Origin of the sequence: Streptomyces sp. SudanB52_2052, assembly GCF_964272415.1 — a bacterium.
In the GTDB taxonomy this organism is placed as follows: Bacteria; Actinomycetota; Actinomycetes; order Streptomycetales; family Streptomycetaceae; genus Streptomyces; species Streptomyces olindensis.
On sequence record NZ_OZ186796.1, the window covers coordinates 7838750 to 7894530 of the forward strand.

A 55781-nucleotide genomic window follows, 5' to 3' on the forward strand; every position below is an offset into this window, starting at 1 on the left:
GCTGGGTCAGGGGTGGGTCGAGGGAGGCCCGCCGGTGGGCCTCCCCGGGGTGGTCCGAGTCGGCTCCCCGCGTCCACGAGGGCGTCCGAGCCGGCTCCGAGCGTCCACGAGTGCGGCCGAGTCGGCTCCGCGCCTGCCCTGGGCGTCCGAGTCGGCTCCGCGCGCCTCCCCGGGGTCGTCCGAACCGGCTCCGCGCCTCCCCGGGGCGTCCGAGCATGGGATCGTCGCGTCGGCTCCGGGCCGTTCACGGTGCACTCGCGTCAGCTCCCGGCCGTCCCCCGCTCCAGCAACGGAGCCGCGTCGGAGAGTACCCCGGCGATCCTGGTCAGTGTCTCCTCGTCCCGCTCGACGGCGTCGAGCACCGGCCCGGCCGCCGTGTCCCAGCGGCGCGCGACCGCCGCCGGGTCCTCACCGGTCAGCAGCCCGGCCGCCTGCGCGGCGGCGCCGAGCGCCACCAGTTCCTTCGCCTCGGGCACCTGCACCGGGCGTCCCGACAGCCGCCGGACGGTCTCCTGCCAGGCCGTGCCGCGGGCGCCGCCGCCGATCAGCAGCAGCGGCGCCGAGGGGTCCGCGTCCTCGTCCAGGACCAGGTCGAGCGCGCCCAGCAGGGAGTGGACGGCACCGTCGTAGGCGGCCTGGAGCAGCTGCCCGGCCGTGGTGTCGTGGCGCAGGCCGTGCAGCAGACCGGAGGCGTTCGGCAGGTTCGGGGTGCGCTCGCCGTCCAGGTAGGGCAGCAGCGTGACGGCCGTGCCGGGCTCGACGGCCTCGCGGTCCAGACCCAGCAGCGTCGCCACCCGGTCGACGGCGAGCGTGCAGTTCAGGGTGCAGGCCAGCGGCAGCCAGTCGCCGCGGGCGTCGGCGAAGCCCGCCACCGTGCCGCTCGGATCGGCGGGCCGCCGCCGCGACACCGCGTACACCGTGCCCGACGTGCCGAGGCTCATCACCGGCATGCCGGGGCGCAGGCCCAGGCCCAGCGCCGCCGCGGCGTTGTCGCCGGTGCCCGGCGCGACCAGGGTGCCCTTGGAGAACGGCAGGTCATGGCTGTCGCGGACCGTGCCCGCCACCTCGCCGGGCCGGACCACCCGGGGCAGCAGGGCCGGGTCGAGCCCCACGTGCGCCAGGATCTCCTCGTCGTACGCCTGCGTCCCGGACGCCCACCAGCCCGTCCCGGAGGCGTCGCCGCGGTCGGTCGTGCCCTGGCCCGTGAGCCGTTCGGTCAGATAGTCGTGGGGGAGGCGCACGGCCTTCGTGGCGCGGACCGCCTCCGGCTCGTGCTCGGCCAGCCAGGCCCACTTGGTGACGGTGAAGGATGCGGCAGGGACGCTTCCCGTGCGTTCGGCCCAGAACTTCGCCCCGCCCAGCTCCTCGGTGAGCCGGCGCGCCTGCGGTGCCGAGCGCACGTCGTTCCACAGCAGGGCCGGGCGCACCGGCTCGCCCCGGTCGTCCAGGGTGACCAGGCCGTGCTGCTGGCCGCCGACCGACACCGCGGCGGCCTCGTGCGCCGCGTCGCCGCACTGGCTCAGGGCCTCGCACAGCGCGTCCCACCACTGGCGCGGATCACTCTCGCGGCCGGCCCCGGAGGAGACGCTGTGCGGCGCCTGGCCGCTCGCGACGACCCGGCCGGTGGCCGCGTCGACGACCAGCGCCTTCGTGGACTGGGTGGACGAATCCACGCCGACGACGAGCGGACCCTCGGCTGCTGACATCGGGCTTCTCCCTACTGCGCGCGGCACGTGTCTCCGTTCGGAGGCACCTTGTCTCTTCCCAGAGACGTGCTCGCATACTAATTTGTAAATCGGCATGACGAAATAGCCTCAGCGAGCAAGGAGCCGCGGCATGAGCTACCAGCCCACCCCCGAGGACAGGTTCACCTTCGGCCTGTGGACCGTCGGCTGGCAGGGACGGGACCCGTTCGGCGACGCCACGCGACGCGCCCTCGACCCGGTCGAGACGGTGCAGCGCCTGGCCGAGCTCGGCGCGCACGGCGTCACCTTCCACGACGACGACCTGATCCCGTTCGGCTCGAGCGACACCGAGCGCGAGGCCCACATCAAGCGCTTCCGGCAGGCGCTGGACGCCACGGGCATGAAGGTCCCGATGGCCACCACCAACCTCTTCACGCACCCGGTCTTCAAGGACGGCGCGTTCACCGCCAACGACCGTGACGTGCGCCGCTATGCCCTGCGCAAGACCATCCGCAACATCGACCTCGCCGTCGAGCTCGGCGCCCAGGTGTACGTGGCCTGGGGCGGCCGTGAGGGTGCCGAGTCGGGTGCCGCCAAGGATGTCCGCGCGGCCCTGGACCGGATGAAGGAGGCCTTCGACCTGCTCGGCGAGTACGTCACCTCCCAGGGCTACGACCTGCGCTTCGCCATCGAGCCCAAGCCGAACGAGCCGCGCGGCGACATCCTGCTGCCGACCGTCGGCCACGCCCTGGCGTTCATCGAGCGCCTGGAGCGTCCGGAGCTGTACGGCGTGAACCCCGAGGTCGGGCACGAGCAGATGGCCGGGCTGAACTTCCCGCACGGCATCGCGCAGGCCCTGTGGGCGGGCAAGCTGTTCCACATCGACCTCAACGGGCAGTCCGGCATCAAGTACGACCAGGACCTGCGCTTCGGAGCCGGTGACCTGCGCGCCGCGTTCTGGCTGGTCGACCTGCTGGAGTCGGCCGGCTACACCGGCCCGCGCCACTTCGACTTCAAGCCGCCGCGGACCGAGGACCTCGACGGCGTGTGGGCCTCGGCGGCCGGCTGCATGCGCAACTACCTGATCCTCAAGGAGCGCGCCGCCGCCTTCCGCGCCGACCCGGAGGTCCAGGAGGCCCTGCGCGCGGCCCGTCTGGACGAGCTGGCCCAGCCCACGGCCGCGGACGGCCTTCAGGCCCTGCTCGCCGACCGGTCCGCCTTCGAGGCCTTCGACGTCGAGGCGGCGGCGGACCGTGGCATGGCCTTCGAGCGCCTGGACCAGCTGGCGATGGACCACCTGCTGGGGGCGCGTGGCTGAGGCCCGCGCGCGTGAGGGCCCGTCGGCCGGTCATGGTGACCGGGTCGACGGGCCCGTCATGCTCCGGAATCGTGCGATCCGTGCCATGAGCCCGTATCAACTTCCGTGCGCCCCTGCCTCCTCGGGCGGAGAACGGCGACCCTGGTCGGTATGGCCCTGCCGCCCGTACCGCCTCAACCGCCCGGACCTCCCCGGCGCCGGAATCCGCTGCTCGTCCTGCTCGCCGTGCTCGTGGCCGCCGCGGCCGTGTCCGTCGTGGTGCTGATGGCCTCCGGGCGGGACGACCCGACGGACCAGGAGCCGCCCGGCGAGAGCGCGAGCCGCAGTCCCGCGCCCTCCTTCGGCATTCCCACCGAGCTGCCGTCCAGGTTGCCGAGCGAACTGCCGACCCGGCTGCCGTCGGGCTTCCCGACCCGGCTGCCGAGCGATCTGCCGAGCGATCTGCCGAGCGGCTTCGAATCGCTGCTCCCGTCCCTGGACACCGACGAGCTACTGCCCTGACGGCAGCGCGGACCCGTCCCCGGCGGCGAGTTCGGCGGACGTCAGGGCCGTCGCCGGATCCTGGGCCGCGCCTCCCGAGGGCATCCAGCGGCCGCGTTCCCTGTGGTACGGCCACCACCGGCCGTCCCGGCCGAGCCGGAGCTGGACCGGTGCGCCGACGACCGTCCACCGGTTGCCCCGGGCCCGCAGCTCGGGCCGCTCGTCCGCGTCCCAGGCCGACTCCAGGGCGGCACGCGCGCGTGCCGCCGCTTCGCCCTCCACCCGCCACTCCTCGTCGAGGACGGACAGCGCGTCCGTGCCCCCGAGCCGCCAGGCGCGTACCGCCGCCGCGAGCCCCTCCCGGCCGCGTCCAGACCCGCCGGCGAGACGGCCCGCCACTTCCCCTGCGGGATCGCCCGCGGCCAGTCGTACCGCGTCCTGCGCCACCGTCGGCTCCGTGTCCCAGGAGCCCCGGAGCGCCTCCGCGAGCAGGCGGTGGGCCTGTACGGCGGTCCGGGCGGCCAGGAACTCCAGCGCGGCCGGGTCGACGCCCGCGGCGGGCGGTGTCTCGGTGTCCAGGGACGGCGGCAGGCCCGGCTCGTCGGGGAGTTCGGGCAGGGCCGGCAGCGGGGGCAGGATGTCACCGGCCGCGTACGCCTCCGCCGCGTCCACGCCCTCCGGCTCCGAGGACTCGGCGGCGGACGCCCCGCTGCGGGACTGAAGGTCGCCCAGCAGGGTGGCCTCGTCGCGCCCCCGCATCAGCAGCAGGACGAACGGGTCCTGGTCCAGCAGCCGTGCCACCTGGTAGCAGAGCGCCGCCGTGTGCCCGCAGTGGTCCCAGGCCCCGCAGCCGCACTCCGGCTCCAGATCGCCCAGGCCCGGCAGCAGTTCGACGCCCGCGGCCGCCGCGTCCTCGACCAGGTGCGGCGGCATCTCCCGGTCCAGCAGCGCCGCCACGTGACCGGCCCGCTCCACGGTCATGTCCAGGAGCTGGTCCCACTGTTCCGGCGTCAGCTCCGACAGCAGGACGTCGGCCCGGTGCGGCGTGCGGTCGCGGTCCTGGACGACGGCCGTGAGCCGCCCCGGGCGCACCGACACCGCGCCGACCGCTCCCGCGCGCGCGAGCCGGCGGCCCGTCTTGAGCTGTGCCGAGTCCAGCGCCGTGTCCTCCAGCGCCTTCAGCCAGGCCTGGCCCCACCAGGTCTGCGCGAACCCCCGTCCGTGCGCGGGGGGCAACGCGGCGAACGTGCGCTCCCTGTCTTCGTCGTGCCGAGTCATCTCTTCGTCATGCCGAGTCATCGCAGGCCCCCTCGCAGTTCGACCAGATCCGCCAGCTCCGCGTCCGTCAGCTCCGTGAGCGCCGCCTCGCCCGAGCCGAGGACCGCGTCCGCCAGCTCCTGCTTGCGGGCGAGCAGTGCGGCGATGCGGTCCTCGATGGTTCCCTCGGCGATGATCCGGTGCACCTGCACGGGCCGCGTCTGCCCGATGCGGTAGGCGCGGTCGGTCGCCTGCGCCTCCACCGCCGGGTTCCACCAGCGGTCGTAGTGCACGACGTGCTCGGCCCGGGTGAGGTTCAGGCCCGTGCCCGCCGCCTTCAGCGACAGCAGGAACACCGGCACGTCACCGTCCTGGAAGCGCCGCACCATCGCCTCGCGCTCGGCGACGGGCGTCCCGCCGTGCAGGAACTGCGTGGGCGTGCCGCGCACGGCCAGGTGCCGTTCGAGGAGGCGGGCCATCTGCACGTACTGCGTGAAGACCAGCACGCCCGCCCGCGCCGCGAGAATCGTGTCGAGCAGTTCGTCCAGCAGCTCCAGCTTCCCGGAACGTCCGGCGATCACCGGCCGCTCCTCCTTGAGGTACTGCGCGGGGTGGTTGCAGATCTGCTTGAGACCGGTCAGCAGCTTCACGATCAGGCCACGCCGCGCCATGCTGTCCGCCGCGGCGATCTCCGCGAGCGCCTCGCGCACCACGGCCTCGTACAGACCCGCCTGCTCCTGGGTGAGCGACACGGCGTGATCCGTCTCCGTCTTCGGCGGCAGCTCGGGCGCGATCCCCGGGTCCGACTTCCGGCGGCGCAGCAGGAACGGCCGGACCAGCCGGGACAGCCGGTCCGCGGCGGCCGGATCCTGGCCGCCCTCGACGGCCTCGGCGTACCGCCGGCGGAAGGTGCCGAGCCGGCCGAGCAGCCCCGGGGTGGTCCAGTCGAGGATCGCCCACAGCTCCGACAGGTTGTTCTCCACCGGGGTGCCGGTGAGCGCCACGCGCGCGCGTGCCCCGATGGAACGCAGCTCCCGGGCGGTCGAGGAGTGCGGGTTCTTCACGTGCTGGGCCTCGTCGGTCACGAGCAGGCCCCATGGCACCTCGGCCAGCCGGGACGCGTCCAGGCGCATCGTGCCGTAGGTGGTGAGCACGAACTCCCCGTCGGCCAGGTCGTCCAGGCTGCGCCGCGCGCCGTGGAAGCGCCGCACGGGGGTGCCGGGCGCGAACCGCTCGATCTCCCGCTGCCAGTTGCCCATCAGGGACGTCGGGCAGACCACCAGGGTGGGCCCGGCGGACCGGGCGTCGGTCTGCCGGTGCAGGTGCAGGGCGATCAGCGTGATCGTCTTGCCGAGCCCCATGTCGTCGGCGAGACAGCAGCCGAGGCCCAGCGACGTCATCCCCGCGAGCCAGTTCAGGCCCCGCCGCTGGTAGTCCCGCAGGGTCGCCGCGAGGGCGGCCGGCTGCTCCACGGGCTGCTGCCCCTCCGGGTTCTCGAGCCTCTCCCGCAGGGCCGCCAGCCACCCGGTGGGCCGCACCTCGACCCTGTGGCCGTCCACCTCCGCCCAGCCGGTCAGGGCCGCGCCCAGCGCGTCCACCGGCGTGACCTTGTGGTCCTGCCGGGAACGGGCCAGGCGCACCTCCTGGGGGTCGACCAGGACCCACTGGTCACGCAGCCGCACCACCGGGCGTTTGGCCTCGGCGAGTCGGTCCAGTTCCTCGCGGCTCAGCCGCTGGTCGCCCAGGGCGAACGACCAGTTGAACGCGAGCAGCGCGTCGGCGGAGAGGAACGACGGCATGGCGGCGGAGGCCCTGCCGGACTCGGAGTCGGACTCGGACCGGGACTCGGACGCGTACGTGGACGCGTCCTCCTCGTCGGACGGTCCCGCCTCGGCGGGTCCCACCTCCGCGCACGTGGTGAACTCGCGGGTCAGACCCTTCGGCCAGTGCACGTCGACCCCGGCCGCCGCCAGGGCGCGGGCGCCGGCGCCGAGGAGTTCGGTGACGTCCTCATCGGCGAGTTCGACCGCGTCCGGCACGGCCGCCGACAGCAGCGGCGTCAGCGACGGCCAGGCCCGGGCCGCACGGCGCAGGGCGAGCAGGACGTCCATCCGCGCGCGCGGGCCGAACGCCTCGCTCCGGGCGCCGTCCGCCCAGACGTCGGCCGCGTCCGCGACGAGCGCGGCATCACTCACGCTGTGCACCTGGAGCACGGCCAGGAACGTCACGTCCGTGCCGTCGGACGCTGCGGCGCCGGAGGTCGTGGCGCCTGCCGACGGAGTACCGGACGCCATGGTGTCGGCCGTCGTGCCGGCCGGGCCATGTGCCTCTGTCGTACCAACAGCCTCTGCCAGCCCGCGCGCCTCCATCCGCAACGAAAGCCGCACTCCCGCGTCGTGCCCCGCCGCGATGTCCGCCGCCCACGCGCGCTGCTCCGGCAGGTGCACCGGGTCGGGCGCCGCGTAGGCGGGACCGCCGGTCACCAGGGGCGCGGCGGGGGAGCGCGGGAGGGTGTCGGCGACCGCGTCGAGGAAGGCGCGCAGGAGCTGCTCCGGGTCGGGCAACCGCGGCGCCCCGGAGCCGGCCGGCGGCACGGCATGCGCCTCGGGCGGCATCGCGGCGGCGAGGCGGCGGACGGCCTCGACGTCCTGGGCGCGCAGCGGGCCCGTGCGCCAGGCGTCGTGGTCGCCCGGGGACAGCCCAGGGAGCAGCAGTCCGCGGGCCACGAGGTGCAGGGCGTGCAGGGCCGCCGCGCCCCAGAACACGGTGGACCGGTGCCCCTGCGCACCGGCACGCGCACGCGTGAGGAACGGTAGGGCCGCGCCGACGGGCAGCAGGACGGCGGGCACGTCCTCGCGCTCGACCCCGTCGTCGCCGGGCACGACGACGGTCAGGTCCGCGACGGTCGCCGACGCCACGGCCGGAGGAGGCGCGCCGTCGGGCCGCCAGAACGCGACGGTGCCGGTGCGGGCCGGGTCGCCGGGCAGGAACACGGCGCAGCAATGGGCCAGTTCGGAGATCTCGGAGGAAGGTGCCGGGGGAGTCGGATGCTCGACTATGACTGATTCCTCAAATTTGACTAGCGGGACGGAGTGGCCGAGGGTACAGCACTTTCGGCGCAGACGGGTATGGCTGAGCTGTGAGCTGGGTCACCATGGAGGTCTCAGGGGTGCGTCGGGGTCGTGCCTCAGGGATGTCTCAGGGTCGCGGTCCGGAACCGCCGCACGCGCGGGTCCGTTTTCGGGACAGAGAGCGGCAATGGCCGTGAAGGAGGCGACAGTCATGTCGAAGAACGCCAAGATCGCCGCGGGCGGTGTGGCTGCCGGGCTCATCCTGCTGATCTGGCTGCCCTGGTGGGCCGCGCTGCTGATCATCCTGGGTGTCCCGGCCGCCGCGTACCTCACGCTGGACCCCTCACAGCGGCGCAGGCTGCGCCGCGCGACCCGCAAGGAGCTCGGCCGCTGACCGGGCGTGCCGACAGTCCGGCCGGCCGGGGCTGGTCCGGCTCGCCGGTCAGTTCGGCCGTACGGCCATCTTGTCGAGCGCCTCGAGGAGGCCCGGCAGCTCCGGCCCCCGCCCCACCGGCAGGACCTCGCCGGGTTCCTCGTCGAGCAGCACGAAGGCGATGTCGTCGGTCCTGGCCACGAGCGACCAGCCGGGACCGTCGGCCCGCAGGGTCCGCGCGTCGCCCGGCGCGAAGGAGGACCGGACCCGGCCCAGCGGCGGCGGCGAGTCGACGTAATTGCGGGCCTCCGCGAGGACGCGCCGGATGCCGCGGTGGCTCGGCTGCCCGTTCTCGCCGCTCCGCTCCGGATTGTCGGCCGCCCCGCCGCCGTCCCCCTCACCCGGCGTCCCGGAGGACCCCGGTGCCGCGAACGCCGCGTCGTCCACCTGCTCCCGCCACATCGCCCACTGCAGCGCGATCTCGTCGGCGCCCAGGCGCCGCTGGGCCGGTCCCCAGACGGTGGTGTCCGGCGGAGCCAGCGGGGGCCGGTCGTCGGCCTCCGGGCCGGGGTCGTGCGGCGCCGGCACTCCGGGGGCCGCGACGGCGACCGCCAGGGGCCAGCCGGGCAGCGCCGCGACGACCGTGCGCTCGTCGGGCGACAGCTCGTACTCCATGCCGCAGTCCCAGGACGCGATCGCGACGGCCACCAGGGAGACGTCGTCGATGACCACGGTCCACCGGGCGCCGTCGCCGTCCTGGCCGAGCACCAGCCCGTACCCGTCGGCGAGCGGCGCGAGGCCGAGCGCCGCGCACGCCTCCGGGTAGTCGTCGCCCAGCACGCTCGGGAACTTCGCCGGCGTCAGCAGCACCGCCGTGAGCACATAGAGCGCATCGTCCTCGGCGGCGACGGCGTCCTCGTCCGTCCCGGCCATCCCAGCCTCCCCATCCGTTGGTCCAACGGCGCGCACCCTAGTGCGCCCGGAAGCCGCTTGTCACGACCTCGCGGGCGCACCCGGAGCTGCAGTTTTCCGGCGGACGGGGCGAATCGACCGTCCGGGCCGGGTGCCTCACGCCGTCGGCAGTCCCAGCAGTTCACGGGCCACGGTGCCCGGAGACTCGCCCCGTTCCCGCGCGAGCGCGATGACGGCCCGGCAGGCCAGCTCGTTCACCCCGAACGACAACGCCTCCGGCGACACCCAGCCGGCCGCCTCGTCGGCCCGCTCCTGGTCGTCCTCGGCACACGCCGTGACATAGACGGCCGCGGCCTCGAAGAGATTGTGTGGACGTTTGTCCCCGTCGGACTTCGTCTCCGAGCGCAAGGCATCGGCGACTCTGCCCCTGGCCTTGCGGACCTTGTTCCACATGTGCTGACCACCTTCCCCCTGTGCGTTTTCCCCGGTCACCGTTCATCTCCCGCTCCCCAACGTAAAGTTGGACCTTCGGTGGCAGAAGGGGGAGGGTACCGTGAAGCGCTTCGAACGGCTGGAACGAATCCGTCGAATGGACCCGTACCGGGACGCCTCGGAAATCTACCGGCTGAGCGCGGCGTACGAGTTCCCCTGGGACTTCACCCGTTCCCTGGAGCTGGCCCTGTACCGCACCTACGCCGTCCCGAGCATCGGCCGGCTGCTCGCCGAGACGGCGGAGCTCACGGAGCGCACGCAGAAGCGCTACGACGACACCTCGTTGCTGCTGGACGCCATCGTCGAGCACGGCTTCGGCAGCGAGCGGGGCAGGACCGCGATCCGCCGCATCAACCAGATGCACCGCAGCTACGACATCAGCGACGAGGACATGCGCTACGTGCTCTGCACGTTCGTCGTGATGCCCAGGCGGTGGATCGACGCCTACGGCTGGCGCAGGCTGTCGAGCCACGAGGTCGTCGCCAGTGTCCTCCACTACCGCACGCTCGGCCGGCACATGGGCATCAAGGACATCCCCGAGACGTACGAGGAGTTCGAGACCTGCCTCGACACCTACGAGGCGTCCCACTTCGCCTGGGACGAGAACGCCCGCCGCGTCTCGGACGCCACGCTCGACCTCATGGTCTCCTGGTACCCGCGCCCGCTCGCGCCCCTGCTGCGCCCCGCGATCCTGTCGCTGCTCGACGACCCGCTCCTGCGTGCCTTCCGCTACACCCCGCCGAGCGCCGCCACGCGCGCGTGGGTACGTCGCGCGGTACGGCTGCGGGGGCGTGCCGTCCGCCTGCTGCCGCCCCGGCGCGCCCCGCACTTCGCCCGGCAGAACTGGGAGATCAAGAGCTACCCGAACGGTTACCGGATCGCCGAACTGGGCACGCGCCCCGTTCCCGGAGTCCGGGGCTGCCCCGTGCGGCACCTGGAGGTGCCCGGCTCCGAGGCCCGGTGACGCGCTGTCTCCATCCTCGTCTCAGCCCTCGCGGACGGCGAGCGCCAGGAAGCGGGCGTCCTCGTCGGTGTACGACGTCAGGCGCCACCCGGAACCGGCCAGCAGCGGACGCAGGTTGGGTTCGGCGCGCAGGTCGTCCGGGGTGAGCGGGCGGCCGTGGCGAGCCGCCAGCGCCGCCCTGCCGATGGGGTGGAACAGCGCCAGCACCCCACCGGGATGCACCACGCGCGCCAGCTCCCGCAGGTTCTCGGCCGGGCTCGGCAGATGCGAGATGAGGCCCGCCCCGAACACGGCGTCCAGCGACCGCGGGCGCAGGGGCAGCGCGGCGACGTCCGCGAGCAGCAACGCCCCGTCACGGTCCCGTCCGGCCCGTACGGCCTCGCGCAGCATGGCCGGGGTGAGATCGGCCCCGACGACCACTCCGGACGGCCCCACGGCGGCCCGCAGCGGCGGCAGGGCGCGCCCGGTGCCGCACCCCGCGTCGAGCACACGGTCGCCCGCACGCAGCCCGAGCTCCGCGACGGCGGCGGCGTAGGCCGGGCCGTCGTCGGGGAACCGCGTGTCCCAGTCGGCGGCGCGGGCGGTGAAGAACTCCTGGACACGCGTCTGCTCGTCGCTCATGTACCGCATGATTCCTCACCGGCACGGATGACGCCTCAGTGCACACGTTCGAGCGTGACCCGATCGTTCCGGTACATCTCTGCGTCATATTCCAACGCCTTTCGAAACGCGCCCCCTTCACGCGCCCCTGGCGGGTCTAGCGTCCCGGGGCCATGGGACACCTGGACCACGCCGCCCTGGGGTGGCTGACCCCCGCGCTGTCGTACGTGATGGCCTGCATAGGCGCCGCCCTCGGGCTGCGCTGCACCGTCCGCGCGCTCGCCGCCACCGGACGCTCGCGCCGCAACTGGCTCGTCACCGCCGCGTCGGCGATCGGCACCGGCATCTGGACCATGCACTTCGTGGCCATGCTCGGTTTCAGCGTCGCCGGCACCGACATCCGCTACGACGTGCCGCTCACCCTCCTGAGCCTGCTCGTCGCCATGGTCGTCGTCTGCGCCGGCGTCTTCGCCGTCGGCTACAGCCGTGACCGCGGCCGGGCCCTGCTGCTCGGCGGGCTCACCACCGGCCTCGGCGTCGCGAGCATGCACTATCTGGGCATGGCCGCCGTCCGTCTGCACGGCGACGTGAGCTACGACCCGGTGCTCGTCGGGCTCTCCGTCCTGATCGCTGTCGTCGCCGCGACGGCGGCCCTGTGGGCGGCGCTCAACATCAAGTCGCCCGTCGCCGTCACCCTCGCCTCCCTGATCATGGGGGCGGCGGTCAGCAGCATGCACTACACCGGGATGTTCGCGGTGAGCGTGCGCGTCACGCCCTCCGGCCAGCTCCTGCCCGGGGCCACGGCGATGCAGTTCATCTTCCCCCTCGCCGTCGGCCTCGGGTCCTACCTCTTCCTGACCTCGGCCTTCGTCGCGCTGTCACCGACGGCGGGGGAGCGCGAGGCGTCCGCGTCGGCCCAGCGGCCGGTCGAGACTCCCGCCCACTAGCCGCGGCCGCTCCCCGGCGGCCCGCCCGTAGCCCCGACGGCACACCCCGAGGCCCGGGTGGCTCGCCCCGAAGTCTGAGTGGCTCACCCCGAAGTCTCGGTGGCTCGCCCCGAAGCCTGGGTGGCATTCCGTCGAACCACTCCCGAGCGAGGAGTCCATGCGTACACCCCGGAGGACCTCCGCAGCCGGCGCCGACGCGCCGCCGCCCCCGCCCGCGCGCGGTCGCCGCGCACACGCCGGACCACCCGCCGACGAGGGCCCCGAGGCACCCCCGGGCGCCGCGCCGGACGGGATACCCCCGCGTGCGGAGCGCTGGCACATCCGCCCCTGCACCGTGCGCGCCAAGATCGTCTGCCTGCTGATGGTGCCCGTCGTCTCCCTCCTGGCCCTGTGGGCCTACGCCACCGTCACCACCGCGCAGGACGTCTCCCGGCTCCGGCAGGTCCAGCGCGTGGACGCCACGGTCCGCGCCCCGGTCTCCGCGGCGGTCGCCGCCCTCCAGGCCGAACGCGCGGCCGCGGTCCGCCACGCCACCGACCCGTCCGCCGTACGCGCGGATGAGCTGGCCGAACTCGCCCGGCGCAGCGACCGGGCCGTCGCGAAACTGCGGCTCGGCGAGGACAACACCGTCGCCGACAGCGAGGAACTGCCCGCCGGCGTCGCCCGCCGCCTGGAGGAGTTCGTCACCGGTGCCGAGCGACTGCGGCCGCTGCGGACCGCCGTACGGGACCGGCGCGTGGACTGGGCCGAGACGTACAGCCGTTACACCCGGACCATCTCGGCGGCCTTTGGTGCCGGCGGCGCCCTCACCGGCATCCAGGACGCCGACCTCGGCTCCGACGCGCGCGTGCTGCTCGAATTCGCCCGCGCGGGAGAGGCACTGTCCCGGGAGGACGCGGTGCTGGCGAGCGCCCGCCTGGACGGCGCCCTGAACGGGGAGCGCCTGCGCGTCTTCACCGGCGCCGTCGAACTGCGCCGCACCCTCACCGAGTCGGCCGTCGCGGACCTGCGCGGCACCGAACACTCCGCCTGGGACGCCCTCTCCGACAGCAGCGCCTACGCCGGCCTCGGCGACGCCGAGGACAGGATCCTCGCCGCCGGGCCGGGCGCGAAGGCGATCGAGGCGGCACCCGAGCACACCTGGAACACGGCGCACACGCGCGTGCAGCACGGCATGCGCACCATCGAGGACGACGCGGCCCGCGGTGTCGCGGAGCGGGCCGACCCGTTCACCCGGGGACTGCTCACCCCGGCAGGCGCCGCCGTCCTGCTCGGCCTCGCCGCCGTCGCCGCCTCGCTCGTCATCTCCGTACGCATCGGACGCGGCCTGGTGGTGGAGCTGGTGAGCCTGCGCAACAGCGCCCTGGAGATCGCCCGGCGCAAGCTCCCCGAGGCCATGCGGAAACTGCGCGCGGGGGAGGAGATCGACGTCCACGCCGAGGCCCCGCCCGGGCCGCCCGCCGAGGACGAGACCGCGCAGGTCGCCGAGGCCCTCGGCACGGTGCACCGCGCCGCGCTGCGGGCCGCCGTGGAACGCGCCGAACTGGCCAGCGGCATCTCCGGTGTCTTCGTGAACCTCGCCCGCCGCAGCCAGATCCTCGTCCACCGGCAGCTGAGCCTCCTCGACAGCATGGAACGCCGCTCCGACGACCCGAACGAACTGAGCGACCTCTTCCGCCTCGACCACCTCACCACCCGCATGCGCCGCCACGCGGAGAGCCTGATCATCCTCTCCGGAGCGGCCCCCGGCCGGGCCTGGCGCATGCCCGTCTCCCTGACGAACGTGGTCCGCGCGGCTGTCTCCGAAGTCGAGGACTACGCGCGCGTGGAGGTACGGCAACTCCCCGAGGCAGCCGTCATCGGCACGGCCGTCGCCGACCTCACCCACCTCCTGGCCGAGATCATCGAGAACGCCGCCCAGTTCTCGCCGCCCCACACGCGCGTGCGGATCACCGGCGAACCCGTCGGCAACGGCTACGCCGTCGAGGTCGAGGACCGCGGCCTCGGCATGGGCAAGGAGACCCTCGCCGAGGCCAACCGCCGTATCGCGCAGTCCGAGGCGCTCGACCTGTTCGACAGCGACCGGCTCGGCCTGTTCGTGGTCAGCAGGCTCGCCGCCCGGCACGACGTCAAGGTCCACCTGCGGACCTCCCCGTACGGCGGCACCACGGCGGTCGTCCTGCTGCCCACGGCCCTGCTGCACACCGGCGCGGCGGAACGCACCCCCGACGAGGCGGCCCATGCGCCTCACCCCGAGGAACGCGTCTACGCGCGCGTGCCCGACGACGCCCCCCTCCACGACACCGTCACCGCACCGGCCGACCGGCGCGCCCTCGTGGCTCCCGTACCGGCCGCCGCGGAGACCACCGGCCACGCGGAGACCGCGAGCCACGCGGAGACCATGAGCCACACCCCGCCCCCAGGAGTCGCCACCTTGCGACTGCACCGCCCCCAGGAGCAGCCCGAAGGCTCCGACGACCTCCCCCGTCGCGTACGGCAGGCCAGCCTCGCTCCCCAACTGCGTGACGGACGCCCCGAGGAGCCGCTCTCCACACCGGCGCCCAGGGACGACGAGCGCACCCCCGAACTCGTACGGGACCGCATGGCGGCCTACCGCGACGGCTGGGCGCGCGGCGGCGGCAGGCGACCCGGCAGCGGAACCACGCCCGGCGCCGCGGCGGGCAGCGACAGCAGCGAAGGAGACCCCGCATGATCCAGGACCCGAGCACACGGACCGCCCGGCACTCCGGCGAACTCGACTGGCTGCTGGACGACATGGTGCTCCGCGTGAGCGAGATACGGCACGCCGTGGTGCTGTCCAACGACGGCCTCGCCGTGGGCGCCTCGAGCGACCTGCGCCGCGAGGACGCCGAACACCTGGCCGCGGTCGCCTCGGGCTTCCACAGCCTCGCCAAGGGAGCGGGACGGCACTTCGGCGTCGGCGGCGTCCGTCAGACCATGGTGGAGATGGACGAGGGCTTCCTGTTCGTCGCCGCCGCGGGCGACGGCTCCTGCCTCGCCCTCCTCACCGCGGTGACGGCGGACATCGGACTCGTGGCGTACGAGATGGCACGCCTGGTCAAGCGCGTCGGCGAGCACCTCGGCACGGCGCCCCGCGCCGGTGCCCGGCCCTCCGCCGCCGGATGAGCCGCGAGGGCGGTCCGCGCAGATGACCGAGGACAGGACGGGTGCGCAGATGACCGAGGACATGACGGGCGCCCCACACGAGCAGGGCAGCCAGTGGTACGACCACGAGGCCGGCCCCCTCGTGCGCCCCTACGCCATGACGGGCGGACGCACCCAACCGGGGCCCACGGGCGTGCGGTTCGACCTGATCGCCCTGGTCACGCTGGACCCGGGCGCGCCCGGCGCGGACGAGGCCCTGCTCGGCCCGGAACACCGGACCCTGATCGGCCTGTGCCGTACGGAGACCCAGTCGGTCGCCGAACTCGCCGCCGGGGCGGACCTGCCCGTGGGCGTGGTCAGGGTCCTCCTCGGCGACCTGCTGGAACTCGGGTGCGTCACCGTCAGCCGCCCCGTACCGCCCGCGCAGCTGCCCGACGAACGCATCCTGCGCGAGGTGATCGAGGGACTGAGAGCCCTGTAGATGAACGCACACCACCCCATTCGCCCACCTCACCCAACCCACCGACTGGCGCTACCCGTTGCCGGGCCTCCCGAGAGAAGTGATCAATGATCTCCGAGCACTCCGACGCCCCGGGCGGCGAGACCGCCGCACTGGCGCTGAAGATTCTGGTCGCCGGCGGATTCGGCGTGGGCAAGACCACCCTGGTCGGAGCGGTCAGCGAGATCCGGCCGCTGCGCACCGAGGAACTGCTCAGCGAAGCGGGCCAGTCGGTGGACGACACCGACGGGGTGGACCACAAGACCACCACGACCGTCGCCATGGACTTCGGACGCATCACCATCCGCTCCGGCCTCTCCCTGTACCTGTTCGGCACACCGGGACAGGACCGGTTCTGGTTCCTGTGGGACGAGTTGGCGCAGGGAGCGCTCGGGGCGGTGGTCCTCGCGGACACCCGCCGGCTGGAGGACTGCTTCCCGGCGGTCGACTACTTCGAGCACCGGCGCATCCCGTTCGTGGTCGCCGTCAACTGCTTCGCGGGCGCCCGGCGGCACGGCGCCCCCGACGTCTCGCGTGCCCTCGACCTCGACCAGGGCACGCCCGTGGTGCTGTGCGACGCCCGGGACCGCGACTCGGGAAAAGAGGTCCTGATCCGGCTCGTCGAGTACGCCGGGCGGATGCACACCGCCCGGCTCCTCGACTCGGTCGGCTGACCGGGGCACCGACGTCCTCCCCCGCCGCGGCCGGCTGCCCACCGCGGCCGGCGTGGTCAGTCCGCCACGTCCCGCTCCGCCAGCACCCTGTCGATGCTGACGCGGACGAGGAGTTCGCCCGGGACGCCGTTGCGGGCGCCGAACTCCTCGGCGCGGTCCTCGCCCATGTACCGGGCGCCGATGCGGGTGGCCCACCGCCGTATCTCGTCGAGGTCCTCCGAGACCCGGGCGCGACCCCGCAACACCACGAAGGAGTACGGCGGCCGGTCGTCGTCCACGCACAGGGCGACCCGGCCGTCCCGGGCGATATTGCGACCCTTCACGCTGTCCTTTCCGGTGTTGAACACCAGCTCGTCACCGTCCAGCACGAACCAGATCGGGGTCACGTGCGGACTCCCGTCGGCCCGGACGGTGGAGAGCTTTCCGGTGCGGGTGCCGTGCGAAACGAACTCCCGCCATTGCGCGTCGGTCATCTTCTCTGCCATGGCTCCCATCCTCCTTGCCCCGACAGCGGTCGTGGGGAAGGCTGGCGTGGAGATCCTCCGGCCAGGAGGAGAATCGCACGGGGAGAAAACGGGGAGATCGGAACATGGCGCACAACCAGGGGCTCGACTGGCTGCTGGACGACCTGACCGAGCGGGTTCACGAGGTGCGGCACGCGCTGGTCCTGTCCAACGACGGCCTGGTGACGGGCGCGAGCACAGGACTGCGCCGCGAGGACGCGGAGCACCTCGCGGCCGTGTCGTCCGGGTTGCACAGCCTGGCCAAGGGCTCGGGACGGCACTTCGGGGCGGGCAACGTACGCCAGACGATGATCGAGTTCGACGACGCGGTGCTGTTCGTCACCGCTGCGGGCACGGGCAGCTGCCTGTGCGTCCTCAGCGGCGCCGAGGCGGACATCGGCCAGATCGCGTACGAGATGACGCTGCTGGTCAACCGGGTCGGCGAGCATCTCGACGTGGATGCGCGACAGCCTGAACGGAAACCCATCGCAGACGCCTGACCTGCGCATTCATCATCTTCCGCGGAGTTATCCACAGGCTCGCCGCGCGATCCGCCGCAGCGGCTACGGTTTTCCCACGGCGACCGCACACGGCGACCGCACACGGCGCGAGCCGCTGACTCCACGGGGGAGACGACCATGTCAGGCATCAGCACCCAACCCGACCGGCTTTCCTACGCCGCGAGCCGGGCCGCCCGCGAACTCGGCCTCAATCGCGGCGAGTTCGACTTGGCGGTGAACCTCGGGCTCATCCGGACCGTTCCTGACGAAGGCGGTGGAGGGCGTCGCGTCGCCCGTGCCGAGATCGAGCGGTTGCGTGCCGGAGACGCCTTCCCGGCCGATCTGCGCCGGCGCGTCGCGACGGTCGGCACCACCGAGGGCGCCGAGCTCATGGACGTGACGCCCACCAGGTTCACGAGCCTCGCCCGCCACGGCCTGCTCGTTCCGGTCCGCTTCTACCTCAACCGGTATCGGACCGTCGTCTGGCTGTATCTGGCCGAGGAACTGGAGCAGTTCGCGGCCGAGGAGAGCAACGCCCCGCTGCTGACCGGCCCCCGCACACCCGCGGAGATCCGGGAAGGGCAGAAGGCAGGGCTGGACCGGCGCCCCCGCAATTGGCGGGGACGCCACGTGGGATTCCTGACGCGGCAGGCGGGCGACGACCCCTGGGCACGCGCGGCGGCCGTCGCCTGCTTCCTCGACCCCGACGACGTGGCGGACATCGTCGCGGACCCCTGCGAGCGGGCCCACCTGGACCGCTGCCGCCCCCGCCTCCCGGCACACGGCGCACCGGGTTCACCCGCCGCCGACCTGGCCGAGACGCTCATGACGGCGAGCGAGCCGGACGAAGTGGCCTGGTTCCGTGCCGACCTGGCCCACACGATGGAGACGGCGCGCAGGCAGCGACCGGCACCACGCCCGACCCCACGGCAGGCACCCGCCCTCACGCGACACTCAGCACCGGAGCCCCCGGCAGCATCCCCGGTTCTGCCGGTGGACCGGCCCGTATCCCCGGACCAAGCTCCTTCCCACGGTCTGCTGGGCTGGCTGCGCCGCAGAAGCCGGCGACCTGCTGGCTGAACCCAGCCGCTTCACAGCCCGCGGACCAGACCTTCTGCGGACCGCCCGCGCTCGCTGGCCACTCCGCCTACTTCTCGGCGGACGCGGTACACGGTCACGTGAACCCGGGCGGGACGCCCCGTGTCCTCTACGTCGCCGCCCTGATCAATCGCCCCGGGGCCGGGGCCCCCGCGGCGATGAGTTTCCGGACGCGCCCCGGTCCGATACAAGAGGAGACCTTTTCCGGGAGGCGATCATGTTCGGTACGACGAAGGCGTACAGCGGCTTCTCCGTGGACGACATCGACGCGGCCAAGAGCTTCTACGGCGACACGCTGGGGCTGCGGGTGTCCGAGGACCACGGCATGCTGTTCCTGCACATCGCGGGTGACCGGAACATCCTGGTCTACCCCAAGGAGGACCACACCCCGGCGACGTACACCGTCCTGAACTTCCCCGTCGACGACATCGAGGCCGCGGTCGACGAGCTGAGCAGGAGAGGGGTGCGGTTCGAGCGGTACGACCAGTTCAAGGTGGACGAGAAGGGCATCTTCCGCGGCGGTGGCCCGCTGATCGCGTGGTTCACCGACCCGGCCGGGAACGTGCTCTCCGTCCTCCAGGAGTGACGCGCCGGCCATGCCCGAGCTGCCCGACGTAGAGGGTTTCCGTCAGGTGCTCGAGTCCTGCGCGAAGGGCCGGGTCATCCGCGGCGTGGAGGTGCGGGACGCGGGCGTGCTGCACGGCGTCGACGCCCGGCGCCTGCGGGACGCGCTGGAGGGACGGCGGTTCGGCACGCCGGAGCGGCACGGCAAGTGGCTGCTCGCCCGCACCGGCGGCCCCACCCTCGTGCTGCACTTCGGCATGACCGGCCGGCTGGTCTGCGGCCGTGTCGACGATCCCGTCGAAGCGCATGACCGGGTCCTGTTCACCCTGGGCGGCGGACGTCAGCTGCGCTTCCGTGACCAGCGCAAACTCCAGGGGCTGTGGCTGGCCCACGACGAGGCCGACGTCGAACGGCTGCTGGCGCGGCAGGGGCCGGACGCGCTGGCGGTGGACCGAGGGGAGTTCGAGGCCGTGCTCTCCTCGCGGCGCGGGGCGCTCAAGACGGCACTCACCGACCAGTCCGTCCTCGCCGGTCTCGGCAACCTGCTCGCCGACGAGATCCTCTGGCGGGCCCGGCTGCGCCCCGACCGTCCGGCGCGTGATCTCGCCCGGACCGACCGCCGTCGCCTGTACGGCGAGATGCGCCGGACCCTGCGCTCCTCCGTCTCCGCGGGCTGCGTACCGCCGCGTGACTCCTGGCTCACCGGCCATCGCGACGACCGCGACCCCAGGTGCCCGCGCTGCGGCACCGCACTGCGCCGGTCCCGGATGGCGGGCCGCGGCACGGTGTGGTGCCCGCGGTGCCAGCCGGACGACTGATCCGGCCACGGCGGGTCGTCGGTCTGCGGAGGCACGTCGGTCGTCGGCCGGCGTCGATCGGCGGAGAGGCGATGGTGGGCGGGTGTCGTGGGTCGGCGAAGGCACGTCGGTCGGCGGGGTGTCGTCAGTCGGTGGGGTTCAGGACGGTCGGCGGTCCGGCGAGGACGCCGCCGTCCAGGACGAACGCGCAGCCCGTCGAGAAGGTGGCGTCGGTGACGATGAAGAGCACCATGCGGGCGACCTCCTCGGGCTCGCCGAACCGGGGATCGGCTGACCGGCGGTGTACGCGTCGCCGAAGCCGGCCGTCATGGGGGTGCGGACGGCTCGGGTGCACGGAGCAGACCCGGACCCGGTCGGGCGCCAGTGCCGGCGCGGCGGTCTTGGTCAGTCCGCGCAGCCCCCACTTGCTGGCCGCGTACGCGCCGACACCGGCGTAGGCGGTCAGCCCGGACAGGGAGGACATGTTCACGATGACCCCGCCGCCGGCCCGGCGCAGCGACGGTGCCGTCGCGCGCATGCCCAGCCAGGCGCCGGTGAGGTTGACGTCGACGACCCGGCGGAACGACTCGGGGCTCTGTTCCTCCATCGGGCCCCAGTCGATGATCCCCGCGATGTTCGCGAGGACCGAGACCGGTCCCAGGTCCCGCTCGGTCTCGGCCAGAGCCCGCCGCCAGTCGTCCTCGCTGGTGACGTCCAGGTGGGTGAAGCGGGCCCGGCCGCCGAGCCGTGCCGCCAGATCCGTGCCCTCGGCGTCCCGGATGTCGGCGATCACGACGGCGGCACCCTCGGCCGCGAGGGCACGGGCCACCGCGGTTCCGATGCCCCCGGCTCCACCGGTGACGAGGGCCACCTGCTCGTCGAGACGTCCCATCGTGCGTCCTTGGCTCAGGGCGCTTCGGCCGGCCGGCGTTCTTCGTCCGGCGCCACCAGCGACTGGGTCAGCGGGATCCGCGCCAGCGCGAGGACGCCCGCGGCGATCAGCGCCACACCGAACAGTTGGGGCAGCAGCCACCAGCCGGAGCGGACCGTCTCCTCGTACAGCAGGATGCCGAGGGCGAGGCTCACCAGCGCGTCGCCGAGGGTGAGTGCGGGCTGCGAGGCGACCAGCGGACCGGCCTGCATCGCGTTCTCCAGCAGGAACAGCGCGCACACGCCGGTCGCGGCGAACGCGTACGTCTGCCAGGCGGTGAGGAAAGCCAGGATCCCCTGGTCGTCGAGGATGTGGGTGGCGGCCTTCATCAGTGCCGCCGTCACCGCGTAGCTGATCGCCGTCGCGGCACCCAGGCACGCCGCCCGGGCCCGGCCCTCCGGGCGCCGGACGGCGGCCAGGGCGAGGCCCACCACCGCCCCCGCGCACACGGTGAGGGCGGGGATCCAGCGGTCCAGCTCCACATGGGTGCGGTTGCCGGTGGGCGACGCGGCGGCGAGCGCGATCGCCAATCCCGCCACCACCACCGTCACGGCCAGCCAGCCCGTGCCCGGCAGACGCCGGTGCATCAGCAGCGAGGCGACGACGAGGGTCAGCGGCAGCTCCAGCACGAACAGCGGTTGCACGATCGTCAGCGGCCCGGTCGCGAGCGCCAGCGCCTGGCAGACGGCGGCGCCGATCACCGCGATGATCCCGGCCAGCCAGACGGGCCGGCGCAGCAGATCGAGCATCAGTCCGGCCCGGAAGCCCTCCGAACGCGGCACGGTGAGTGCCGCCTTGCGCTGCAGCACCGTGGCCACGGCGTTGCTGAAGGCCGCGCAGACCGCGAACACGACGGGGAGCAGGGTGTGCAGCGTGGTCACCTCCCGGATCGGCGGGCGTGTGACGCCGGCTGGGCCTCTTCCTGCCATGGTCGCCGGACCGGGGCACCGACGCGATCGGAGCCGCGCGGGCGGTTCATGCCTGGTCTGGACTCACGCACGGCCCCCCGGCCCCCGGACCCCCGCCGGGCCCCGGGACTCACGCCCGGACCGACGCCAGTTCCACCACCAACCACCGTGGGTGTGTCCCAGAGCCACCACGTCAGCGCGGGCCGGACCGCGTGCGTGCGTCAGGACCGGGGCGGGCCTTCCGGCTCCCCTTCCTCGGCGTCGAACACCTTGGTGAAGGTGGCCCCGCAGCGGCAGCGGGAGTGCTCGATCAGGTCCCCTTCTTCCGACACGCTCAGGCCCTGGCTGAGTCGGACGTGCACATGATCACCCATGGGGAGCTGCTTTCCTTGACGTCGCTGGTCCGGGTCATCGTGCAGGTCGGCCGCTTTGTCCGGCAATGTCACAGCTCACATGTCCCCTGGGTGAATCTTGACAAGGGTTCGCTCAGGTCTTATCCCGTTGGTGAAGGCAGTCGGATACAAAGGCGCAGATCAGCGGGCCGGGAGGTGGTCAGGGTGCAGGCGCGGGACCGGAGGTCGGACCTCTATGCGGTGCTGGGGGTGGAACCCTCGGCGACGGCGTCGGCGATCACCTCCGCCTTTCGCGCCCGGGTGCGGGAGCTGCGGCCCGACACATGTGTCGACGCTGACACCGCGGAACGGTTCGGTGAGCTGAGGGCGGCGTACGACACCCTCCGTGATCCGGCCCTGCGCGCGGCCTACGACGAGACGCGCGAGCGGACGTCCGGCGGCGGACGGGTCTCCGCCCCGCGCCTGCGGCCGACGCGGCCGTACGTGGTGGGGCTGGGGCTCGGGGCCGCCCGCCCCGAGCCCCCGTTGCGCGCCGGACCCGTCCGGTGGGCGCCGGGGCCTGGCCGCACGAGGCCGTGACGTCGCGTCTGAAGGGAGATGCCGTCAGCCGGTCTACCCGATCCGGATCACCATGTACGTCTCGCCGTCCTGCGGCGGACGCGTCCAGGACCGGGTGGTGAACGTGTGCAGCCGTCCGTTGACGATGGCATGGCGCGGCAGCGACACACCGAACTCCCCGCCCACCGCTTCCAGCAGCGACCGTTCCACCTCGGCGCGGTCCTCAAGGCCATCGCCGAAGAACTGGCTCGGGTCCAGCGCCCGCGGTATCTCCCCGCTCCGCCGGGTCTTTCCGTCCGCGTGCGTGAACGCGTACTGCTCGACACCGCCTCGCGCCACCGAGAGGTGGAAGAACGGCTCCCCGTGCCGTGGCCTCAGGCCGCTCCAGACCACCACCGCGCGGGTGTCCGCGCCGGCGGCCGCGGCCGGGGAGACGAACCGCCGCAGGTCGAACGGCGCGGGATCACCGTCGAAGGCGAAGCTCCATCCCGCGCCGGCCCGGCCCACCGCCATGAGAGCCCTGTCGTCGAAGGACGAGAACTCCTGCCGGTGCTGCAACGATCTGCGGCGCGCCTCCCAGAGGGTCATGGGTTCGTTCAGCGCGGCGCCGTCTCCGTCCGCGAGGCGTGCGGGCAGCTCCTCCGGCTCCACCCCCTCGACCAGGACGAACCGGTAGGACGTGCGGTTGTTGCCCGGGTCCGCCTCCGCGAGCCACGCCAGGCCGCCCGGGTCGAGTCCGGCCACCGGGCGCGGTGCCTCACCCTCCTGCCCGCCCCTCGGCGTGGACAGCAACTCCCTGCCGCGCTCCGGAGTCAGCAGCGGCCCGAGCACGGGATCGGCCACCCATCCCAGCGGCGCCAAGTGGTCGGGCCCCAGCGGCTCCCACAGGGGCAGGGCATCGATCAGTGTCCGCCACGCCCTGTCGGAGTCCCCCCACCGGGCCAGCTCCCGCGCCCGCTCGACCGCTTCCCCGAACGGTCCGGCCGGCGCGTACCGGTACGTGCCGTTCCGCACTTGGTCCAGCGTCGCGTGGGCGAGGGACACCACGTCGTCGTCCGCGCCGCGCAGATGGAAGAGCAGCGTGGAGTCGTCCCGGTACGAGTGTGCCGCGTGCTCGGCGACCAGCGGCGGCAGCAGCTCGGGAGCGTACTGAGGGTCCGTCACCAGCCCGTCGTAGTACACCATGTAGGTCTCGCCGAGCAGGCGGCGTATCTGGTCGCCCAGCCCCGCGGCCCGCGGTCTGCCGTAGTCCTTCGCCTCGTCCAGCGCCCTTCCGGCCCGCTCCCAGCCGCCGCGCAGGGCCTCCAGCCGCGCCTGCTCGACCCGGGCGTCGAGCTCTCGCGTCGTGTCGTTGGCGAACTCCCGTTGTCCCTCGGTCCGGTGCGCGCCCAGGCTGTGGAACTCCCGGTGCATGTCCCGCATGAACGCGAGGAAGGTGGCGTGCCGCTCGGGTGCCTCGGCCCGCCAGCTCGCCCAGGTGTACACGGCCCACTCGCCGTCCTCGTCCACGTCCTCGGGGTCCAGGAGGACGTAGGTGGCGTCGGACTCGACGTCGAGCTGCAGCCCGCGCCGCCAGAGGTCCGCCTCCCGCCGCTCCTCGGGACCGGCGTCCTCGTCCAGGTACTCCTCCATCATGTCGGCGAGCCCCGACTCGTTGGCGTGCCAGTGCGCGTCCTTGGTCCCCGCCAGCAGCCACACGAAGCCGCCCGCGTGCCGCCACCCGTCGCTGACCTTGAGGAACTCCCGGTACGACGGGGGTATCCGGCGGCCGAGACGCTCCTCCAGGGCGGCGATCCGCTCCTCGGACGCGGGCGGGAACCCCAGCCACCGCGCCTGCCACGCGGCCTCGTCGTCCTGGCTCCGCGGATCGTCGTCCGGCAGGGAATCCGCCCACTCCCCGCTCCACTTGAGCAGGAAGGAACGCCAGTCGAATGCCGTGGTGTCCGTCATGTGACCGATGCTGCCACCCGCCACTGACAGTGGCCCCCGCGATCCGCGGCCCTCTTCCCCTCCGTACGGGTCAGTGGAGGGTGGGCCGGTAGACGAGCTCCTGGATGTGCCCGTCGAGCGTCCGGTTCTCGAGCAGCTCCAGGTCGAAGTCGGCCGCACCCTGGAAGATCGGGTCCAGCCCGGTCCGGGCGGTGATGACGGGGAAGAGCGTCACCTGGAGGCGGTCGACGAGGCCGGCGGCCATCAGCGCCCGGTTCATCGACAGGCTGCCGTGGGAGCGCAACGGCACGTCGGACTCCTCCTTGAGCCGGGCGACGACGTCCACGGCGTCGCCGCTCACCACGGTCGCGTCGGGCCAGTCGAGGGGGCCTTCCAGGGTCGTCGACACCACCGTTGCCGGCAGGTTCCTCATCCGGGTGACCCATGGGTCACGCACGTCGGAGTCGTCGGTGCTCGAGGCCAGCATGTCCGCGAACGCCCGGTACGTGTTGGCCCCGAAGACCATCCGCTGCTCCGCGCCGTACAGGGCCAGGCGGTGGTCGAGCAGCTCGGGGCCCTGCTTGCCCCAGTAGCCGGTCCAGTCGGCACGGGCGGCGCCGTAGCCGTCGAGGCTGGAGAAGACGTCGAAGGTGTACGTGGCGGTCATGGCGTTCTCCTCGTCGAGCGGGCTGACCGGTGCGGGCACGGGCCGGCGATCCTCCCGGGCTCACTTCGCCGGCCGTCACACCGATAGACCCGGCACGCCCCCGGAACTCATCGCCGCGCCCGTCGAGGAGGACGCGGCCTGCCCCTGCCCTCGCCTCTGCCCCGCGCGCTCTCACCTCACCGCATCGGCCGCGCCGCGCTCCACGGCGTCCATGAAGTTCAGCATCAGGCGGTTGCTCCGCTCGGCATGGTCGATCTGGGGTCCGTGGCCGGTTCCGGAGAGGATCTCGGCCCGGGCGCCCGGGATGAGCCGTGGGACGCGCTCCACCTGCCGCTGGGGGTGTACCAGCAGGCTGCGCTTGCCCATGAGCAGGTACAACGGCGTGGTGATGCCGGCCAGTTCGGCGTCGGACAGGGGCAGGGGCGCAGGGCGGCGTATGCGGTAGGCGCGGACTCCGCTCCTGATCATGGCGCGCAGTTCCGGCACCACGAGCACCGGCTGCTCCAGCCAGGCGGCGAGGCGGGGCCGGAGTGCCTTGGGGGCGAAGGTGGCGAACAGGCTCGCGAAGATCCAGACGAAGAAGCGCAGCCCCACCTTCTCCAGGCCGCCCGGGTCGAGCAGTGTGACCGAGGCGAGGCGCTCGGGCCTCAGGTGTGCCTGGTTCAGGGCGAGCCAGCCGCCGTACGAGCTGCCGACGAGGTGGACCCGGTCGAGCCCGAGGGCGGCGAGGGACTCGTCGAGCCACTGGGCGGCCCGCTCGGGCTGGTGGATGGGGGCGCGCTGGACGCTGCGGCCGGGGTCGCCCGGGGTGTCGAGCGCGTAGACGGTCCGCTCACCGCTGAGGTCGGCGGTGTTCGGGTACCACATGGCGGAGCAGCTGCCCGCGCCGTGCACGAGGACGACCGGGGTGCGGTCGCGGGCGGCCGGGTCGGCGGGGTCGTAACGGTAGACGTGAGTGGTCGCGAAGGACGTCTCCACGTCCTGTTCCCAGGAAGCCGGGGCGCCCAGGGCGTAGACGGCGTCGCAGGCGGCGAAGTACCGCTCGCGCCAGGCGTCGCTGACGAAGCGGCCGACATCGGCCTGGCGGGGGGCTGTTGCGGACGGGGACACGGCTACCTCCCGGAACGGTCCATCTTCGTGATACGACCGTACCATGATGGTGGTACGGCTGTATCATCAAAGGGGCCGGAGGGCCCGTGCACTGCCGACCGGAGCGGAGAGCCGAAGGATGCCCAGGCGCGTGGACCATGCGGAGCGGCGGACGGAGATCGCGGAGGCACTCGTCCGGGCCGCCGGGCGGCTGGGCCTCCACGCGGTGGGGATGCGCGACGTGGCCGCGGAGGCGGGTGTCTCGCTGCGGCTGGTGCAGTACTACTTCGAGTCCAAGGAGAAGCTGCTGCTCTTCGGGCTGCGGCATCTCACCGAGCGGTTCGCGCAACGGGTGGCCGCCCGGGTTGCGGCTGCCGGGGCCGATCCGGGGGCGCGCGCGGTGATCGAGGCGCTCCTGGCGGCCGCCCTGCCGGTCGATGCCGAGAGCCGCACCTTCCACCACCTGTACACCTCGTACGCGGTCCTGGCCGTGACCGACGAGGCGCTCGCCGCCCAGCCGTTCATCAAGGACCCGGACAGCGCCGAGGACACCGTGGCCGGGCTGCTCCGGCAAGCGGCGGAGCAGGGGGAGTTGCGGCCGGGCGTGGACCCCCGTGCGGCGGCGGCCGGCCTGCTGTCCCTGTCCGCCGGGCTCGGCACGAGCGTCCTGGTCGGGCAGCGCAGCGCCGAGTCGGCCACCGGCGTGCTCGCCCACCAGCTGGACCTGATCTTCCAGCCCGCGAAGTGAACCCCGCCGGTGCCGCCTGAGGGGCCGCGCCGGAAACCCCGTCGGCCCGCCGCAGTGCCGATGGACCGCGCCAGGAACTCGGTCGGCCGGCCGCAGTGCCGATGGACCGCGTCCGAAACCTCGTCGGCCCGCGGCGAGCCCGCGTCGGTGCTGCTGGTCGCCCGGACGCACGCGCCCCGCAGTGCCGAAGGGCCGCGCCCGAACCCCCGGTCGGCCCGCCCCAGTGCCGAAGGGCCGCGCCCGAACCCCGGTCGGCGCGCCGCAGTGCCGAAGGGTCGCGTCAGCCGAGCTTTCGGAAGAGCCCCTCCTGCACGACCGACACGACCAGCCGGCCGTTACGGTCGTAGATCCGGCCCCGGGCCAGACCACGGCCGCCGACCGCGATGGGGGACTCCTGGTCGTACAGCAGCCAGTCGTCCGCGCGGAACGGGCGGTGGAACCACATGGCGTGGTCGAGGGACGCCATGTCGAAGCCGCGCGGGCCCCACAGCGGCTCGACCGGAATGCGGACGGCGTCCAGCAGGGTCATGTCGCTGGCGTAGGTGAGGGCGCAGGTGTGGACGAGCGGGTCGTCGCCGAGCGGCCCGACCGCGCGCATCCACACGGCGCTGCGCGGCTCGGCGTCCTCGACGTCCTCCGCGCTCCAGCGCAGCCGGTCCACGTAGCGGATGTCGAAGGGCTGGCGGCGGGCCATCCGCTCCAACTGCTCGGGCAGGGTGCCCAGATGCTCCCGGATCTCGTCCGTGACGGTCGGAAGCGACTCCGGGTTCGGGACGTAGCGGGCCGGCGGCAGCTGGTGCTCGAAACTGCCCTCCTCCGGCTTGTGGAAGGAGGCGGTGAGGTTGAAGATCGTGCGGCCCTGCTGCACGGCCGTGACCCGGCGGGTCGTGAACGACCGGCCGTCGCGCACCCGCTCGACCTGGTAGACGATCGGCACACCCGGCCGGCCGGGGCGCAGGAAGTACGCGTGCAGCGAGTGCACCGGACGGTCGCCCTCCGTGGTGCGGCCGGCGGCGACCAGCGCCTGGCCCGCCACCTGCCCGCCGAAGACCCGCTGCAGGGACTCCTGCGGGCTGCGGCCACGGAAGATGTTGACCTCGATCTGCTCCAGGTCGAGCAGGTCCACGAGCCTCTCGGCCGGGTTCGTCGTCATCGGTGGGATCCTCCTGTGCTCGCTGCGGCCCGGCCCGTCACAGCTGGCCGACGTCGGTGACCCGGACGACCGCACGGCCCTCCGCGTCCGAGGCGGTGAGGTCCACCTCGGCGCTGATGCCCCAGTCGTGGTCGCCGTTCGGGTCGTGGAAGATCTGCCGGACGCGCCACAGGCCGTTCTCCGGCTCCTCCTCGATGAGCAGCAGCTTCGGGCCGCGGGCGTCGGGGCCGGTGCCGAGTTCGTCGTACTCGTCCCAGTACTTGTCCATGGCCTCGCCCCAGGCGTCGGCGTCCCAGCCGGACTCGGCGTCCAGCTCGCCCAGCTCCTCGACCTGGTCGAGGGCGGCGAGTTCGACGCGGCGGAACATGGCGTTGCGGACCAGGACGCGGAAGGCGCGCGCGTTGGCGGTGACCGGCTTGACCTCGTCGGCCTTCTCCTGGGCCTCCTCCGCGGTCATCTCCTCCGGGTTGGCCAGTTGCTCCCACTCGTCCAGCAGGCTGGAGTCGACCTGGCGCACCATCTCGCCCAGCCACTCGATCAGGTCCTGCAGGTCCTCGGACTTCAGGTCGTCCGGGACGGTGTGGTCGAGGGCCTTGTAGGCGCTGGCGAGGTAGCGCAGCACGATGCCCTCGGTGCGGGCCAGTTCGTAGTGGGACACCAACTCCGTGAAGGACAGCGCCCGTTCGTACATGTCGCGGATGACCGACTTCGGCGACAGCGGGTGGTCGCCGACCCAGGGGTGGCTCTTGCGGTACGTGTTGTACGCGTGGAAGAGCAGCTCCTCCAGGGGCTTCGGGTACGTGATGTCCTGGAGTCGCTCCATGCGCTCCTCGTACTCGACGCCGTCCGCCTTCATCTGGGCGACGGCCTCGCCGCGCGCCTTGTTCTGCTGGGCGGCGAGGATCTGCCGCGGGTCGTCCAGGGTGGACTCCACGACGGACACCATGTCGAGCGCGTACGACGGCGACTCGGGGTCCAGCAGCTCGAACGCGGCGAGCGCGAACGTGGACAGCGGCTGGTTGAGGGCGAAGTCCTGCTGGAGGTCGACCGTGAGCCGGACGATGCGGCCGGTCGCGTCGGGCTCGTCGAGCTTCTCGACGATGCCGCCGTCGAGCAGCGAGCGGTAGATGGCGATGGCCCGGCGGATGTGCCGCAGCTGCTGCTTGCGCGGCTCGTGGTTGTCCTCCAGCAGCCGGCGCATCGCCTCGAAGGCGTTGCCGGGGCGGGCGATCACCGACAGCAGCATGGTGTGCGTCACCCGGAACCGGGAGGTGAGCGGCTCCGGTTCGGAGTCGATGAGCTTCTCGAAGGTCTGCTCCGACCAGGCGACGAACCCCTCGGGGGCCTTCTTGCGGACGACCTTGCGGCGCTTCTTCGGGTCGTCGCCGGCCTTGGCGAGGGCCTTCTCGTTCTCGACGACGTGCTCGGGGGCCTGTGCGACGACGAAGCCCTCCGTGTCGAACCCGGCCCGCCCGGCGCGGCCCGCGATCTGGTGGAACTCCCGGGCCCGCAGGGTGCGCACGCGGGTGCCGTCGTACTTGGTGAGCGCCGTGAACAGCACCGTGCGGATAGGCACGTTGACACCGACGCCGAGCGTGTCCGTGCCGCAGATGACCTTCAGCAGACCGGCCTGCGCGAGCTTCTCCACCAGACGCCGGTACTTGGGCAGCATGCCCGCGTGGTGGACGCCGATGCCGTGCCGCACGTAACGGGAGAGGTTGCGGCCGAACTTGGTGGTGAAGCGGAAGTTGCCGATCAGCTCGGCGATCTGCTCCTTCTCCTCCTTCGAGCACATGTTGATGCTCATCAGCGCCTGCGCCCGCTCCACGGCCTGTGCCTGCGTGAAGTGCACGATGTAGACGGGCGCCTGCCGGGCCTGGAGCAGGTCGGTCAGCGTCTCCGTGAGCGGCGTGTACCGGTACTCGTAGGACAGCGGCACCGGGCGGGTCGCCGAGCGGACCACCGCCGTGGGGCGGCCGGTGCGGCGGGTGAGGTCCTTCTCGAAGAAGGAGACGTCGCCGAGCGTCGCCGACATCAGCACGAACTGCGCCTGCGGCAGCTCCAGGATCGGGATCTGCCAGGCCCAGCCGCGGTCGCCCTCGGCGTAGAAGTGGAACTCGTCCATCACGACCTGGCCGACGTCCGCGTCCTTGCCGTCGCGCAGCGCGATCGACGCGAGGACCTCGGCAGTGCAGCAGATCACGGGGGCGTCGGCGTTGACCGAGGCGTCGCCGGTGAGCATGCCGACGTTCTCCGTGCCGAAGATCTTGCACAGCTCGAAGAACTTCTCCGACACCAGCGCCTTGATCGGCGCCGTGTAGAAGGTGACCTCGTCGCGGGCCAGGGCCGCGAAGTGCGCGCCCGCCGCGATCATGCTCTTGCCGGAACCGGTGGGCGTCGACACGATCACGTTCGCGCCGGAGACCACCTCGATCAGCGCCTCCTCCTGGTGGGGGTAGAGCGTGAGACCCCGCTCGCCGGCCCACGACTCGAAGGCTTCGTACAGGGCGTCGGGGTCGGCGGTCCGCGGCAGCTGATCGATGAGGGTCACGCCCCCATCTTGCCTGGCCCGGTGCCCGATGCGGGAATCGGCTGCGGCCCGGAAGATCACGAACGCTACGCTGGGGCGCCGACGACGCGTCAGCGCACCCGGTCAACTGGACAGCGGCACACGAGGAATGGGGCGGGCAACGGCCATGATGGGACCAGCACACTCACTGTCGGGCGCCGCCGCCTGGCTCGGCGTCGGTGCGGCCGCGGCCGCCGCCGGGCACCCGATGCCCTGGCCGGTCCTCCTCGTCGGCGCCCTGATCTGCGCCGGAGCCGCCCTCGCCCCGGACCTGGACCACAAGGCGGCCACCATCTCCCGGTCCTTCGGACCGCTGTCGCGCTGGCTGTGCGAGATCGTCGACAAGCTGTCGTACGCCGTCTACAAGGCCACGAAGAAGCAGGGCGATCCGCGCCGCTCCGGCGGGCACCGCACCCTCACGCACACCTGGCTGTGGGCGGTCCTCATCGGCGCGGGCACCTCGGTCGTGGCGATCACCAGCGACCGCTGGGGGGTGCTCGCGATCCTCTTCGTGCACCTGGTCCTGGCCATCGAGGGCCTGCTGTGGCGGGCGACCCGCGGCTCCAGCGCCGACGTCCTGGTCTGGCTGCTGGCCGCGACCACGTCGTGGATCCTCGCGGGCATGCTGGACAAGCCGGGCAACGGCGCGGACTGGCTGTTCACGGCGCCGGGCCAGGAGTACCTGTGGCTGGGGCTGCCGGTCGTGCTGGGCGCGATCGTGCACGACATCGGGGACGCGCTGACCGTCTCCGGCTGCCCGATCCTGTGGCCCATCCCGGTCGGGCGCAAGCGCTGGTACCCGGTGGGCCCGCCCAAGGCCATGCGGTTCCGGGCGGGCAGCTGGGTCGAGCTCCGAGTGCTGATGCCGGCGTTCATGGTGCTCGGCGGGGTGGGCTGCGCGGCGGCGCTGAACGTGATCTGAGCGCGGGGCCGGGCGCCGGGGTTCAGCCGCTGCCGTACCGCCGCTCGAACGCCGCGACCCGGCCCTCCGAGTCCACCGTGCGGGCCTTGCCCGTGTAGAAGGGGTGGCTCTCCGAGGAGATCTCCACGTCCACGACCGGGTAGGTCTCGCCGTCGTCCCACTCGATGGTCTGGTCGCTGGTCGCGGTGGACCGGGTCAGGAACGCGTAACCGGCGGCGCGGTCGCGGAAGACGACGGGGTGGTAGTCGGGGTGCTTGTCCTGCTGCATGGATGCTCCTCGGACGGCTCGGGTCGGTTCTGCGATCAACCGGTGGTGTCAGCCGGGCAGGGTGTCCTCGTCGACGATGTGCACGGCGGCCTCCTCGGCCGACGCGGCCGCGCCGTCGATGCCCACGTCCATGGCGACCAGCGCGGGCTCCTCGTCCTCGTGCGCGCCCTCGTCCGGTGCCACCAGGCGGCCGGAGCGGGCGGCGCCCACCTCGTTGTCCAGGAGTTCCCCGTCCGTGCCCTGGCAGTCCCCGAGACCGTCGCCGTCGGGCGCGACGGGATCCGGCAGCTCCTCGGAGAGCCGCTGGTCCAGCGTCTCGCCCCGCAGCCGCTCGGCCGCCGTCACGCCGAGGTGCTCGACGGCCCAGGGCCGCTCGGGAGGGGACCAGCCGCGGTCCAGGGGATCGTCGACGCCGTCGTACTCCAGGGTGTCCTCGGCGTCGAGCAGCCCCGTGTCCTCCCTCTGCTCGTCCTGGTCCGGCTGGTAGACGTCGTCGCCCCAGCCGTCGGAGCTGTTCACGGGTACCTCCAGGGGGTGGGGACGGGCCCGTCGTCGACGGGGCCCGTGCCGGGCCGCCGCCGCACGGAGCACTGGCGCCGCCCGTCGCCGAACCGCGTGGTTCCCGGGCGTTCCCCGAGCCGGTGCCTGACTCCAGCCTTCCACCGAGCCGCGCCACCGCGCAACGCCACGACGGGGACGCGCCGGGCGCGGCGGTGTCCGTGCCGTGCCGTGCCGTGCCCCGGCCCCGGCCTCGGCACCGGCGGAACCGGCCCTGCCGTGGCGAGTGCCTCTACCCCAGGGGGCGGCTCGGCACCGGGGACCGCCGGGCGCCGCGGGCGCGTGCCCCTACCCCCGGCCCCGGGCTCGCCACGGGCGCTACGCCGGTCCGCCCGCACGCGCCCCACCCCGGGGGGCGCCCCGGCACAGGCGCGACGCCAGGCTCGCCCGGGTAGGTGCTGCCCCGGGCCCCCGGCCGGGGGCGGCTCGGCACCGGCGCACCGCCGGCCCGCCCGCCCGGGCATGTGCTCCTCGGGCTCACGCCCGGGGGCGGCTCGGCACCGGCGCACCGCTGGACCGCCTGCCCGGGTAGGTGCTCCCAGGGCCCACGCCCGGCTCGGCACTGGCGCACCGCCGGCCCGCCCGGGTAGGTGCTCCCAGGGCCCACGCCCGGCTCGGCACTGGCGCACCGCCGGCCCGCCCGCCCGGGCATGTGCTCCCCGCGCCCACGCCCGGGCACCTGCTCCCCGCGCCCACGCCCGAGGCCGCTCCCCACCGGCCCACCGCCGGACCCGCCCGTGTCCGGGCCCCTCAGCCGTGCCATGACCTCCACAGCGCCGCGTACGCCCCGTCCGCAGCGACCAGCTCCTGGTGGCTGCCCAGCTCGCTGATGCGGCCGTTCTCGACCACGGCGATGACGTCCGCGTCGTGCGCGGTGTGCAGCCGGTGCGCGATGGCGACCACCGTGCGGCCGTCCAGGACCCGGGCCAGTGAGCGCTCCAGGTGGCGGGCGGCGCGCGGGTCGAGCAGGGACGTCGCCTCGTCCAGGACGAGCGTGTGCGGGTCGGCCAGCACCAGGCGGGCCAGCGCGATCTGCTGGGCCTGCGCCGGGGTGAGCGCCAGGCCGCCCGAGCCGACCTCGGTGTCCAGGCCGTCGTCGAGGGCCCGCGCCCAGCCGTCCGCGTCGACCGCGCCCAGCGCCGCCCACAGCTCGGCGTCCCCGGCCCCCGTCCGGGCCAGCAGGAGGTTGTCGCGCAGGGAGCCCACGAAGACGTGGTGCTCCTGGTTGACGAGCGCCACATGCTCGCGGACGCGCTCCGCGGGCATCCGGGACAGCTCGGCGCTGCCCAGCGTGATCCGGCCGTCCCGGGGCGCGTAGATCCCGGCGAGCAGCCGGCCGAGCGTGGACTTGCCCGCCCCCGAGGGGCCGACCAGGGCCAGCCGTGTGCCGGGGGCGACCTCCAGGGACACCTTGCGCAGGACGTCCACGCCCTCCAGGTAGCCGAAGTGCACCCGGTCGGCGTGCACATGGCGCCCGTCGGGGGCCAGCTCGGCGTCACCCTCGTCCGGCTCGATGTCCCGGACCCCGACGAGCCGGGCCAGCGACACCTGCGCCACCTGCAGCTCGTCGTACCAGCGCAGGATCATGCCCACCGGGTCGACGAGCATCTGGGCGATCAGCGCGCCGGTCGTGAGCTGCCCGACGTCGATCCACCCCTGGAGGGCGAACACACCGCCGATCATCAGGACCGAGGCGAGCACCGTCACATGGGTGGTGTTGATGACCGGGAAGAGCACCGACCGCAGCCAGAGCGTGTACCGCTCCCAGGCGGTCCACTCCCGGATCCGGCGCTCCGACAGCGCGATGCGGCGGTCGGAGAGACGGTGGGCCTCGACGGTGCGCCCGGCGTCCACCGTCTCGGCGAGCGCGGCGGCCACGGCGGCGTACCCGGCGGACTCCGAGCGGTAGGCCGAGGGCGCCCGCCGGAAGTACCAGCGGCAGCCGACGATCAGCAGCGGCAGGGCGAGCAGCACGGCGAGCGCCAGCGGCGGCGCCGTGACGACCAGCCCGCCCATCAGCAGGACCACCCACACCACGCCGATGGACAGCTGGGGCACGGCCTCGCGCATCGCGTTGCCCAGCCGGTCGATGTCCGTCGTGATCCGGGACAGCAGGTCGCCGGTCCCGGCCCGCTCCAGCACGCCGGGCGGCAGCCCGACCGACCGGACGAGGAAATCCTCGCGCAGGTCGGCCAGCATCCGCTCGCCCAGCATCGCGCCGCGCAGCCGCACCTCACGGACGAACAGGGCCTGGACGGCCAGCGCGGCCACGAACAGCCCGGCGGTGAGCTCCAGCCGCAGGTCCCGCGCCCCGTCGGACACCCGCTCCACCAGTCCGCCCAACAGCCAGGGGCCGGCCATCGAGGCGACGACGGCGACCGTGTTGACGGCGACGAGCAGCAGGAACGCCCGGCGGTGCCGGCGCAGTAGTTCGGCCACGTAGGCGCGGACGGTCGCGGGGGCCCCCACCGGCAGGGTGCTCGCCGTCGTCGGGGCCGCCGGGTCGTACGCCGGTGGCGCTACGCCGATCATGCCTTCTCCTCGATCTCTTCCAGTTCCTGCAATACGTCGTGCTGCAATACGTCGTCCTGCACTACGTCTTCCTGCAGTACCGCTTCCTGCAAGACGTCGGCCTGCAACGGCCCGACCTCGTCGTCCGTCTCGCGTGTGACCACCGCCCGGTAGCGGGGCTCGGAGTGCACCAGCTCCCGGTGGGCGCCGACCGCGACGACCTCGCCCTCGTGCAGGAACACGACCCGGTCGGACCGGTCCAGCAGCAGGGGGGAGGAGGTGAACACCACGGTCGTGCGCCCCTCGCGCAACTCCCGCACGCCCTGGGCGATCCGGGCCTCGGTGTGCGAGTCGACGGCCGAGGTCGGCTCGTCCAGCACGAGCACCTCCGGGTCCGTGATCAGCGACCGGGCGAGCGCGAGCCGCTGCCGCTGACCGCCGGACAGGGACCGGCCGCGTTCGGTGATCCGGGCGTCCATGGGGTCGGTCGCGTCCAGCGACCCCTGCACCAGCGCGGCCAGCACGTCGTCGCACTGCGCGGCCGCCAGGGCCCGGCGCGGCTCGACCTCGCCCGACGCGGGCACGTCGAGCAGCTCGCGCAGCGTGCCCGACAGCAGGACCGGGTCCTTGTCCTGGACGAGGACGGCCGTACGGGCGCTGGCCAGCGGGAGTTCGTCGAGGGGTACCCCGCCCAGCAGCACCGAGGTGCCCTCCTGCGAGGGGTGCCCGCCCAGCCGTTCGGCCAGCCGGCCCGCCGCGTCCGGGTCGCCGCACACCACCGCGGTCAGCCGCCCGGCCGGCGCGAGCAGCCCGGACTCCGGGTCGTACAGGTCACCGGACGGGACACCGGCCGTGCGCGACCCGGCGGTGTCCGTGGCCCGCTCCAGCGACAGCACGCCTGCGGCCCGCTTGGCGGAGGGACGGGAGAAGGAGTACGCCATGGCGATCTCCTCGAAGTGCCGCAGCGGATAGGTGAGGACCATCACCGAGCTGTAGACGGTGACCAGTTCGCCGACGGTGATCCGGCCCTGGCGCGCCAGGTGCACGCCGTACCAGACGACCGCGATGAGCAGCAGTCCGGGCAGCAGGACCTGGATCGCGGTGATCAGGGACCACATCCGGGCGCTGCGCACGGCCGCGTGCCGGACCTCCTGGGAGGCGCGCCGGTAGCGCTCGAGGAACAGCTCCTCGCCGCCGATGCCGCGCAGCACGCGCAGCCCGGCGACGGTGTCGGAGGCGAGTTCGGTGGCGCGTCCGGCCTTCTCGCGCTGGACGTCGGCGCGCCGGGTGGCGCGGGGCAGCAGGGGCAGCACGGCGAGCGCCAGCACGGGCAGGCCCACGGCCACGACCACGCCCAGCGCCGGCTGGTAGACGAGCAGGCCGGTGCAGACCAGCAGGATGGTGACCACGGCCGCGGTGAACCGGGACAGGGCCTCCACGAACCAGCCGATCTTCTCCACGTCACCCGTGGAGACGGCCACGACCTCACCGGCCGCGACCCGCCGGGTCAGCGCCGAGCCCAACTGGGCGGCCTTGCGCGCGAGGAGCTGCTGGACGCGGGCGGCGGCCGTGATCCAGTTGGTGACGGCGGCGCGGTGCAGGAAGGTGTCGCCGACCGCGTTGCCGGCGCAGGCCAGCACCAGCAGGCCGCCCGCCAGGGCGAGCCGTGAACCGGAGCGGTCGACGACGGCCTGCACGGCGACGCCGACGCAGAACGGCAGCGCGGCGACGGAGGCGAAGTGCAACAGCCCCCAGGCCAGCGACTTGAGCTGCCCGCCCAGTTGGTTCCGGAAGAGCCACCACAGGAATCGGGGACCCGATCGCGCGTCCGGCACGCCCGGGTCGGGGTACGGAAGGTCTTGAATCTGCATGACGTCCCAGTGGCTCGTGTCAGGGGGATGGGGGTGAGGGCCGAAGGCAACAAACCGTGACAGGTTCGCGTCGCCACGTGGTGGGAGGCAACAGGTTTTCGTCCCACCGAACGGAACCGGCCGACACGGGTGGGAACAGGACTGCCCAGGCGGGCCGGTGCTCATTGCGCGGGCGGCGGAGGCCCCGTAGAACACCGCCCATGAAGAGACGGATCGTCATGTCCATGCTTGCCGGAGCGACCCTCCTGGCGAGCACCCTCCTCGGGACCGGTTCCGCCCACGCGGCCGACGTCCCCAACGAGTTCGGCACCGACTGGCACGACCCGGTCACGGCGGCCCCGCCCGTCGAGCGGCCGTCCGGGAAGTCCTGCCGAGTCACCCTCGCCCGGGCGCAGTTCCGCGACTTCACCCCCTACCGCGGCACGTACACCCCGCCCGACGGCTGCGGTGACCGCTGGAGCAAGGTGGTGCTGCGGCTCGACGGCAAGGTCAAGGGCCGCCAGTACGACCGGCTCGGCTACGTCCACGTCGGCGGGGTCGAGGTCTTCCGCACGTCGACGCCGCAGCCCTCGCCCGACGGCATCGAGTGGTCCGTGGAGAAGGACGTCACGCGCTACAGCGACACCTTCCGCGAGAGCCGGGACGTCGAGATGCTCATCGGGAACGTCGTCGACGACACCTACACGGGCGTCCTCGACGTCACGGTCACGCTGACGTTCCATCAGGGCCGCCCCGAGGGCAGCAGCCCCGACCGGGTCCTCACCCTCGACGGCGACTCGGCCCTCACCACCCCGCGCAACAGCGAACGCATCGTCGCCGAGGTGTACGCCACCGGCTCCGGCGGCGGCTGCGAGGAGTACTGGTACATGACGGTGCCCGACGCGGCGCCGTACTCCTGCAAGGCCGGTCAGGGCCCCTACCGCGAGGTGCAGATCCGCGTGGACGGCCGCCTCGCGGGCATCGCCACGCCGTTCCCGACGGTGTGGACCGGCGGCTGGTCCAACCCGTTCCTCTGGTACGTGATCCCGGGCCCCCGCGCCTTCGACATCAAGCCGATCACCTACGACCTCACCCCCTTCGCCGGGATCCTCAACGACGGCCGCCCGCACCGCGTCGAGGTCTCGGTCGTCGGCGTGCCCGAGGGGCAGACCGGCTGGAGCGCGCCCGTGAACGTCCTGGTCTGGCAGGACGAACGGCGCGACCGGGTCACCGGCGCACTCACCGTGCACAAGGCCGGCGACCTGGCCAACTCCTCCGTATACACTCCCGGTTCCGAGCACCGGGTGGCCACCGAGGGCGCCCACCGGCTGACCGTCGCCGGATACGTCGACACCTCGCACGGGCGGGTCACCACCACCGTCAGCCGCTCCCTCGGCCACACCTCGGAGCACCGCTGGACCGACGGCGAGACGAGCGACGGACTGAAGGCCACCTGGACCGACGACGAGTCGGTGACCGTCGACGGCCGCAGCACCCGCACGCACCGCACCTACACGATGGACGGCACGACCACCCTCGGCGCGGGCGACCGGCTGCGCACGGTCCTGACCCTCGGCGACCGCGCCACCACCGTCGTCCTGCGCGACGGCCGGCGCACGGCCTGGTCGCGCCTCGACGACACCTACACGGGCGACGCCACCTACACGGCCAACGTCCCGCGCGACCAGCGGCACGCGGTCGGCACCAGCAGCGAGCGCTACCGGCTGTACGGCTCGCACGGCTGCTACGACCGCACGCTGACCACCGCGCAGGGGGTGCTCACGGCAGACCGCAGCCGTTGCTGAGGCGCTCGATGTGGCGCATGTGACACGCGCCACTTAGGGCGCTTTTACATGGCCGAAACGTTGCGGTCTTGTGCGCGATCAAGACAGCCTCCAGAGTGATCGGTCACGGAAGCCGCTTTCCGTATCGCAGAAGTCCCCTCCGGCTTCTGTGTGGTCCGTCCCCAAGGAGGCCCCGTGCCACCGTCCGTACCGTCCCTGCCGCGACGCGTCGCACGCACGCTGCGTACCTCACTGTTCGCGCAGGTCCTCTGCGCGCTCGTCCTCGGAATCGTCGTCGGGAAGCTGTGGCCGGACACGGCCACGGCTCTCCAGCCGCTCGGCGACGGTTTCACCCGGCTCATCAAGACGGTGATCTCGCCGCTGGTGTTCTGCGTGGTCGTCGTCGGCATCGCCAAGGCCGGTGACCTGAAGGCGTTCGGCCGGATCGGGGTCAAGGCCCTGATCTGGTTCGAGGTGGCCTCCACGGCCGCCCTGGTCATCGGCCTCGTCGCCGCCAACGTCGTGGGCCCCGGCAGGGGCATGAACGTCGACCCCTCGTCGCTGGACGCCTCCGCGGTGAACGAGACCACGGGCGGCGGCCAGCTGCCCTCGACCACCGAGTTCGTCCTGAACGCGCTGCCGCAGAGCTTCATCGGTGCCTTCGCCGACAACGAGCTGCTCCAGGTGCTCATCCTGGCCTGCCTGGTGGGCGCGGCCCTGCTCCACCTCGGGCACACCAGGGTGCCGAAGATCCTGCCCGCGATCGAGCAGGCCCAGGAGATCATCTTCGCGGTCGTCGGCTTCGTGATGCGGCTGGCCCCGCTCGCGGTGTTCGGCGCCATGGCCCACCTGGTCGGCAACTACGGGCTGGGCGTGATGAAGACGTACGCCAAGCTCATCGTGCTCTGCTACGTCGCGGCCGCGCTGTTCATCGTGCTGCTCGCCGTCGCCCTGCGGATGGTGACCGGGCTCAGCCTCTGGAAGTTCCTGCGCTACATCCGCGAGGAGATGCTGCTCGCGCTCGGCACCGCCTCCACCGAGTCCGTCATGCCGCGCGTGATGCAGAAGCTGCGCCGGGCCGGCGCCCGCGACGACGCCGTGGGCCTGGTGCTGCCCACCGGTTACTCGTTCAACCTCGACGGCGCCTCGCTCTACCTGTCGATCGGCACCCTGTTCATCGCCCAGGCGGTGGGCGTGGACCTGACTTTGGGGCAGCAGGTCACCGTGGTCCTGGTGCTGATGCTGACCAGCAAGGGCATGGCGGGCATCCCCGGCTCGGCGTTCCTCGCCCTGGCCGCGACGGCCTCGTCCCTCGGTGCCATTCCGGCCGGGGCCGTCGCCCTGCTCCTCGGCGTGGACCGCATCATGGACTCGATGCGGGTCGTCACGAACCTGCTGGGCAACTGCGTGGCCGTCTTCGCCGTGTCCCGCTGGGAGGGGGCGCTGGACCTCGCCCGGGCGAAGAAGACGCTCGACGGCGAGGAGACGGACCCGCCCCAGGACGGCGACGGCGACGACGCTCCGGCGGTCGAGCCGACCACGGCCGAGACTCCGGCGCCGGGCATCCCCGCCCAGAAGCCCAAGGAGCCCGCTCCCGAGGTCGGTTGACCGAAAACGAACGGGCCGCGGCCGCCGCTCCATCACAAGGAGCGGCGGCCGCGGCCCGTCGTGCGTCCCCCGGGTGTCAGCAGGAACGCACCGGCGTCCCGTCGATCAAGGTGTCCAGCAGCCCCCCGAGCGCCTCGCGCTGATCCTCCGTCAGCGGCGCGAGGATCTCCTCCGCGGCCGACCTGCGCGCCGCCCGCAGCTCGCGCAGCGCGCCCCGGCCGTCGTCCGTGAGCTCGATGCGGATCACGCGCCGGTTCGCCGGATCCGGCACCCGCCGCACCTTGCCGCCGGCCTCCAGGGCGTCGACCAGGGTCGTCACGGCCCGGGGCACCACCTCCAGGCGCTCGGCCAGATCCGCCATGCGCGGCGGCGAGCCCCAGTGCGCCAGGGTGCGCAGCAGCCGGGACTGGGCCGGCGTGATGCCCAGCTCGCGCTGCTCCAGATGGCGCTTCTGGATGCGGTGCACCCGGCGGGTGAGCCGGAGCAACTGCTCGGCGAGCAGGCCGTCGGGATCGGGGGTGGTCATGCGGGAACAATATCAGGATGAAGTTCATTGTGAGTATAGGTAACAATGAGCTGTGATCCGACCCGCCGCACCCCCGCGAAGGAGCCCATGCACCCCGACCACGAAGCTCCCTGGACCCCACCCGCCGACGCGAAGGAACAGCCCCGGCAGGTCCGCCGCATCCTCCGGCTCTTCCGCCCCTACCGGGGCCGTCTCGCGGTCGTCGGCCTGCTGGTCGGCGCCTCCTCGCTGGTCTCGGTCGCCACGCCCTTCCTGCTGAAGGAGATCCTCGACGTCGCGATCCCCGAGGGGCGCACCGGCCTGCTCAGCCTGCTCGCCCTCGGCATGATCCTCAGTGCCGTCCTCACCAGCGTCTTCGGCGTGCTGCAGACGCTCATCTCCACGACGGTCGGCCAGCGCGTCATGCACGACCTGCGCACCGCCGTCTACGGCCGGCTCCAGCGCATGTCCCTCGCGTTCTTCACACGCACGCGCACGGGCGAGGTCCAGTCCCGCATCGCCAACGACATCGGCGGCATGCAGGCCACCGTCACCTCCACGGCGACGTCCCTGGTCTCGAACCTCACCAGCGTGGTCGCCACGATCGTCGCGATGATCGCCCTCGACTGGCGCCTGACGGTCGTCTCGCTGCTGTTGCTGCCGGTGTTCGTGTGGATCAGCCGCCGCGTCGGCGACGAACGGCGGAAGATCACCACCCGGCGCCAGAAGCAGATGGCCGCCATGGCCGCCACGGTCACCGAGTCGCTCTCCGTCAGCGGCATCCTGCTCGGCCGCACGATGGGCCGCTCCGACTCGCTGACGAGGTCCTTCGCCGACGAGTCCGAGGAACTCGTCGACCTGGAGGTGCGGTCGAACATGGCCGGCCGGTGGCGCATGGCCGTCATCACGATCGTCATGGCCGCCCTGCCCGCCGTCATCTACTGGACCGCCGGCATGGCCCTCCAGCTGGGCGGGCCCGAGGTCTCCATCGGCACGATCGTCGCCTTCGTCTCGCTCCAGCAGGGCCTGTTCCGCCCGGCCGTGAGCCTGTTGTCGACCGGCGTGCAGATCCAGACCTCGCTCGCCCTCTTCCAGCGCATCTTCGAATACCTCGACCTGCCGATCGACATCACCGAACGTCCGGACCCGGTCCGCCTCGACCGGATCAAGGGCGAGGTCCGCTTCGAGCACGTCTCCTTCGGCTACGACGACCAGGGCGGCCCCGTCCTCGACGGCATCGACCTCACCGTCCCGGCCGGCGGCAGCCTCGCCGTCGTCGGCCCCACCGGCGCGGGCAAGTCCACGCTCGGCTACCTGGTCCCGCGTCTCTACGACGTCACCGGCGGCCGGGTCACCCTCGACGGGGTCGACGTCCGCGACCTCGACTTCGACACCCTGGCCCGCGCGGTCGGCGTCGTCTCGCAGGAGACGTACCTCTTCCACGCCTCCGTCGCCGACAACCTGCGCTTCGCCAAGCCCGACGCCACCGACGAGGAGCTGCACCGGGCGGCGAAGGCGGCCCAGATCCACGACCACATCGCGTCCCTGCCCGACGGCTACGACACCGTCGTCGGCGAGCGCGGCCACCGCTTCTCCGGCGGCGAGAAGCAGCGCCTGGCCATCGCCCGCACGATCCTGCGCGACCCGCCGGTCCTCGTCCTCGACGAGGCCACCAGCGCGCTGGACACCCGCACCGAGGCCGCGGTCCAGGACGCCATCGACGCCCTGTCGGCGAACCGCACCACGATCACCATCGCCCACCGGCTCTCCACCGTCCGGAGCGCCGACCAGATCGTGGTCCTCGACGCGGGGCGGGCGGTCGAACGCGGCACACACGAGGAACTGCTCGAACAGGACGGCCGGTACGCGGCGCTCGTACGCCGGGACGCCCAACTGGAACCGACAAGATGAAAATATGCCGGGTTTGTGACGATATGCGGGTTACCGTGCCCGCATGCAGAACAACACTCCGCCACGGAGCACGATTCGACTGACGCGCCGCGGCCGTATCGCCCTCGTCGCGACCGGAGCCGTCGTGGTCGGCACCGCCGTGGCGGTGCCGCTGCTGACCCTGGCGCCCGAGGAGGACGGCCGGCCCACGACCCTGGTGATCCCCGAGGGCTGGCGCGCGAGCCAGGTCTACGCCGCCGTCGACAAGGCCCTCGCCCTGCCCCCCGGCAGCACGAAGAAGTCCCTCGCGAAGGCGATGCTGAAACTGCCGAACGACGCCGAGGGCAACCCCGAGGGCTACCTCTTCCCGGCGACCTATCCACTCCAGGAGAAGGCCACCCCGGAGAAGCTCCTGGCGCTGATGGTCGACACGGCGAACGAGAAGTTCAACGGCGCCCCCATCGCCGCGGGGGCGCAGCGCAACGCCATGAACGTCTACCAGGCCGTCACCATCGCGAGCATCGTCCAGGCGGAGGCGGCCAGCCCCGCCGACATGGGCAAGGTGGCCCGGGTGATCTTCAACCGCCTGGAGCGCGGCATGCCGCTGCAGATGGACTCCACCCTCAACTACGCCCTGAACCGCGCCACGCTCCGCACGACGGCGAGCGACACGCGCATCGACAGCCCCTACAACTCGTACCAGCGCATGGGGCTCCCGCCCACGCCCATCGACAACCCCGGCGAGGAGGCGATGCGCGCCGCCGTCAACCCGCCCCCGGGCGACTGGCTGTACTTCGTCACGGTCAAGCCGGGCGACACCCGCTTCACCGCGGACTACCGCGAACACACCCGCAACGTGGCGGAGTTCAACGCCCACCGGAAGAGCAGGGCCGAGCGCTCCTGAGGGGCGCGGGTGGTGCTCTACGCCGCGGCCGGTTCCCGGTCCAGCAGCCGCCTGATGTCGCGGACGGCCGCCCGGCCCGCACGGTTCGCGCCGATCGTGCTGGCCGAGGGGCCGTAGCCGACGAGGTGGACGCGGGGGTCGGCGGCCGCGTGCGTGCCCTCCATGCGGATGCCGCCGCCCGGGCCGCGCAGCCGCAGCGGAGCCAGGTGGTCGATGGCGGCCCGGAACCCGGTGGCCCACAGGATGACGTCGGCGTCGACGTGCCGGCCGTCGTTCCATGCGACCCCGTCCGGGGTGATCCGGTCGAACATCGGCTGCCGGTCCAGCACGCCGTCCTCGATGCCCTGCCGGATCGCGTCGTTCAGCGGCAGCCCCGTCACCGAGACCACGCTGCGGGGCGGCAGTCCCTGCCGTACCCGTTCCTCGACGAGCGCGACGGCCGCCCGGCCCGCGTCCTCGTCGAAGGGGCCTTCGCGGAAGACGGGCGGACGCCGGGTCACCCATGTGGTGGCCGCGGCGTACGAGGCGATCTCCAGCAGGTGCTGCGTGCCCGAGGCGCCGCCGCCCACCACCACGACCCGCTGCCCGGCGAACTCCTCCGGCCCGGGGTACTGCGCGGTGTGCAACTGCCGCCCCCGGAAGGTCTCCTGACCCGGATAACGCGGCCAGAACGGCCGGTCCCAGGTGCCGGTCGCGTTGATCAGCGCCCGCGTCGACCACACGCCGTCCGAGGTCTCCACCAGCAGTCGCCCGCCGGTCCCCTCGCGCACCGCCCGGACGTCGACCGGCCGCCGCACCCGCAGGTCGAAGGTCCGCTCGTACCGGTCGAAGTACGCACTGATCACCTCGGCCGAAGGCCGCGTCGGGTCCGCGTCCGTGAGCTCCATCCCCGGCAGCGCGTGCATGCCGTGCACCTTGCCGTAGGTCAGCGACGGCCAGCGGAACTGCCAGGCGCCGCCGGGACCGGGGGAGTGGTCCAGCACGACGAAGTCGCGGTCCGGCTCGAAACCGGATCGTCGCAGGTGATAGGCGCCGGCCAGACCGGCCTGACCAGCGCCTATGACGACTACCTCGACCTCGCGCGTGTTGTTCACGCTTCTACTAACCACGGGACGGTCGTGGATCTTCCCGCTCTACGACCCCTCCGAGGGCCGTGCCGCCGAGGTCGACGGCGGCAGGTCGCCGTTGAACCGGGTGTCCGCGAACTCGGCGAAGTCGACCTTGCGGGGGATGAGCTTCAGGGCCGTGAACGTGTCGGCGATCTCCTGCTCGGAGGCGATCAGCGGCTTGTCGACGGCGACCGCGATCCGGCTCGTGTAGGTGCGCTTGACCGCCGCCAGTGCCACGTCCTCGGGGAGCCCGGTGTCCTTCGCCCAGACCTTGGCCCACTCCTCCTCGTGGTCGTACACCCAGGTGTAGGCGCGCCGCAGCCGCTCCAGGTAGTCCTTGACGGCCGCGGCCTTCTTGCCGTCCTTCAGCGCGGCCGGGGCGGCGACCTGGAAGGTGAGCCCGTTGGTCACGCCGTCGCCGTCGGTCAGGACACGGCCCTGCCCGGCCTTGAGCACCTGCGAGGTGTACGGGTCCCACACCGCCCACGCGTCGACCTTGCCGGAGGTGAACGCCGCCAGCGCGTCGGCCGGCTGGAGGTACTTGACCTTGACGTCGCTCAGGCTCAGCCCGGCCTTCTTCAGGGACGCGACCAGCTGGAAGTGGGCGGAGGAGCCCTGCGCGACGGCGACCGACCTGCCCTTGAGCTGCCCGGGGCTCTTCAGGGTCGAGTCGTTCGGGACGAGGATGGTGTCGCCCTTGGACGTGCCGTGCCAGGCGGCCACGACCTTGATCTTCGAACCCGCCCCGGCCGCGAAGACCGGCGGGGTGTTGCCGACGCCTCCGATGTCGACGGCGCCGGCGTTGACGGCCTCCAGCAGGGGCGGCCCCGAGGTGAACGTCGACCATTTGATCCTGTAGTCCAGGTTCTTCAGTTCCCCGGCGGCCCGCAGGATGGCCTCCGAACCGCCCTTCTGGTCACCGACCTCGATCGTGACCGGGCCTTGGCCGTCGGTGCCGCCGTCCGGCGTACTGGCGGCCGAGTTCCCGCCGCAGGCGGTGAGCAGCAGGGCGAGGGGGAGGAGCAGGGCGGCGGGGACGAGGCGTCGTCGCATGGCGGTTCCGTTCGTGGTGGGCCGTACGTGTGATCGTGCGTGTGGCCGTACGTGTGGTCGTGCGTGTGGGGCGAGCGCGGAAGGGTCAGGCGGCTTCGGCGGCCGTGGCCTCGACGCCCAGGCGTTCGAGGAGTCCGGCGCGCAGGGCGGCGAAACGCGGGTCGGTGATGTCGCGGGGGCGGTCGAGGTCGACGCGCTGCTCGTGGGCGATGACACCGCAGTCCATCACCAGGACACGGTCGGCGAGCAGCACGGCCTCCTCCACGTCGTGGGTGACGAGGAGCACCGCGCAGCCCCGGCGCTGCCACAGCTCGCCCACGAGCCGCTGGGCCTTGATGCGGGTGAGCGCGTCGAGCGCGCCGAACGGCTCGTCGAGCAGTAGCAGATCGGGCTCGCGCACCAGCGCGCGGGCCAGCGAGGCGCGCTGGGCCTCGCCGCCGGAGAGGGTCTTGGGCCAGGCGTCCGAGCGGTGGCCGAGGCCGACCTCGTCCAGCGCCCGCTCGGCGACGCCGCGATCGGGCTTGCCGGGCAGGCGCAGCAGGACGTTGCGCCACACCTTCTTCCACGGCATCAGCCGCGGGGCCTGGAAGGCGACGGCCTTGCGGCGCGGCACCAGCACGGTGCCCTCGATGTCGCGGTCGAGACCGGCGAGGATCCGCAGCAGCGTCGACTTGCCGCAGCCGCTGCGGCCGAGCAGGGCCACGAACTCGCCCGGCCGGACGTCCAGTCGCAGGTCGTCGATGACGGCGCGTCCGTCGAAGGAGCGGGTGAGCCCCTGAACATGGACCGCCCGGGGGGTCACCGGCCGGTGAACGTCGGTCGCCATTGCAGCAGCACCTTTTCGAGAGAGCGGACGATGAAGTCGGCGAGCAGGCCGAGGAAGGCGTAGACGACCAGGCAGACCACGATCACGTCGGTCCGCAGGAAGTCCCGGGCCTGCACCATGAGGAACCCGATGCCGGAGTCGGCGTTGACCTGCTCGGCGAAGACCAGCGCGAGCCAGGCGATGCCGAGCGAGTAGCGCAGGCCGGTCATCGCGCCGGGCAGCGCACCCGGCAGCACGACGTGCCGCACGAGCCCCCACCGCGACAACCCGAGGGACTCCCCGGCCTCGATCAACTGGGCGTCCACGCCCCGGATCCCGGCGTAGACGTTGAGGTAGAGCGGGAAGGTCACGCCGAGCGTGATGATGGCGACCTTGGGGGCCTCGCCGATGCCGAACCAGATGATGAACAGGGGGATGAGACCCACGAACGGCACGGTCCGCAGCATCTGCACGGGCGCGTCGACGAGGTCCTCGCCGATCCGGAACAGCCCGGAGATCAGGGCGAGTCCCGTCCCCACGACGAGGCCCAGCAGCAGCCCGGCGGCGACCCGCCGCAGCGAGGTGCCCATGGCCGCGGGCAGCGAGCCGTCGGCGACCATGTCCCCGGCGACCCGGGCGATCCGGCCGGGCGAGGCCAGCACGTCCGGGGGCAACGCCCCGGTGCTGCTGAGGAGTTGCCACAGTGCCAGCAGCAGGACCGGGCCGGTGGTACGGCGCAGCCAGCGGGGGACGCGGGCGCGGCGGGAGGAGGCGGGCACCAGGGGCTGGAGGTCGAGATCCGCGCCCGACACGGGCGACATGTCGGGTGGGGAGGAAGTGGGCGGCGCATGACTGATGCTCATGGGGGCTCCACGGGAGAAGAGCGAGGGCCGGGGTGAGGGCACACCTCCACGCCTCGCCGGCGCCGCGCCGACGACCGGATCAGGACCGATCAGCGTGCAGGCGCGACGGGGGCGAGGAAGAGAAGGCGAAAGAGGTGAAGCGGGGGAAGGGCGTCAGCGGCCGCGGCGACACGCGGCGGAGGCCACCCGCAGCAGGTCGATGTGACCGCGCGTGGTGAGCAGGGCTGAACGCAACATGCGCCCGAACCTAGCCAGCCGGCATGCACACGGTCAACGGGCGTCTCGGTCAGTGGACTCGGTGTCCGTACTCGGTCCGGCGCATCCCCGTCGAAACCGGCGGGTGCGTCAGGATGGAGGGCATGTCAGATGCTTTCACCACCCGAGTCCTGAACGTCACCACCGGTTCCACGGAGAGGGTCGTCGACATCACCGGCGACTGCGAGTCCTTCCTGCGCGAGGCGGCCGCCGGCCGCGACGGCCTGCTCAACGTCTTCGTGCCGCACGCGACGGCCGGGATCGCCGTTCTGGAGACCGGCGCCGGCAGCGACGACGACCTGCTGGCCGCGCTGCACACGCTGCTGCCCGCCGACGACCGCTGGCAGCACCGGCACGGCAGCCCCGGCCACGGCCGCGACCACGTCCTGCCGGCCCTGGTGCCGCCCCACGCGACCCTGCCGGTGCTGGGCGGCCGCCTGGAGCTCGGGACGTGGCAGTCGGTGTGCCTGGTGGACACCAACAGGGACAACCCGGATCGCAAGGTGCGGCTGAGTTTCCTGGGGTGAGCGCGGCCCGCCCGGTCCCGCCCGCCCGACCGCCGGGCCCCGGGCGCTCCGGCACACCGTGACGCGTGCCCGTAATGCCCGTATCCTCATCAATGCAAGATTTTCCTCCGACAAGTAGGAATTCTTCCCAGCAGCGGATGGTCGCGGGCACAAGTGAGGCGGAGCGTGGTTCGGTCCGGCGAGGAACCCCAGCCGGCGGGTCGTGCGACTGAGGGCACGGGGCCCGCCCGTCTTCGCGAGCGGTTCCTCCAGGGCGAGCCGGTCGAGGAGGGCGTGCGGGCGTCCATCCTGAACTCGTGGCGGCGCTGCCGATCCCTGGGCCTGTCGCCGGACGGGGCCGACCTGCCCTACCGGGACGACTTCGACCCGGGTGGCCGCATCGTCCGCGCGGCCACTCCCGTGCTGGACCGGCTGCAGACCACGTTCTCCGGCAGCCAGGTCAACATCTCGATCGCCGACGCGAACGGAACAGTCCTGCTGCGCCGCTTCGGGGACCCGTCGATGGCCCGGCGCCTCCCGGCGATCCAGGTCGTCCCCGGTTTCGTCTTCGCGGAGCAGGTCGCCGGCACCAACGGCATCGGCCTGGCGCTCGCCGAGCGGCAGTTCATCCGCGTCTACGGCGCCGAGCACTTCGCGGAGCGCTCCCAGCAGAACGCCTGTGTGGCGCTGCCCGTCCGGGACCCGCTCAGCGGGCGCATCGAGGGCGTCCTGTGCTTCGGCTACCCGCGGGGCTTCGAGCAGCCCGGGCTGGGAGCCACCATCCGCAGGGCGGCCGAGGTCATCGAGCGACGGCTGCTCGGGCAGAGCTCCGCGCACGAGCGCGCCCTGCTGCGGGCGTACGCGGCCGGCGGTGCGGAGGCCGCCGGGCTGCGCCGTGGCGCCGCGAGGGAGGCGACGGCGGACGCGTTCCACCCGCGTGACCGGGCGATCCTGATGGAGAAGGCCGCCGAGCTGATCTCCCGGGCGCAGCGGGCCGCCGTCGACGTGACCCTCCCCGACGGCCGGCGGGTGACGCTCGTGAGCCGTCCGATGACGAGTGCTTCCGGGGTGCGGGGCTTCGCCGTGGAGGCCGTGCTGCCCGGCTCCCCGGCCGGAGCGCCCCTCGTCCTGCCGCACCAGATGGACACCGTGCCGGACCTGGCCGCCCTCTCGCTCCACCCCGGCCAGATCGCCGCACTGCCCGCACGACCGTCCCTCACGCTGCCGCCCGGGCACCTGGCCGCCGAACCCGGCCCGGTGGTCACGGCCGACGGGGAGCGGGGGCCGGCCGAGCCGGGCGACGGCTCCGTGGCCGACAGGAACCGGGGCGCCGCCGGGCCTGGAGAGCCCGCCACAGCCGACCCGGGTGAGGCCGTCGTCCCGGACGGACCGGGCGGGGGCATCGTCGAGCCGGACGAGACCGTCGCCCCCGCCGGGGCCGGAACGGCCGAGCCGGATGAGACCGTCGTCCCCGGCGGCGGGGACTCCGCCCGGCCGAAGCAGACCGTCATCCCCGGGGGCGACAGGGGCACCGCCCAGCCCGGTGAGGCCCTCACCCCCGTCGGAGGCCTGGGCGTGGGGGAGGAGCGCTCCGGGTCGTCGTTCCCGGCCAGGGGGCTGCTGATGGTGGGGGAGCCGCACGTCGGGGCCTACGCCCTGGCCGCGCGCCGGCGCCTGGAGCTGCTGTCCGAGGCCAGCGCCCGCATCGGCACCACCCTGGACGTCCGCCGCACCGCCGAGGAACTGGCCGAGACGGCCGTCCCGCGGCTCGCCGACTTCGTCACCATCGACCTGCCCGACGCCGTCCTGCGCGGCGAGGAATCCGCCGACCCCTTCGCCGACCTGCGCCGCACGGTCGTCCACGGCGTCCGCGAGGGCCTGCCCTTCACCCCGCCCGGCAAGCGCATGGACTTCGGCCCGACCGCGCCGCAACTGCGCTGCCTGACCAGCGGCGAGGCGGTGCTGGAGCCGGATCTGGAGGCCGCCGCGGGCTGGCTCGCCCAGGACCCCGAGCACACCGCGCGCCTGCTGTCCCACGTCCACTCCCTCATCGCGGTGCCCCTGCTCGCCCGCGGTGTCGTCCTGGGCATCGCCAGCTTCTACCGCGCCGGGGGATCCTTCGGGGACGACGACCGCTCGCTGGCCCAGGAGCTCGCCACCCGAGCCGCCCTGTCCATCGACAACGCCCGGCGCTACACCCACGAACGCACCATGGTCCTGGCCCTCCAGCGCCGCCTGCTCCCGCACGGCCTGCCCGACCAGGACGCCGTCGAGGTCGCCCACCGCTACCTGCCCGCGGAGTCCGACGTGGGCGGCGACTGGTACGACGTCATCCCCCTGTCCGGCGCCCGCGTCGGGCTCCTCGTCGGCGACGTCGTCGGCCACGGCATGCTCTCCGCGGCCACCATGGGCCGCCTGCGCACCGCCGCCCGCAGCTTCGCCGAGCTGGACTTCCCCCCGGACGAGGTCCTGACCCACCTGGACAACCTCGTCGGGCGCCTGGACCGGGAGGATCCCGACGGCAAGGGCGCCGGAGTCATCGGCGCGACCTGCCTGTACGCCGTCTACGACCCGGCCGAGCAGCAGTGTCTGATGGCCCGGGCCGGGCACCCGCCGCCCGCGCTCGTCCACCCCGACGGCACCGTGACCTACCCCGACCTGCCGGCCGGGCCTCCGCTCGGCCTCGGGGGACTGCCCTTCGACGCCGTGGAGGTCGACCTCCCCGAGGGCAGTCAGCTGGTCCTCTACACCGACGGCCTCATCGAGGACCGGCACCGCGACGTCGACGTCGTCCTGGAGCAGCTGCGCGCGGTCCTGGCCCATCCCGAGCGCGCTCCGGAGGAGACCTGCCAGGCGGTCCTGGACACCGTGGCACCCGCCCACCCGCACGACGACATCGCCCTGCTCGTCGCCCGCGTCCACGCCCTCGACCCGGAGCGGATCGCCACCTGGGAGCTGTCCGCCGACCCGGCCCTCGTCGGCGAGGTCCGGGCCTCCGCCATGCGGCGCCTGGCCGACTGGGGGCTCGACGAGACCGCGTTCGCCGCGGAGCTGATCCTCAGCGAGCTGATCACCAACGCCATGCGGCACGGCGCCGGCCCCATCCGGGTGCGGCTGCTGTACGGCCGCACCCTGATCTGCGAGGTCTCCGACGCCAGCAACACCGCCCCCCACCTGCGCCGGGCGGCCAGCACCGACGAGGGCGGTCGCGGCCTGTTCCTGGTCGCGCAGCTCTCGCAGAGCTGGGGCACGCGCTACCTGCCCGAGGGCAAGGTCATCTGGGCCGAGTGCGGGCTCGACGCGGCCTGACACCCCGTCCGCCGCAGCACAGGCACACCACACCTGAAAGATGCCCGAAATGCTGTAATTTGTTCGGGTGCGTGACGCTCCCGACACCCCAGCGAAGGCGGCCTCACCCTTCGGCCCGGAGCCCCTGGTCCGCGTCCGGGGCCTCGGCAAGCGGTTCGGCGGCACCGTCGCGCTGGCCGGGGTCGACCTCGACGTCCACGCCGGCAGCGTCCTCGCCCTGCTCGGGCCCAACGGCGCCGGGAAGTCCACACTCATCAAGATCCTCGCCGGGGTCCACCAGGCCGACGCCGGACAGATCACCGTCGCCGGACACCCTCTCGGCAGCCACACCGCCACCCGGAGCATGTCCTTCATCCACCAGGACCTCGGCCTCGTGGACTGGATGACGGTCGCCGAGAACATCGCCCTGACCACCGGGTACGCGCGCCGGGCCGGGCTGATCTCCTGGCGCCGCACCCGCGAGCGCTGCGTCGGCGCCCTGCGGATCGTCGCCGGACACCTCGACCCGGACACGCCGGTCTCCGCGCTCGCGCCCGCCGACCGCTCACTGGTCGCGATCGCCCGGGCCCTGGCGGCCCGCGCACGGGTCATCGTCCTCGACGAGCCGACCGCCCGCCTGCCCGCCGCGGACAGCGCCCGGCTCTTCCGCGTCCTGCACGACCTGCGCGACCGCGGCCACGCCATCCTCTACGTCACGCACCGGCTGGACGAGGTGTACCAGGTCGCCGACACCTTCGCCGTCCTGCGCGACGGCCGGCTCGTCAGCCACGGCCGGCTCGCCGGCCACAGCCCCGCCCGCCTGGTCCACGACATCGTCGGCGAGGAGGAGGAACCGGCCGCCCACCGCCCCGCCGGGGCCCCGGCCCACGCGCCGGCCGTCCTGACCCTCGACGGCGTCCGCACCGCCCGGACCGGACCGGTCGACCTGGAACTCGCCGCCGGGGAGGTCCTCGGCCTGGTCGGCCTCTCGGACGCCGGGCACACGGACCTCGGCCGCGCCCTGGCCGGTGCCGGCCCCCTCCTGGGCGGACGGGCCGTGCTCCACGGACGGCCGTACCGCCCCCGCACGGTCGCGGAGGCCGTCGCCCGCGGCGTCGGCTTCGTGCCCGGCGACCGGCTGCGGGAGGGCTGCCTCGCCGAGCTGACCGTGCGGGAGAACCTCCTCGCCAACCCCCGCGCGGGAGGCGGACCCGCGCCCCACTGGATCGGCCCGCGCCGCGAACGCGCCCGGGCCGCCGCCCTGATCGACCGCTTCGCGGTACGCCCCCGCGACAGCGAGACCCCCATCGCCACGCTCTCCGGCGGGAACCAGCAGAAGGTCATGATCGGGCGCTGGCTCCGGGCGGACCTGCGGCTGCTGATCCTGGAGGAGCCGACCGCGGGCGTCGACGTCGGAGCCAAGGCCGCGATCCACCGCCTGCTCCGGGAGGCGCTGGAAGCCGGCCTGGCGGTCCTGCTGCTCTCCACCGACTTCGAGGAGGTCGCGGGCGTGTGCCGGCGCACCCTGGTCTTCGTCCGCGGGGCCGTGACGGCGGAGCTGAGCGGCCCGGCCCTCACCGTCGCCGGACTCACCCGGGCGGCCTCGGCCATGCCCCCGTCCGCCGCCGTGCGCCCATGACGCCGCCGCCCCGGCCGCGAAGCCGCCCCGGCCGTCCGCGCCGCCCGGGCGGGCACCACATCGGCGCCTACGGCCTGCTCGTCCTCACCGCCCTGCTCTGGCTGGTCTTCTCCCTCGCCCTGCCGGACACCTTCCCCACCCTGGACACCGTCGACTCGATCCTGTCCACCCAGTCGATCCCGGCCGTGCTGGCACTCGCCGCCATGGTCCCCATCGTCACCGGCGCGTTCGACCTCTCCATCGGCTACGGCCTCGGCCTCGCCCACGTGATGGTGATGCGGCTCGTGGTGCACGAGGGCTGGCCCTGGCCGCTCGCCTGCCTCACCGTGATCGCCGGAGGGCTGGTGGTGGGCGTCCTCAACGGCGTCATCGTCGAGTTCGGCCGGATCGACTCCTTCATCGCGACCCTCGGGACCGGCAGCATGATGTACGCCGTGACCGGCTGGGTCACCGACGGCGGCCGGATCGTCCCGGGCCCGCAGGGGCTGCCGCCCGCCTTCACCGACCTCTACGACTCCACGTTCCTCGGCCTGCCGGTCCCCGCCTTCTACGTGCTGGCCCTCGCGGCCGTCCTCTGGCTGGCGCTGGAGCGGCTGCCGCTCGGCCGGTACCTCTACGTCGTCGGGTCGAACCCCCGCGCGGCCGACCTCGTCGGCATCCCGACCCGGACGTACACCGTCTACGCGTTCGCCGCCTCGGGGCTGATCGTCGGCTTCGCCGGGGTACTGCTCGCCGCGCAGCAGCAGATCGGCAACCCGAGCGTCGGCCTCGACTACCTGCTGCCCGCCTTCGTCGGCGCCCTCCTCGGCTCCACGGCGATCAGACCCGGCCGGCCCAACGCCCTGGGCACCGTCGTCGCCGTCGCCGTGCTCGCCGTCGGCCTCACCGGCATCGCCCAACTGGGCGCCGACTTCTGGACGGTCCCGCTGTTCCACGGCGGCACCCTGCTCGTCGCCGTCGGCCTGGCCGGATACGCCGCCCGTCGCAGACTGCGCGGCGGTGCCGCGGCCCGCGCCGCCCCCGCCGCGCCGCCCCCGCCGCCGTCCGCCACGGCACCGGAGGGCGGCCCCGCCGGTCCACCCTCATGATCCGCTCCGGCCCACCCTCCTGACCCACTCCGCCGACCCCCTGACCCGCTCCGGCCCACCCCCTGACCGCTCCCCACGCCCCACCGCGTCGATCCCCCCACAGGAGCTACCGTGCACCGCACCCGCAAGGCCGCCCCCGGAGTCCGCGCCGCGCGGCTCGCCTGCTGCGCCCTGCTGGCGGCGGCCACCGCCCTCCTCGGCTGCGAACGCGGCTCCTCGGACGGCCCGGACGAGACGGCGACCGGGCGCAACGGCTGCCCCGACGTCCACGCCCGGGCCCAGGACGCCGTCAAGCGGGCGGAGCGGACGGACATCCCCTGGGGCGGACCCACCGACGGCCCGGAGGCGGTGTCCGGCAAGACGATCGTCTACGTCGCCCAGACCATGACCAACCCCGGTGTCGCGGGCGCCGCGAGGGGGGTCCGGGAGGCCGCGCGGGCCATCGGCTGGAACGTCCGGGTGATCGACGGCGCGGGCACCCCGGCCGGCATCCAGGCCGCCATGAGCGAGGCCGTGGCCCTGCGCCCCTCGGGCATCGTCATCGGCGGGTTCGACCCCGGCTCGACGGCGCAGCAGGTCGCGCGGGCCAACGCGCAGCGCATCCCGCTCATCGGCTGGCACGCGGTCCCCGAGCCCGGTCCCAGCCGGCAGCCCGAGCTCTTCACCAACGTCACCACCCGCGTCGAGGACGTGGCCCGCATCAGCGCGCAGTGGATCATCTCCGACTCGGACGGGCGCGCCGGGGTCGTGCTCATCACCGACGCGTCGATCCCCTTCGCCAGGAACAAGTCCGACCTGATCAGGAAGGAGCTGACGAGCTGTCAGGGGGTGCGGTTGCTCTCGGTGGAGAACATCCCGATCCCGGACGCGAGCAGCCGCACCCCGCGCGAGATCTCCTCCCTGCTCTCCCGGTTCCAGGACCGGTGGACCCACTCCGTCGCCATCAACGACCTGTACTTCGCCGACGCCGCCCCCGCCTTCCGCGCGGCCGGCGAGAAGGGCTCGGGCCCGCCCTTCAACATCGGCGCCGGCGACGGCGACCCCTCCGCCTTCCAGCGCATCAACAGCCGGCAGTACCAGGCCGCCACCGTCCCCGAGCCGCTGTCCCTCCAGGGCTGGCAGATCGTCGACGAGTTCAACCGCGCCTTCGCGGGCCGCCCCGCCAGCGGGTACGTGGCGCCCGTCCACATCGCCACCGCCGACAACAGCGCCGGCGCCACGAGCTGGGATCCCGCGGGCTACCGGGAGGCCTACCGCAAGATCTGGGGGAAGTGACGACCGGTCAGCGTGCCGATCTCTTCACGGAACATGCACGGAACCTCGGGATCCCTTTAAGTTTCAAGCGCTAGTGTCGCCGTCAGTCGAGTGGCCGCCGGGGTCGATCCGAGCGGGGCCCGTCCGTGGCGGCCCTCACAACCCCCACCCCAGGCACAGGAGACTCGGCGTGTTCGACGGCGACGTAGTGGTGATCGGCGGCGGCTACGCCGGTGTCCGGCTGGCGCGGCGGCTGGACGGCACGGCCCGGGTCACGCTGGTGGACCGCAAGGAGGTCTTCTTCCACCGCATCGCCTCCCTGCGCGCCGGTGTCCGGCCCGAGTGGACGCACACGC

51 protein-coding genes (1 of these 51 cut by a window edge) are annotated in these 55781 nt (G+C 73.2%); 26 read left to right on the plus strand and 25 right to left on the minus strand.

Annotation, left to right across the window (positions count from 1 at the left end):
• Window positions 1-260: 260 nt before the first annotated feature.
• Complete coding sequence (gene xylB / locus ACSUPV_RS35315) at window positions 261-1706, minus strand: xylulokinase (RefSeq protein WP_382614204.1); 1446 nt, start codon at window positions 1704-1706, stop codon at window positions 261-263.
• A 130-nt stretch (window positions 1707-1836) separates the two neighbouring features.
• Between xylB and xylA the strand changes: the two genes are divergently transcribed.
• Complete coding sequence (gene xylA, locus ACSUPV_RS35320) at window positions 1837-3003, plus strand: xylose isomerase (protein WP_382614202.1); 1167 nt, start codon at window positions 1837-1839, stop codon at window positions 3001-3003.
• Window positions 3004-3153: 150 nt separating this feature from the next.
• A complete protein-coding gene (locus tag ACSUPV_RS35325) occupies window positions 3154-3504 on the plus strand; it encodes a hypothetical protein (RefSeq protein WP_037765695.1) in 351 nt (116 codons plus the stop codon).
• Here the strand turns inward: ACSUPV_RS35325 and ACSUPV_RS35330 are convergent.
• Together ACSUPV_RS35330 and ACSUPV_RS35335 are read right to left on the minus strand one after the other, a co-directional pair.
• Window positions 3493-4761: an SWF or SNF family helicase gene (locus tag ACSUPV_RS35330; protein ID WP_382614201.1), complete on the minus strand. Its 1269-nt coding sequence runs from the start codon at window positions 4759-4761 to the stop codon at window positions 3493-3495. The two genes, ACSUPV_RS35325 and ACSUPV_RS35330, sit on opposite strands and share 12 nt — an antisense overlap.
• Before the next feature lie 17 nt (window positions 4762-4778).
• Window positions 4779-7733 carry a DEAD/DEAH box helicase gene (locus ACSUPV_RS35335; protein WP_436949240.1) on the minus strand — a complete coding sequence of 985 codons (2955 nt, stop codon included), beginning with the start codon at window positions 7731-7733 and terminating at the stop codon, window positions 4779-4781.
• Window positions 7734-8022: 289 nt separating this feature from the next.
• Between ACSUPV_RS35335 and ACSUPV_RS35340 the strand changes: the two genes are divergently transcribed.
• Window positions 8023-8205 (plus strand): hypothetical protein, encoded by a 183-nt coding sequence (locus ACSUPV_RS35340; RefSeq protein ID WP_031114931.1) that lies wholly within the window; start codon window positions 8023-8025, stop codon window positions 8203-8205.
• Between the two features lie 48 nt (window positions 8206-8253).
• Here the strand turns inward: ACSUPV_RS35340 and ACSUPV_RS35345 are convergent, their stop codons facing one another.
• Together ACSUPV_RS35345 and ACSUPV_RS35350 are read right to left on the minus strand one after the other, a co-directional pair.
• A complete protein-coding gene (locus ACSUPV_RS35345) occupies window positions 8254-9117 on the minus strand; it encodes a hypothetical protein (RefSeq protein WP_436949241.1) in 864 nt (287 codons plus the stop codon).
• Between the two features lie 135 nt (window positions 9118-9252).
• A complete protein-coding gene (locus tag ACSUPV_RS35350) occupies window positions 9253-9549 on the minus strand; it encodes a hypothetical protein (RefSeq protein WP_436949242.1) in 297 nt (98 codons plus the stop codon).
• Between the two features lie 100 nt (window positions 9550-9649).
• On the opposite strand from ACSUPV_RS35350, the gene ACSUPV_RS35355 reads away from it, so the two are divergent.
• Window positions 9650-10552 (plus strand): oxygenase MpaB family protein, encoded by a 903-nt coding sequence (locus ACSUPV_RS35355; RefSeq protein WP_436949243.1) that lies wholly within the window; start codon window positions 9650-9652, stop codon window positions 10550-10552.
• 21 nt (window positions 10553-10573) lie between these two features.
• Here the strand turns inward: ACSUPV_RS35355 and ACSUPV_RS35360 are convergent, their stop codons facing one another.
• A complete protein-coding gene (locus ACSUPV_RS35360; RefSeq protein WP_436949245.1) occupies window positions 10574-11173 on the minus strand; it encodes a class I SAM-dependent methyltransferase in 600 nt (199 codons plus the stop codon).
• Window positions 11174-11325: 152 nt separating this feature from the next.
• Between ACSUPV_RS35360 and ACSUPV_RS35365 the strand changes: the two genes are divergently transcribed.
• The 5 genes from ACSUPV_RS35365 (at window position 11326) to ACSUPV_RS35385 (ending at window position 16398) form a co-directional block, all read left to right on the plus strand.
• Window positions 11326-12099 carry an MHYT domain-containing protein gene (locus ACSUPV_RS35365; protein ID WP_031114926.1) on the plus strand — a complete coding sequence of 258 codons (774 nt, stop codon included), beginning with the start codon at window positions 11326-11328 and terminating at the stop codon, window positions 12097-12099.
• A 157-nt stretch (window positions 12100-12256) separates the two neighbouring features.
• The gene (locus tag ACSUPV_RS35370) at window positions 12257-14812 is read left to right on the plus strand and encodes a sensor histidine kinase (RefSeq protein WP_436949246.1); all 2556 of its coding nucleotides are present in this window, start codon (window positions 12257-12259) and stop codon (window positions 14810-14812) included.
• Window positions 14809-15246: a roadblock/LC7 domain-containing protein gene (locus ACSUPV_RS35375; protein ID WP_031114924.1), complete on the plus strand. Its 438-nt coding sequence runs from the start codon at window positions 14809-14811 to the stop codon at window positions 15244-15246. The genes ACSUPV_RS35370 and ACSUPV_RS35375 overlap by 4 nt, the downstream gene beginning before the upstream one ends.
• A gap of 49 nt (window positions 15247-15295) precedes the next feature.
• On the plus strand, window positions 15296-15706 hold the full coding sequence (locus ACSUPV_RS35380; protein ID WP_031114923.1) for a DUF742 domain-containing protein: 411 nt from the start codon (window positions 15296-15298) through the stop codon (window positions 15704-15706).
• 86 nt (window positions 15707-15792) lie between these two features.
• The gene (locus ACSUPV_RS35385) at window positions 15793-16398 is read left to right on the plus strand and encodes a GTP-binding protein (protein WP_031114922.1); all 606 of its coding nucleotides are present in this window, start codon (window positions 15793-15795) and stop codon (window positions 16396-16398) included.
• A 56-nt stretch (window positions 16399-16454) separates the two neighbouring features.
• On the opposite strand, the gene ACSUPV_RS35390 is transcribed toward ACSUPV_RS35385, so the two are convergent.
• Window positions 16455-16883 (minus strand): PPOX class F420-dependent oxidoreductase, encoded by a 429-nt coding sequence (locus ACSUPV_RS35390; RefSeq protein WP_031114921.1) that lies wholly within the window; start codon window positions 16881-16883, stop codon window positions 16455-16457.
• 104 nt (window positions 16884-16987) lie between these two features.
• On the opposite strand from ACSUPV_RS35390, the gene ACSUPV_RS35395 reads away from it, so the two are divergent.
• From ACSUPV_RS35395 to ACSUPV_RS35410, 4 genes are all read left to right on the plus strand, one after another.
• Window positions 16988-17401: a roadblock/LC7 domain-containing protein gene (locus ACSUPV_RS35395; RefSeq protein WP_031114920.1), complete on the plus strand. Its 414-nt coding sequence runs from the start codon at window positions 16988-16990 to the stop codon at window positions 17399-17401.
• A 138-nt stretch (window positions 17402-17539) separates the two neighbouring features.
• Window positions 17540-18481, plus strand: a complete 942-nt coding sequence (locus ACSUPV_RS35400) for a DUF6397 family protein (RefSeq protein WP_436949247.1) — start codon at window positions 17540-17542, stop codon at window positions 18479-18481.
• Between the two features lie 235 nt (window positions 18482-18716).
• Window positions 18717-19085, plus strand: a complete 369-nt coding sequence (locus ACSUPV_RS35405; RefSeq protein WP_031114918.1) for a VOC family protein — start codon at window positions 18717-18719, stop codon at window positions 19083-19085.
• 10 nt (window positions 19086-19095) lie between these two features.
• Complete coding sequence (locus ACSUPV_RS35410; protein WP_037767586.1) at window positions 19096-19881, plus strand: Fpg/Nei family DNA glycosylase; 786 nt, start codon at window positions 19096-19098, stop codon at window positions 19879-19881.
• 124 nt (window positions 19882-20005) lie between these two features.
• Here the strand turns inward: ACSUPV_RS35410 and ACSUPV_RS35415 are convergent, their stop codons facing one another.
• From ACSUPV_RS35415 to ACSUPV_RS35425, 3 genes are all read right to left on the minus strand, one after another.
• Entirely contained in the window at window positions 20006-20752 is a 747-nt protein-coding gene (locus ACSUPV_RS35415) for an SDR family oxidoreductase (RefSeq protein WP_436949248.1), read from the minus strand.
• A 14-nt stretch (window positions 20753-20766) separates the two neighbouring features.
• A complete protein-coding gene (locus tag ACSUPV_RS35420; RefSeq protein ID WP_031114916.1) occupies window positions 20767-21663 on the minus strand; it encodes a DMT family transporter in 897 nt (298 codons plus the stop codon).
• A gap of 257 nt (window positions 21664-21920) precedes the next feature.
• A complete protein-coding gene (locus tag ACSUPV_RS35425; RefSeq protein WP_436949249.1) occupies window positions 21921-22073 on the minus strand; it encodes a hypothetical protein in 153 nt (50 codons plus the stop codon).
• Window positions 22074-22256: 183 nt separating this feature from the next.
• Here ACSUPV_RS35425 and ACSUPV_RS35430 point away from each other — a divergent pair, with 183 nt between their 5' ends.
• Window positions 22257-22631, plus strand: coding sequence for a J domain-containing protein (locus ACSUPV_RS35430; protein WP_382614186.1), 375 nt, complete (start codon window positions 22257-22259; stop codon window positions 22629-22631).
• Between the two features lie 33 nt (window positions 22632-22664).
• On the opposite strand, the gene ACSUPV_RS35435 is transcribed toward ACSUPV_RS35430, so the two are convergent.
• The 3 genes from ACSUPV_RS35435 to ACSUPV_RS35445 form a co-directional block, all read right to left on the minus strand.
• Window positions 22665-24560, minus strand: coding sequence for an SMI1/KNR4 family protein (locus tag ACSUPV_RS35435; protein WP_436949251.1), 1896 nt, complete (start codon window positions 24558-24560; stop codon window positions 22665-22667).
• A 70-nt stretch (window positions 24561-24630) separates the two neighbouring features.
• Window positions 24631-25206 (minus strand): dihydrofolate reductase family protein, encoded by a 576-nt coding sequence (locus ACSUPV_RS35440; protein WP_037767607.1) that lies wholly within the window; start codon window positions 25204-25206, stop codon window positions 24631-24633.
• 171 nt (window positions 25207-25377) lie between these two features.
• Complete coding sequence (locus tag ACSUPV_RS35445) at window positions 25378-26361, minus strand: alpha/beta fold hydrolase (protein WP_436949252.1); 984 nt, start codon at window positions 26359-26361, stop codon at window positions 25378-25380.
• A gap of 73 nt (window positions 26362-26434) precedes the next feature.
• Here ACSUPV_RS35445 and ACSUPV_RS35450 point away from each other — a divergent pair, with 73 nt between their 5' ends.
• Window positions 26435-27043: a TetR/AcrR family transcriptional regulator gene (locus ACSUPV_RS35450; RefSeq protein ID WP_037767589.1), complete on the plus strand. Its 609-nt coding sequence runs from the start codon at window positions 26435-26437 to the stop codon at window positions 27041-27043.
• Window positions 27044-27323: 280 nt separating this feature from the next.
• On the opposite strand, the gene ACSUPV_RS35455 is transcribed toward ACSUPV_RS35450, so the two are convergent.
• Together ACSUPV_RS35455 and ACSUPV_RS35460 are read right to left on the minus strand one after the other, a co-directional pair.
• On the minus strand, window positions 27324-28196 hold the full coding sequence (locus ACSUPV_RS35455; protein ID WP_382614180.1) for an acyl-CoA thioesterase: 873 nt from the start codon (window positions 28194-28196) through the stop codon (window positions 27324-27326).
• 37 nt (window positions 28197-28233) lie between these two features.
• Window positions 28234-30747, minus strand: a complete 2514-nt coding sequence (locus tag ACSUPV_RS35460; RefSeq protein ID WP_031114909.1) for a DEAD/DEAH box helicase — start codon at window positions 30745-30747, stop codon at window positions 28234-28236.
• Between the two features lie 145 nt (window positions 30748-30892).
• Between ACSUPV_RS35460 and ACSUPV_RS35465 the strand changes: the two genes are divergently transcribed.
• A complete protein-coding gene (locus ACSUPV_RS35465) occupies window positions 30893-31687 on the plus strand; it encodes a metal-dependent hydrolase (RefSeq protein WP_037767594.1) in 795 nt (264 codons plus the stop codon).
• 22 nt (window positions 31688-31709) lie between these two features.
• On the opposite strand, the gene ACSUPV_RS35470 is transcribed toward ACSUPV_RS35465, so the two are convergent.
• From ACSUPV_RS35470 to ACSUPV_RS35485, 4 genes are all read right to left on the minus strand, one after another.
• Window positions 31710-31955 carry a type B 50S ribosomal protein L31 gene (locus ACSUPV_RS35470; protein WP_031114907.1) on the minus strand — a complete coding sequence of 82 codons (246 nt, stop codon included), beginning with the start codon at window positions 31953-31955 and terminating at the stop codon, window positions 31710-31712.
• A 48-nt stretch (window positions 31956-32003) separates the two neighbouring features.
• Window positions 32004-32474 (minus strand): DUF5709 domain-containing protein, encoded by a 471-nt coding sequence (locus ACSUPV_RS35475; protein ID WP_037767597.1) that lies wholly within the window; start codon window positions 32472-32474, stop codon window positions 32004-32006.
• A 789-nt stretch (window positions 32475-33263) separates the two neighbouring features.
• Window positions 33264-35045 (minus strand): ABC transporter ATP-binding protein, encoded by a 1782-nt coding sequence (locus ACSUPV_RS35480; protein WP_037761901.1) that lies wholly within the window; start codon window positions 35043-35045, stop codon window positions 33264-33266.
• Entirely contained in the window at window positions 35042-36895 is a 1854-nt protein-coding gene (locus ACSUPV_RS35485) for an ABC transporter ATP-binding protein (protein WP_436949253.1), read from the minus strand. The genes ACSUPV_RS35480 and ACSUPV_RS35485 overlap by 4 nt, the downstream gene beginning before the upstream one ends.
• Window positions 36896-37095: 200 nt before the next feature.
• On the opposite strand from ACSUPV_RS35485, the gene ACSUPV_RS35490 reads away from it, so the two are divergent.
• Window positions 37096-38679 carry a peptide-N4-asparagine amidase gene (locus ACSUPV_RS35490; protein WP_436949254.1) on the plus strand — a complete coding sequence of 528 codons (1584 nt, stop codon included), beginning with the start codon at window positions 37096-37098 and terminating at the stop codon, window positions 38677-38679.
• Window positions 38680-38853: 174 nt separating this feature from the next.
• Window positions 38854-40266, plus strand: coding sequence for a cation:dicarboxylate symporter family transporter (locus tag ACSUPV_RS35495; RefSeq protein ID WP_031114899.1), 1413 nt, complete (start codon window positions 38854-38856; stop codon window positions 40264-40266).
• Between the two features lie 76 nt (window positions 40267-40342).
• Here the strand turns inward: ACSUPV_RS35495 and ACSUPV_RS35500 are convergent, their stop codons facing one another.
• Window positions 40343-40792: a MarR family winged helix-turn-helix transcriptional regulator gene (locus tag ACSUPV_RS35500; protein ID WP_359795132.1), complete on the minus strand. Its 450-nt coding sequence runs from the start codon at window positions 40790-40792 to the stop codon at window positions 40343-40345.
• Between the two features lie 87 nt (window positions 40793-40879).
• Between ACSUPV_RS35500 and ACSUPV_RS35505 the strand changes: the two genes are divergently transcribed.
• On the plus strand, window positions 40880-42682 hold the full coding sequence (locus ACSUPV_RS35505) for an ABC transporter ATP-binding protein (protein WP_436949970.1): 1803 nt from the start codon (window positions 40880-40882) through the stop codon (window positions 42680-42682).
• A gap of 43 nt (window positions 42683-42725) precedes the next feature.
• A complete protein-coding gene (gene mltG / locus ACSUPV_RS35510; RefSeq protein WP_436949255.1) occupies window positions 42726-43565 on the plus strand; it encodes an endolytic transglycosylase MltG in 840 nt (279 codons plus the stop codon).
• A 17-nt stretch (window positions 43566-43582) separates the two neighbouring features.
• Here mltG and ACSUPV_RS35515 read toward each other — a convergent pair whose 3' ends face one another.
• From ACSUPV_RS35515 to ACSUPV_RS35535, 5 genes are all read right to left on the minus strand, one after another.
• Complete coding sequence (locus tag ACSUPV_RS35515) at window positions 43583-44659, minus strand: NAD(P)-binding domain-containing protein (protein WP_382611937.1); 1077 nt, start codon at window positions 44657-44659, stop codon at window positions 43583-43585.
• A 39-nt stretch (window positions 44660-44698) separates the two neighbouring features.
• Window positions 44699-45727, minus strand: a complete 1029-nt coding sequence (locus tag ACSUPV_RS35520; RefSeq protein WP_037761883.1) for an ABC transporter substrate-binding protein — start codon at window positions 45725-45727, stop codon at window positions 44699-44701.
• Window positions 45728-45812: 85 nt separating this feature from the next.
• The gene (locus ACSUPV_RS35525) at window positions 45813-46553 is read right to left on the minus strand and encodes an ABC transporter ATP-binding protein (protein ID WP_436949256.1); all 741 of its coding nucleotides are present in this window, start codon (window positions 46551-46553) and stop codon (window positions 45813-45815) included.
• Window positions 46526-47395 (minus strand): ABC transporter permease, encoded by an 870-nt coding sequence (locus tag ACSUPV_RS35530; RefSeq protein ID WP_037761878.1) that lies wholly within the window; start codon window positions 47393-47395, stop codon window positions 46526-46528. Before ACSUPV_RS35530 ends, ACSUPV_RS35525 begins: the two co-directional genes overlap by 28 nt.
• A 153-nt stretch (window positions 47396-47548) precedes the next feature.
• Window positions 47549-47632: a putative leader peptide gene (locus ACSUPV_RS35535; protein WP_313884353.1), complete on the minus strand. Its 84-nt coding sequence runs from the start codon at window positions 47630-47632 to the stop codon at window positions 47549-47551.
• A gap of 122 nt (window positions 47633-47754) precedes the next feature.
• Between ACSUPV_RS35535 and ACSUPV_RS35540 the strand changes: the two genes are divergently transcribed.
• From ACSUPV_RS35540 to ACSUPV_RS35565, 6 genes are all read left to right on the plus strand, one after another.
• The gene (locus ACSUPV_RS35540; RefSeq protein WP_037761876.1) at window positions 47755-48177 is read left to right on the plus strand and encodes a secondary thiamine-phosphate synthase enzyme YjbQ; all 423 of its coding nucleotides are present in this window, start codon (window positions 47755-47757) and stop codon (window positions 48175-48177) included.
• 165 nt (window positions 48178-48342) lie between these two features.
• A complete protein-coding gene (locus ACSUPV_RS35545) occupies window positions 48343-51465 on the plus strand; it encodes a SpoIIE family protein phosphatase (protein WP_436949258.1) in 3123 nt (1040 codons plus the stop codon).
• 67 nt (window positions 51466-51532) lie between these two features.
• Window positions 51533-53083 (plus strand): sugar ABC transporter ATP-binding protein, encoded by a 1551-nt coding sequence (locus tag ACSUPV_RS35550; RefSeq protein ID WP_436949259.1) that lies wholly within the window; start codon window positions 51533-51535, stop codon window positions 53081-53083.
• Entirely contained in the window at window positions 53080-54171 is a 1092-nt protein-coding gene (locus ACSUPV_RS35555; RefSeq protein ID WP_436949260.1) for an ABC transporter permease, read from the plus strand. Before ACSUPV_RS35550 ends, ACSUPV_RS35555 begins: the two co-directional genes overlap by 4 nt.
• Before the next feature lie 111 nt (window positions 54172-54282).
• Window positions 54283-55446, plus strand: a complete 1164-nt coding sequence (locus ACSUPV_RS35560) for a substrate-binding domain-containing protein (RefSeq protein ID WP_037761862.1) — start codon at window positions 54283-54285, stop codon at window positions 55444-55446.
• 169 nt (window positions 55447-55615) lie between these two features.
• A protein-coding gene (locus ACSUPV_RS35565; protein WP_037761860.1) for an NAD(P)/FAD-dependent oxidoreductase crosses the window boundary here: on the plus strand, window positions 55616-55781 show its 5' portion. The gene runs 941 nt beyond the window's last position; the window shows 166 of its 1107 coding nt (coding positions 1-166); the start codon lies at window positions 55616-55618; its stop codon lies beyond the right edge, outside the window.

Bases quoted from the DNA above. Each gene is read 5' to 3' on its own strand.
- ACSUPV_RS35500 (WP_359795132.1), bottom strand. From the start codon at position 40,792: ATGACCACCCCCGATCCCGACGGCCTGCTCGCCGAGCAGTTGCTCCGG.
- ACSUPV_RS35470 (WP_031114907.1), bottom strand. From the start codon at position 31,955: ATGCAGCAGGACAAGCACCCCGACTACCACCCCGTCGTCTTCCGCGAC.
- ACSUPV_RS35455 (WP_382614180.1), bottom strand. From the start codon at position 28,196: ATGACGACGAACCCGGCCGAGAGGCTCGTGGACCTGCTCGACCTGGAG.
- ACSUPV_RS35505 (WP_436949970.1), top strand. From the start codon at position 40,880: ATGCACCCCGACCACGAAGCTCCCTGGACCCCACCCGCCGACGCGAAG.
- ACSUPV_RS35400 (WP_436949247.1), top strand. From the start codon at position 17,540: ATGTCAGGCATCAGCACCCAACCCGACCGGCTTTCCTACGCCGCGAGC.
- ACSUPV_RS35465 (WP_037767594.1), top strand. From the start codon at position 30,893: ATGATGGGACCAGCACACTCACTGTCGGGCGCCGCCGCCTGGCTCGGC.
- ACSUPV_RS35365 (WP_031114926.1), top strand. From the start codon at position 11,326: ATGGGACACCTGGACCACGCCGCCCTGGGGTGGCTGACCCCCGCGCTG.
- ACSUPV_RS35450 (WP_037767589.1), top strand. From the start codon at position 26,435: ATGCCCAGGCGCGTGGACCATGCGGAGCGGCGGACGGAGATCGCGGAG.
- ACSUPV_RS35340 (WP_031114931.1), top strand. From the start codon at position 8,023: ATGTCGAAGAACGCCAAGATCGCCGCGGGCGGTGTGGCTGCCGGGCTC.
- ACSUPV_RS35535 (WP_313884353.1), bottom strand. From the start codon at position 47,632: ATGTTGCGTTCAGCCCTGCTCACCACGCGCGGTCACATCGACCTGCTG.
- ACSUPV_RS35445 (WP_436949252.1), bottom strand. From the start codon at position 26,361: ATGGTACGGTCGTATCACGAAGATGGACCGTTCCGGGAGGTAGCCGTG.
- ACSUPV_RS35425 (WP_436949249.1), bottom strand. From the start codon at position 22,073: ATGGGTGATCATGTGCACGTCCGACTCAGCCAGGGCCTGAGCGTGTCG.
- ACSUPV_RS35325 (WP_037765695.1), top strand. From the start codon at position 3,154: ATGGCCCTGCCGCCCGTACCGCCTCAACCGCCCGGACCTCCCCGGCGC.
- ACSUPV_RS35485 (WP_436949253.1), bottom strand. From the start codon at position 36,895: ATGCAGATTCAAGACCTTCCGTACCCCGACCCGGGCGTGCCGGACGCG.
- ACSUPV_RS35350 (WP_436949242.1), bottom strand. From the start codon at position 9,549: ATGTGGAACAAGGTCCGCAAGGCCAGGGGCAGAGTCGCCGATGCCTTG.
- ACSUPV_RS35360 (WP_436949245.1), bottom strand. From the start codon at position 11,173: ATGAGCGACGAGCAGACGCGTGTCCAGGAGTTCTTCACCGCCCGCGCC.
- xylA (WP_382614202.1), top strand. From the start codon at position 1,837: ATGAGCTACCAGCCCACCCCCGAGGACAGGTTCACCTTCGGCCTGTGG.
- ACSUPV_RS35370 (WP_436949246.1), top strand. From the start codon at position 12,257: ATGCGTACACCCCGGAGGACCTCCGCAGCCGGCGCCGACGCGCCGCCG.
- ACSUPV_RS35380 (WP_031114923.1), top strand. From the start codon at position 15,296: ATGACCGAGGACATGACGGGCGCCCCACACGAGCAGGGCAGCCAGTGG.
- ACSUPV_RS35555 (WP_436949260.1), top strand. From the start codon at position 53,080: ATGACGCCGCCGCCCCGGCCGCGAAGCCGCCCCGGCCGTCCGCGCCGC.
- ACSUPV_RS35525 (WP_436949256.1), bottom strand. From the start codon at position 46,553: ATGGCGACCGACGTTCACCGGCCGGTGACCCCCCGGGCGGTCCATGTT.
- ACSUPV_RS35530 (WP_037761878.1), bottom strand. From the start codon at position 47,395: ATGAGCATCAGTCATGCGCCGCCCACTTCCTCCCCACCCGACATGTCG.
- ACSUPV_RS35410 (WP_037767586.1), top strand. From the start codon at position 19,096: ATGCCCGAGCTGCCCGACGTAGAGGGTTTCCGTCAGGTGCTCGAGTCC.
- xylB (WP_382614204.1), bottom strand. From the start codon at position 1,706: ATGTCAGCAGCCGAGGGTCCGCTCGTCGTCGGCGTGGATTCGTCCACC.
- ACSUPV_RS35440 (WP_037767607.1), bottom strand. From the start codon at position 25,206: ATGACCGCCACGTACACCTTCGACGTCTTCTCCAGCCTCGACGGCTAC.
- ACSUPV_RS35395 (WP_031114920.1), top strand. From the start codon at position 16,988: ATGGCGCACAACCAGGGGCTCGACTGGCTGCTGGACGACCTGACCGAG.
- mltG (WP_436949255.1), top strand. From the start codon at position 42,726: ATGCAGAACAACACTCCGCCACGGAGCACGATTCGACTGACGCGCCGC.
- ACSUPV_RS35330 (WP_382614201.1), bottom strand. From the start codon at position 4,761: ATGACTCGGCACGACGAAGACAGGGAGCGCACGTTCGCCGCGTTGCCC.
- ACSUPV_RS35345 (WP_436949241.1), bottom strand. From the start codon at position 9,117: ATGGCCGGGACGGACGAGGACGCCGTCGCCGCCGAGGACGATGCGCTC.
- ACSUPV_RS35540 (WP_037761876.1), top strand. From the start codon at position 47,755: ATGTCAGATGCTTTCACCACCCGAGTCCTGAACGTCACCACCGGTTCC.
- ACSUPV_RS35435 (WP_436949251.1), bottom strand. From the start codon at position 24,560: ATGACGGACACCACGGCATTCGACTGGCGTTCCTTCCTGCTCAAGTGG.
- ACSUPV_RS35390 (WP_031114921.1), bottom strand. From the start codon at position 16,883: ATGGCAGAGAAGATGACCGACGCGCAATGGCGGGAGTTCGTTTCGCAC.
- ACSUPV_RS35405 (WP_031114918.1), top strand. From the start codon at position 18,717: ATGTTCGGTACGACGAAGGCGTACAGCGGCTTCTCCGTGGACGACATC.
- ACSUPV_RS35415 (WP_436949248.1), bottom strand. From the start codon at position 20,752: ATGGGACGTCTCGACGAGCAGGTGGCCCTCGTCACCGGTGGAGCCGGG.
- ACSUPV_RS35385 (WP_031114922.1), top strand. From the start codon at position 15,793: ATGATCTCCGAGCACTCCGACGCCCCGGGCGGCGAGACCGCCGCACTG.
- ACSUPV_RS35480 (WP_037761901.1), bottom strand. From the start codon at position 35,045: ATGATCGGCGTAGCGCCACCGGCGTACGACCCGGCGGCCCCGACGACG.
- ACSUPV_RS35375 (WP_031114924.1), top strand. From the start codon at position 14,809: ATGATCCAGGACCCGAGCACACGGACCGCCCGGCACTCCGGCGAACTC.
- ACSUPV_RS35520 (WP_037761883.1), bottom strand. From the start codon at position 45,727: ATGCGACGACGCCTCGTCCCCGCCGCCCTGCTCCTCCCCCTCGCCCTG.
- ACSUPV_RS35490 (WP_436949254.1), top strand. From the start codon at position 37,096: ATGAAGAGACGGATCGTCATGTCCATGCTTGCCGGAGCGACCCTCCTG.